Raw genomic sequence first — 56,042 nt, 5'->3', positions numbered from 1 at the left:
AGGTCTGGCCCGAGGTCTTCTGGCTCGCGGCCAGCTGCTGCGGCTGGATCTGCGCTTCCTTGGTCAGGCCATGGACGCCTTCGCGGCCGTCCGGGCCGTAGTGCTGCCACGGCGCGTGGTACCACTTGCGCACCGGGTTCTTCTGCACCACCCAGTCGGTTTCCACGTTGCCTTCCAGGCAGTATTTCTTCACCGCGTCCACGTACGGCCGCCAGGTCTCGAAGTTGTTGCTGAACTGCTTCGGCAGCAGGCTGAAGAACGCCGGCGGCGTCGAATTCGGCATCTGCTTCGGATAATCCTGGCTCAGCTGGAACAACGGACCGCTGTACAGCTTGGACGGCGGCTGGTAGCCGAAATCCGGAAACGTCCCCGCATTCGCCGCTCCAGCGACGAAGCTGAGCGCGGCCAGCGCCGCCAATACCCCTGATCGATTCATGCGCATTGCATCTGCTCCCTGTTGGATAGATGAACCCCCTGGGCGCGGACCTTGCGTCCGCGCCTGCGTCTGTCCGGAATGCGGCTGGCCCCGGACCGGCCTCATGCCGATCGCTTGCCGGCGACCTGCGTCGCCAGGAACCTGGGCTGGGAGATGTCTTGGTGTTGCCCCCTGATGCGCCCCCCTGGCGCGGCGGCGGTAAGGTCGCGCCAGGGCCGTGCAGACGATGTGACGGTACGCAGTCTCTCCAGAGAGCGGGCATTGCGTTGAAAGCCTGCCCGGACGTCCCAGCATCTGCGAGCGGACGGCGCTAGCCTTGGGGCGCTCGTGCAGTGCGTAACCACCACATCCATGAAAGGGGAAAGGCCATGACCCAGTCCGATCTACATCACGCCAATCCACATCGCTTCGCGCGCCGGCTGTTCCGGCGCGCGCTGCTCGTCCTGTTCGCGCTGGCCCTGGCGCCGCTGGCGGCCCAAGCTGCGCCGCAATCGCCTGGCTCGCAGTCGTCGGGGTTGGGCCAGGCCTGGCCCAATGCACCCGACGTCAGCGCCAGTCCGCACTGGCACGTGTACGTGTTCGAGCGCGACGGCGTGCGCTTCGTCCAGGTCAACGACCTCAACGGCCGCGTGATGGGCGCCTTCGCCACCGCCGGCGGCCAGTTCCTGGTGCTGCCGATGGGCAGCGGCGCCAGCCTGAGCGTGGCCCCGGCCGGCAGCGCCGTGCCGGCCGGCGGCGAGCTGGTCTACAACGACGGCACCGTGCAGCTCACCGCCGCTCCGGCGGCGGACGGCTCGCACAACCTGCGCGCCTTCGACCTGCCCTGCACCGACCCGGTGGAGTGCAGCACGCATATCGCACCGCAATAAGCGAACCGCGGAGGCGGCCGTTTTCACGGCCGCCTCACGCCCGGGTCGGCATATCTCCCGCGCCCGGCCGGGAAGCCGGACCAACCTCGTAGCTCGCGCCTCTCCACCCCTGTAGGCGCTGTTTCCCGCGTCCGCCGACACACCCGGCGGACGCGGCTTTTTTTTGGGGGCCGCGCTTTTTCGGGAACTAGGCTTTTTCCGCCGCCGCGCGGCTGGCCTCGGTGGCCAGCGACACGCTGAAGCGCAGGCGCCCGCCCTCGACGAACATGCGCAGCTGGCGATAGCGCACCAGGTAACGCAGGCCGACCGCGACCGCCGCCAACCCCGACAACGCGCCCAACCCCAGCGACCAGCGCGGCCCCAGCGTGTCGGCCACCCAGCCCACCAGCGGGGCGCCGATCGGCGTGCCGCCCAGGGCGATGGCGAATTGAATGGCGATTACCCGCCCGCGCATGGCTGGCGCGGTCGACAGCTGCACCAGGCTGTTGGTCGAGGTGGTGTAGGTCTGCGCGGCCATGCCCACCAGCATCAGCATCACGCCGAACCACAGATAGGTCGGCATCACCGAAGCCAGCACGCAGCCCACGCCGAAGCACAGCGCCGCGCCGATCAGATAACCCAGCCGCGGCCGCGCCTGCTGCGCGGCGAACAAGGCGCCGGCGACGGAGCCCGCAGCCATCAGCGAAGTGAGCAAACCGTACTGGTCCGCTTCGCCGTGGAACACCTTCACCACCATCGCCGCGATAAAGATCGGAAAGTTCAGGCCGAAGGTGCCGATCAGGAACAGCATCAGCAGCACCGCGCGCAGATCGTGCCGCCCCCACACATAGCGGAAGCCTTCCAGCAGGCCGCCGCGGCTGCGCTGCGCATGCAGCCGCGGATGCAGTTCCGCCGTGCGCAGCAGGCCCAGCGAAGCCAGCACCGCCACGTACGACAAGGCATTGAGCAGGAACACCCAGCCCGCGCTCATCGAGGCCAGCAGCGCGCCGGCCACCGCGGGGCCGATCATGCGCGCCGCATTGAACGAGGTGGAATTGAGCGCCACCGCATTGGAGAGATCGTCCTCGCCGGCCAGTTCCGACACGAAGGTCTGCCGCGCCGGCGCATCGAACGCCGCCACCGCGCCGAGCAGGCCGGCGAACACGTACACGTGCCACAGCCGCACCCATCCGGCCAGCGTGAGCAGGCCCAGGCCCAGCGCCAGCGCGCCCATCAGCGCCTGCGTGACCAGCAGCAGCTTGCGGCGGTCCAGATGGTCGGCCGCATAGCCGGTCAAGGGCAGCAGCAGCAACTGCGGGCCGAACTGCAAGGCCATCACGATGCCTACCGCGGTGGCGTTCTTGTGGGTCAGCTCGGTCAGCACCAGCCAGTCCTGCGCGGTGCGCTGCATCCAGGTGCCAACGTTGGAAACCAGGCCGCCGGCCGACCACACGCGGTAGTTGTAGCTGCGCAGCGAGCGGAACGCGCCTAGCACCGGCGCGCTCCCGTTCGTGCGGATGCGGGTGCGGATGCGGCTGCGCTCATGCGCGCGCGTCGAGGCGCTCGACGATCTCGCGCGTGCTGCCGGTTTCGCCCAGGCGCGGGAAGATGCGCGCGACGCTGTTGTCGTGCGCTTCGGCGCGGGTGTCGGTCATGGCGTCGATCGCCAGCGTTACGTTGAAGCCGCTTTCGAAGGCCTGGCGCGCGGTGGATTCCACGCCGATGCTGGTGGACACGCCGCCGATCACCACCTGGGTGACGCCGTGCCCGCGCAAGTAGCTGCCCAGGTCGGTGCCGGCGAACGCCCCCCAGGTCTGCTTGCTCACGCGGTGATCGCTGGCCTGCACACCCAGCTCCGGCACCAGCTCGGCCCAGTCCGCCGGACGCTCGCCGCCCGCGCGCTGCTCGACGCGGCCCGGCGCGCCGCCGGTGACATTCACCAGCACCACCGGCAAGCGGTGCCGGCGGAATGCATCGGCCAGCTCGCGCGCGTGCCTGAGCACGGCGTCGACGGGATGCGCGGTGGGATAGGCGACGATGCCCTTCTGCAGGTCGATCAGGATCAGTGCGGTGTTCGCGTCGATCGCGGTGATGCTCATGGGGAAACTCCGTGACGTGCGGGGAACACGCGCCGCGCGGGCGCGCGGGGGAGGAAACGGTCAGGCTACGCGCGGCTCCGTCGACGCATCGAGCAGGCGGCGCAGCAGCGGCATCACGGCGGCAAGCTGCGTCTGCTCGCCCTGGTCGAGCTGCTCGCGCAGCAGGCGGTCGAGCCAGTCCTCGCGCGCCGCGCGGCTGGCGCGTACCAGCTCGTGGCAGGCGGGCGTGAGGGTCCACAGCGTCTGCCTGCCGTCGGCCGGATCCGGCGCGCCGGACACCAGGTCCAGCGCTTCCAGCGAGGCGACGGTGGCGCCCATCGACTGCGGCCGCACGCCCTCGGCATGCGCCAGCGCGGTGACCGTGGCCGCGCCATGGCGTTCGAGCTGGATCAGCACCGAGGTCTGCGCGGAGGTCAGCTGATCCGTGCGGCCCTGCTTGCGCAGGCGCCGGGCGAGCTGGCCGAACACCATGCGCATTTCCACGGCGAGAGCGTGGGTGGCGTCGGGCCTGGGGGCTGGGGTGGGCATGGGGCGGCATCGTAATGGCTGCGAAGGAAAACTGCAAAGTCTTCCTTCGCATATACCTGTGAAGCCGTCATTCCGGCGCAGGCCGGAATCCAGTAGCGGTAGCGCCCGGTTGTCGCGCGAAACCAAGAGCATCGCGTGGGGCGCCCTCACTTGACCTGACGTGATCGCTACTGGATTCCGGCCCGCGCCGGAATGACGAGTAAAGGATGTCGATTCGCCAACGGCCCGTTCGTCGCCTTCATGTCCCCTCGAACCGACCGGAGTTCCCATGGCCCTGCAGCTCTACGCCCACCCGTTTTCCTCCTACAGCCAGAAGGTATTGGTCGCGCTGTACGAGAACGGCACGCCGTTCGAATGGCGCGAGCTGTCGCCCGAGCATCCGGAAGCGATTGGGCAGTGGCTGGAGATGTGGCCGGTCAAGCGCTTCCCCGTGCTCGTCGACGGCGGCCGCATGGTGGCGGAGGCCAGCACCATCATCGAATACCTGGGCCTGCACCATCCCGGCCCGGTGCGCCTGTTGCCGGAGGACCCGCGCGAAGCGCTGGAAGTGCGCGCGATGGACCGCTTCTTCGACAACTACATTTCCACGCCGCAGCAGAAAGTGGTGTTCGACGCGATCCGCCCGCAAGGCACGCAGGACACGCATGGCGTGGCGCAGGCACGCGAGATGCTCGACGCCGCTTACGGCTGGCTCGACCGCACCATGGCAGGCCGCACCTGGGCCGCGGGCGAGCGCTTCACGCTGGCCGACTGCGGCGCGGGGCCGTTCCTGTTCTATGCCGACTGGACCCATCCGATCGACCCGGCCTTCGCCAACGTCATCGCCTACCGCAAGCGGCTGCTCGCGCGCCCCTCGTTTGCGCGCGCGGTGGACGAAGCGCGCCCCTATCGCCCGCTGTTCCCGCTTGGCGCGCCGGACCGCGACTGACATCCCCACCCGCAGGAGGACGACAAGATGAGTGCAACTCCCCTGGTTCCCGCCACCGAACTGGCCGCGCGTTCCGGCGTCGCCATTCCCGGCGAAAGCGCGGAATACCGCAAGGCGCGCACGGCGCTATTGGCCGAAGAGATCGAGCTGCGCCGGCATATCGAACGCGTGGCCGCGCAGCGCCGCGCGCTGCCGCCCGGCCCCACCATCGACGGCAACTACCGCTTCGAAGGCGAGCGCGGCCCCGCCGACTTCGCCGACCTGTTCGGCGACAAGCAGACCCTGCTGGTCTACAGCTACATGTTCGGCGCAAAACGCGAACGGCCCTGCCCCATGTGCACCTCGCTGCTCGGCGCGTGGGATGGCGAGGCGCGCGATATCCAGCAGCGCGTGGCGCTGGCCGTGATAGCCGGCGCGCCGATCGGGCGCCTGCTCGCCTTCAAGCAGGAGCGCGGCTGGCGCGACCTGCCGCTGTATACCGACCTCAATGGCGACTACACCCGCGACTTCCGCGGCATCGCGCCGGATGGCAGCGACATGCCTTCGCTCAACGTATTCACGCGGCGCGACGGCACGATCCGGCATTTCTGGAGCGAGGAAATGAGCATGGCCACCGCCGACCCGGGCCAGGACCCGCGCGGCGCGCCGGATCCGATGCCGATCTGGACTTTGCTGGATATGACGCCGGAGGGGCGCGGGAAGGATTGGTATCCACGGTTGCAGTACGACTGATGTACTGAAAAGAAAACGCCCGGCGGATGCCGGGCGTTTCTTGTGTCGAAATAGCTGGTGGCTTAGAGCTTGTAGTTCAGGCCAAACATCACCGTGCGGCCCCAGGTGTTGTAGTCCAGCGGGCGTCCCAGCTCCATGCCGTTGGGCAAGCCGGCCACCTGCATGGTCTTCTCCGGCGAGTTGGTGAGGTTGTTCACCTGCAGCAGCAGCGACAGGCCGCCCCAGCGGCTGGTCTGGTCGAACTCGTAACCGACCTGCAAGTCGGTCTGTTTGTCCGCCAGCACGGTGACGTAGCTGAGCTGATCGAACTTCGGCGAACTCTCGCCGGTGAACGACGAGCGATAGCGCTCGGCGATGCGCACCGACCAGCCGTATTTCTCGTAGTAGAGCGCCAGGTTGGCAACCTTGCGCGAAAGGCCCGGCAGGGTCTTCGGGCCGCCCGGCACAGCGGATACCGAACTCACGGGGATCGAGCTGTTGGTCAGCGAGAAGTTCGCCTGCATGCCGAAGCCGTCGAGGGCGTTCGAGATCAGGCCGCCTTCGAAGGCCCCGGACAGCTCCAAGCCTTGCATGCGGCCGCCAGTGCCGTTTTCGGGACGCGTGAACAGACCAAAATCGCTCGTCGGCGTCAGAGTGGGAGTGTCGTTCTGGTATCCCGATTGCGGGAAATTGATGGCTACCGTCTTGTTGTAGATGTAATTGAGCAGGTTCTTGTTGAAGACCGCGACAGCAACGTAGCTGGACTTGCCGAAATATTTCTCCCACGACAAGTCAGTACCCACAGCGATATACGGCCGCAACTGCGGGTTGCCGCCACTGCCCGACCACAGGTTCTGTCCAGCCTGCGGCCCCGTATCCACATGCGACACGCTGGCTGACGAGGCTACCTTCTCGTCGTCGATGCGCCCGCGCGCCATTGTCTTGGCCAGACCGAAGCGTAAGTACTGTCCGTCTGCAATCTGGGCAACCAGATTCAGGCTAGGCAGAAACTTGTTGTACTTCGCGCCGCCGGAAAGCCTGCCGACCAGGTCATTGCCATTGGTCTGCAGCGCTGTTGAAGACTGGTCCGTGCGGACGAATTGGACGCCCATGTTGCCGCGCAGCGGCACATCGCCCAGATGCGTATCGATATTGAACTTGGCATAGGCAACCGGCACCTTTTCCGTGATCGAGTAGTTGCGGTTCCAGTCCGCAAGTCCATTACTCGGCACAAGATAGAACTGGCTACCCAACGCATCCAGTACGTTGTAATTCAGCACTCCGGGAATACCGCCGTAACCGAGCGAAGTCGGACCGCGCAGGAAAGCGGAGCCGACGGGTGCGCTGAAGTTCTTGTCGTAGGGACCATGCGCCGCATCATCGCCGTTGCCATTGAGATAGGCGAAATACACATCGGCCTGCTTGGTCTTCTTACGCTCCGAGTAAGCCGCGCCGACATCAACCGTGCTGAATATCCAACCGACTGGATGCGATACTTGAAAACGCGCTGCCTTGATCGTGTCTTTCTGCTTGTCGAACTCTTCGCGTCCGTTGTAGCCGTACCTATACGGATCGGTGAATACGACGCGCGCGGGATCCCGTAAATCCACGCCAGGGCTGAAATCCGGATAGTCGTAGCCCGTAGGCGTGCGGAAGGCGATGCTCGTGGTGGGATCGCCCTCCAGTCCGCTGAAGAGATAGGCGTCGCGCAGGCGCTTCTTGGCCATCGAATACGACAGGTCGCCGGTGAGTACCCAGCCGTTGCCGAAATCGTATTGATGATTCCAGCCGGTCGAGAACAACTTGTCCTTTTCCTTGACGTATTCGTTCTGCAGGACCGGCACTACATTGCCCATGACGCCGGAAGTGACAATCGGATACGGCACGCCGGGCGTGATGCCAACATTGCTATAGACCGGCGGACCCCAGTTTTCGTAGGGGCTGTTCGACCATTGCGCACCGTTCTTGTAAGTGCGCTCGTTGAATGTCGAGTAATAGAGATCGAGTGTAGTGTGGTAGTGCTCGCCCGGAGCCCACTCCAGCACCGTCATCAAGCCGTTGCGCAACTGATTCTCCGATTGCGCACGCAACTGCATGCCTTCCTGCGACAGCACACTATTGGGCAATCCCGGCGTGTGCGTGTTGTTGAATCCAGGCTCGATGCCATCCGGCCCGTTGTCCACACTCCACCACCACGCCTGATACTGCTTCTCCTGAATCGGCGAATCCAGCTGCGCAAAGCCAACCGCCACGCCCAGCGTGTGATCGAAGAACTGGTCGATATACGACACGCTCGCGCGATGCCCCATATCGCCCACGCCGGAGCCGGGATTGAGGTTGCCGTTGGTGTTGTGCTCGCCGCGCAGATTGATGGCGATGGCACGCTTGGGCAGGTCCAGCGGCTTGATCGTATGCAGATCCACCGTACCGGACAGCCCCTGCCCGACCAGGCTGGCATCCGGCGTCTTGTAGACCGCGGCGCCGCTGATCAGCTCAGAGGGATATTGGTCATATTCGACGCCGCGATTCTCGCCGATGGTGGCCTGCTCGCGCCCGTTGAGCGTGGTACCGGCGAAATCCGGCGAAAGGCCGCGGATCGAAATCATGTTCGCGCGGCCGTCCACACGCTGCGTCGCCAGGCCCGACAAACGCGCCAGGCTTTCCGCGATGCTCGCATCCGGCAGCTTGCCGATGTCCTCGGCCGAGATCGCCTCGATGATGCTGTCCGAATTCTGCTTCGCGCGGATCGAACTCTCGATGCTGCCGCGAATGCCGGTGACCACCACTTCCTGCAGGTTGCTGACCTGCCCCGGGGCCGGCTTCTTGTTGGCATCCTGGGCCTGGCTGGCGGGTGCCTGCTGTGGCTGCGTGGTGTCCGCCGGCTTGGCGGTTGTCTGCGCGTCCTGTGCACTGGCAATACCCGATGCCAGCAAAGCGGCGATACATGCCGCAGCGAGCGGCTTGCGTGCAATGACCAGCCGCGAACGCGGCGCGAGGCCCTGACTCATGACTCCATTCCTCCCTCTTTTATTGGGTGCCCCCCATGGCACCGGCAGGCATACGCGCCAATGGAGCAAGTCATCGCGAGATGCCCGCTCTTCGGATGGCGCGTGCCCGGATTCGCCGCGGAGAATGAGCGAGCGTCAGCGCCGCGTCATTCCGCGGCGCAACAACTTACTGAGGGAAGGTTCAGCAGCGTGAAAACGACGGGTAGAACGCGTAAGGAAAAATCAGACTGGTCCTACGCAAACGGCACGGCCTCCGCGGGCACGACCTCCATCCGCGTGCCATACGTCTGCAGTCTCGCCAGCACCCAGTTGTGATGCGCCGTGATCCGTTCCGCCGGCAGCACCTCGTTGTTCACCGTCGAGTGCGCATCGCCCGCCAAAGTCACGTGATATCCCAGCGCCAGCGCATGCCGCACCGTGGTGTCGATGCAGAAATCGCTCTGCAGCCCGCAGATGGCCAGATGATCGATGCCGCGCTGCTGCAGCAGCTGGCCCAATTCGGTTTCGTAGAACGAATCCGGCGTCAGCTTGCGCACGCGCGGGTCGCCAGGCCGCGCTTGCAGGCCGTCGACCAGTTGCCAACCGGAGGTGTCGTGCACCAGGTCGCCTTCGCCCTCTTCGTGCTGGATCAGCACCACCGGCACGCCGGCCGCCCGGGCGCGATCGATCAGCCCGTTCACCCGCTGCAGCACGCGGTCGATATCGTGCGCGGCCCATTCGCCGCTGCACAGGCCTTGCTGCATATCGATCACGAGTAGGGCGGAAGTCATGGCGAAGGGGGCGTGAGACGGGACGAGGATCATAGCCTTCGGCGAAGTGGTCCGGCGAAGGCTGGCCAAGTGGCTATTTCCGCTCCGCCGCAGGCCACGCATGGTGGCGCCACCCCAACTCAAGCCGAGGTGATGCATGCGCGAGATCGACACGCACCGCCGCCAGCTCCTGCAATGGACCCTGGCCAGCCTGCCCGCCCTGCCCGCCGTGCTCGTCGCCCTTGGCGGCCTGGGCATGGCCCCGCCCGTGGCGGCAGCCGCTTCCGGCGCGCATGACTTCGATTTCTTCCTCGGCAACTGGCGCGTGCACCACCGCCGCCTGCGCAAGCGCCTGGCCGGCAGCCGGGATTGGGACGAGTTCGAAGGCAGCTCCCGCTGCCAGGCCCTGCTCGGCGGGCTGGTCAATGTCAACGAGAGCGAATCGCACCGCGGCGGCCAGACTTACAACGGCTTAGGCATCCGCGCCTACGACGCCGCCAGCGGGCTATGGGCCGACTGGTATCTGGACGGCGGCAAGCCGACCTCGATCGAAGCCGCCGGCTCCGGGCGCTTCGCGGGCGGCGTCGGCACCTTCCTCGCCGACGAAACCTTCGAGGGCAAGCCGGTCAAGGTGCGCGGCATCTTTAGGCCGATCACCGCCGATACCTGCCAATGGGAGCAGGCCTTCTCGCCGGATGAAGGCCGCAGCTGGGAAACCAACTGGATCATGCGCTACACGCGCGTCTGAGCTTCGATCCTCATTCGCCTGACACCGCCGGCCCGCCAGGGTGCCGGCCGGCGGCTTGCTAAAGATTTTGATAGCCCGGTTTTGCCCCCTCGGGCCTACTGCTCGTGCCTCATCCACACGAGTAGAAACCCATGAATCGCACAGCTGCAACGCGGCTGCAGGCGCTGGCCTGCCTCGCCCTGAGCCTGGGCCTTGGCCATGCCGCCCAAGCCTCTGACCATCTCGACACCCCCTCGGTGATCGGCGACCCGCGCGCCGATATCGGCGACCTCTATGCCTGGACCGCGCCCGATGGCAAGCACCTGAACCTGGTGATGGACATCGTCGGGCATACGTTCTCGGACAAGCTCGACTACGTCTTCCATATCGACAGCGGCAAGCGCTTCGGCCACAGCACGGCGAGCACCGCCTTGCGCTGCCGTTTCAGCTCGGGCACCGATGTCACCTGCACCGCGGGCGATGCCGACAAGGCGCAGGGCAACCCTGGCGACAGCAAGGGACTGGTCAGCGAACACGGCAGCTTCCGCGTCTTCGCCGGCCCGCGCGACGATCCCTTCTTCAACAACGTCAAGGGCACGCGCGCCGCCTATGACAAGGCGCACGCCGCGCTCGAAGCCGGCGCCAAGGTGGACGCCGCGGGCTGCCCGGCCTTCGATGCGCCCACCGTGCGCGCGGTGGCCGACGAGTGGCGCCACACCCAGGGCGGCCCGGCCAAGAACCTGCTCGCCGGCTGGACCACCTCGGCCATCGTCATCTCGATCGACCTGGGCACGGTGAACAAGGGAGGGCCGCTGCTTGCGGTATGGGCCGCCACCCAGGGGCCAACGCGGCAGATCGATCGCGCCGGCCGCCCGCTCACCGGCAATGCCCTGCTCGGCACGCTCGCCCCGGAGGAGATCAGCGACGCGTTCAAGGAGACCTACAACATGGCGACGCCCGCGGACGGCGCGAAGTTCGTCGACGAGATCGCCAGCAATCTGGGGCTGTACGACGGCTTCGACGGCAAGTGCGGCAACCAGTGGCTGGCCGACGGCAAGGCCGCGCCGGCACGCCGCTACCACGCGCTTGCCGCGCTGCTCGCCGACGATCGCCTGTGGGTGAACAGCGCTTCGGCCACCTGCACGCAGTTCTTCGCGGTGGAACGCGCGGCGCTGGGCGGCAATCGCGAATTGGCGAAGGACTGCGGCGGGCGCGCGCCGAACTACAGCGCCTCCAACGTATGGCGTTCGATGCTGGTCGACGGCACGCCGGACAGCGTCAGCGATGGCTTGACGCGCGATGAGCGCGCGCATTCGGACAGCGTCTTTCCGTTCCTCGCGGCGCCCGATGCGCAGGCCGCTGCCACCGGGGCGTATCAGTGATGGCTACGCCATCCATCCGTGGGCGTAGCGCTTTTCTCGGCGGCTGCGTCCTCTCGCTCCCCGCGTATGCGCATACGGGCACGGGCCTGGCCGGCGGCTTTCTCGCCGGCTTCGCCCATCCGCTGTCCGGCGCGGATCATCTGCTGGCGATGGTCTCGGTCGGCTTGTGGGGCGCGTTTCTCGGCCGCCCGCTGGTGCATCTGCTGCCGGTGGTGTTCCCCGCCATGATGGTGGGCGGGGCGATGCTTGGCATGTTCGGTGCGCCGTTACCGTCGGTGGAGAGCGGCATCGCGCTGTCGGTGCTGGTGCTGGGCCTGTGCATTGCGCTGGCATGGCGTGCACCGGCGTGGGCGGCGGTCGCGGTGGTGGCGTTGTTCGCGTTGTTCCATGGCTATGCGCATGGCCGCGAGTTGCCGGCGGCCGCCGACCCGGTGGGCTACAGCAGCGGTTTCGTGCTGGCGACGGGCTTGCTGCACGTGGCGGGGATTGCGCTGGGCCTGCTGTGTGCGCAACCGGTTGGCAAACTGGTAGCGCGAGGCATGGGTGCGTCGATTGGCGTCGCCGGCCTGTGCTTTCTGCTGAAGGCCGTGTCATGAGGGGCGGCGTGCCGGCGGCCATGTTGCTGTGCGCCGCCTTCGGCGTGGCTTTGGCGTTTGCGCCGCGGCGCGTGTGGTTGGCATGCCTTGGGTTGGTGGCGATGGCGGCGACCATGGGTTTTGCGTTGAAGCCGCCGGCAGCAGCCGTTGATGCGGTGTTTCTATGCGGTTGGCTCAGCACGGTAGCTTGTGCCGCGATGGTGCATCTGCGTGACGGGGTTCCTGCGCGGCTCGCCCTGCTGCTGGCGGCCGATGCCGGAATGTGGAGCGGCGCCATGATCGCTTTCGAAGGCCGCTGGTTCCACCTGCCTGTCGCCTGGCTATGCACGCTGGCGCTGGTTCCCGCCGCGCTGGCGGTGCACTGGCGCGTGCCGATCGCCGCCAAAGTGGTGTCGAGCTGGCTGATCGCCATCGCCGTGCTTGCCGCCGCCCTGCCCTATCTGCCCGTGACGCCGGGCTATCTGCCGGATCATCTCGAATGAGCATGCGCAGCTGGATCGCTACTGCATTGTTCGCGCTCGCCGCATGGCCGGTTTGCGCGCACGACTTCTGGCTGCAACCGTCGCCGTATTGGCTCGCGCCCCAAAGTGCGGTGCAGTTGACGTTGCAAGTGGGCCACGGCCCCTATCGGCAGCGCTCGCCGATTCCTGTGCGGCGCATTGCACGCTTCGAAGACCTGGCGCCGGATGGAGCCATCGGCGATCTGCGCCCCCGCTTGCATCTTGGCGCCGCCGAAGCGGATGCCGATGCGCCGCTGGCCGTGCCCGGCACGCATCTGCTGGTGCTGGAAACCGACAACGGCGCGATGACTTCCTTGCCGGCCATCCGTTTCAACGACTACCTGCGGGCGGAGGGCCTGACACCGGCCCTGGTCGAACGCGAACGAACGCATCGTATGGACCGCGACGGCGCCGAACGCTATCGGCGCCATGCCAAGGCCTTGGTGCAGGTTGGCGCGCCGGGCGCGGGTGGCTCCGACGCCGTCACCCGCCCGCTCGGCCTGGCCTTGGAAATCGTCCCCGAGCGCAACCCCTACGCGCTGCCCCACCACGACGAACTCCCCGTCAAAGTCCTCTATCTCGGCCACCCGCTGCCCGGCGCCCTGGTCAAGCTGACCCGTCTGGAACACGACGAAAGCCCTGTGGAAACCCATCGCACCGACGCCGCCGGCCGCGCCGTCTTCACCGTACCGGCGCACGGCAGCTGGCTGCTCAACGTCATCTGGACCCGCCCGCTGCCCGCCAGCGACGACGTGGACTTCGAAACCTCGTTTTCGAGCCTGGCGTTCGGCTTCCCCTGAACCACTTCGGCACCCCAATCAGGCTATCCTGCGCCTCATGTCCGCCTTCCACGTCGACCGCTGGCTGAGCACCGACACCGTCGCCTTGCGCAACGTGCGCTGCGACGGCGCCTGCCGGCATCGCAGCGCGGAGGAATGCGCCGCTTCGACCAACCTGGTGTTTCCGTATCGCGGCATCTATGTGCGCCATGTCGGCAGCGACCAGTCCGTGGCCGACGCCAACCACATGCTGTTCTTCAATGCGGGCGAGGCTTATCAGGTCAGCCATCCGGTGAATGGCGGCGACGCCTGTCTCTCGGTGGAAATCCCCGATGCCATGCTGGAAGAACTGGCACCGCGTGCGCTGCTGCGCCAGGGCGGCGACAAGGTCGGCTTCAACCGCCAATCGCAACCGATCGACCCGCGCGCGCAAGCGCTGGTTGCCCTGCTGCGCCACAACCTCGAAGGCGACAGCATCGAGCCGCTCGAAGCCGAAGCGCTGCTGCTCACCTTGATCGGCCGCAGCCTGGGTCCGCGCAGTACGCGCGAGCCGGCCGCCACGCATGCGCGGCGCCGGCTCGCGGATCGCGTAAAGGTGCTGCTCGCCAGCGATCTGTCGCGGCGCTGGACCCTGGCCGATATCGGCAGCGAAATCGGCTGCTCGCCGGTCTATCTCACCCAGGTATTCCGCCAGGTGGAAGGCGTGCCGCTGTATCGCTACCACCTGCATCTGCGCCTGGCGCGCGCGCTCGACCTGGTGCCGCGCAGCGAAGATCTCTCCGCGCTCGCCGCGGATCTGGGCTTCTCCAGCCACAGCCATTTCGCCAATGCCTTCCGCCAGGCCTACGGCCGCTCGCCGAGCGCGTTCAAGCAATCGACCTGAGTGTTTCGCCGACGAAAAGGGCCGCCTTTGCGGCGGCCCGGCTTGCGGTTTCGCTGCGGCTCAACGGCCGGAAGCGGCCGAAGCATGCGCTTCCCGCAACTTCTCCGCGCATTCCTCGCAGCACACTTCGACGGTCTTGCCGCCGATCTTCACCTGGATCGCGTTGGCATCCAGTTCGCAGTCGCAGGCGGCACAGGTTTTCTCAGACATGGCCTTGGGCTCGTTGATGGCACCCGACGTCCGGGTGAGCTCATTGGGCCATCCGGGAGGGCTTGCCGCTGTCAGATTATTTAGCGATCGCACTCAGTCGACGCACCAGCGCGGTTGCGCCTGGCCATGCAGCACTTCGCTCCAGCAGCCGAACAACTGGTTGTCCCGCTGGCAGGTTGCGGTCCGTGGAGTGCTCTTGTCCGCCACGAATTCCGTGATCAGGCATCGCCCCTGGCAATCCGCCTCGTCGTTGCAAGGCTTGCCGCCATCGGCGAACGGCACCACGCACGCCGGCATGCCCAGCATGCCGACGCCTTGCACAGAGCCACCCTTGCCGCGGCATGCCGCCTCGTCGATATGCGCGCGAGCTACCGCACGATCGTGTTCGAGCTGACGTTCGGACCCTCCGTCGCGAACGCCGCCGCAACCGGCAAGCGCCAGCGCCACGCCGAACATGAGCCAGTTGCGAAACCATACGTCCCCCATGCAGATCCGCGCTCCGCGGAGCGGACGATCAAACGCCCCTGGCCTTGCCGCCTTTCCGTTTCGCCGCCTTCATCCGATCCATCAGCTGCTGCTGATACGCCCCCATCACCGCCGGCACCAAGCCGGGAAAGCGCTGGTTGATCTCCCCGCAGCGCGTGGTGTTGCGCATCTCCACGCCCTGCCGTTCGCTGCGGATCAGGCCAGCTTCGCGCAAGGCACGGAAATGCTGGGAGAGCGTAGACTTCGGAATCTCGCGGTCGTCCAGCTGCAGGAAGGCCGAGCAGCTCGTGCCCTTCTCCGAAGCGGCGAGCCCGGCATAAATGGCCACCCGTACCGGGTCGGCCAAGGCGTGGAGGATGCCTTCCACGGTGACGTCTTCGATCGAGGGGTGAACTAGCGGTCTCATGGCGGCGATCTTAGCAGCCCTTGACTTGCAGTTCGTTAGTTCATATGTTGCGAACTATTGAATTACTGAACCGGGCAGTTCGCCCTTCCATCACCTGACAGGAAATCCGTCATGAGCAAGCTCAAAGGCAAAGTCGCGCTGGTCACCGGCGCATCCAAGGGCATTGGCGCCGGCATCGCCAAGGCGCTGGCCGCCGAAGGCGCCGCCGTCGTCGTCAACTACGCGTCCAGCAAGGCCGGCGCCGACGCCGTGGTCGAGGCCATCACCAAGGCCGGCGGCAAGGCCGTGGCGGTGAAGGGCGACGTTTCCCTGGCCGCCGACGCCGAGGCCATCGCCAACGCCGCGGTCAAGGAATTCGGCCGCCTGGACATCCTGGTGAACAACTCCGGCGTGTACGAGTTCGCGCCGCTGGAGCAGATCACCGAAGAGCATTTCCACAAGCAGTTCAACGTGAACGTGCTGGGCCTGCTGCTGACCACCCAGGCCGCGGCCAAGCATATGAACGACGGCGGCAGCATCATCAACATCGGCTCGCTGGTCACCCGCATCGTGCCGCCGGGCGGCTCGGTCTACACCGCCACCAAGGGCGCGGTCGACGCCATCACCGGCGTGCTGTCGCGCGAGCTGGGCCCGCGCAAGATCCGCGTCAATGCGCTGAACCCGGGCATGGTGGAAACCGAAGGCACCGTGACCGCCGGCTTCATCGGTTCGGACTTCCATCAGGAGGCCATCGCGCACACCCCGCTCGGCCGCATCGGCCAGCCGGACGACATCGCCTCGATCGCGGTGTTCCTGGCTTCCGACGACTCGTACTGGCTGACCGGCGAGAAGCTGTACGCCGCGGGCGGCGCGCGCTGATCCCAGCGATTCGCGCAAGCAGGCTGGGGAAAGCCACAGGCGGACCCCGGCCTGCTCTGCTGTGTGCGTACTGCACTACCACGCCAACTCAAGCCGCAGTGGCTTGAGCCAAAGGCAGCCACGCATAACCCGGGCCATCGCGCCGCACTTTGCCGATGCCGGGAAACGGCGCATGCGCCGCCGCCAGCCAATCGCCACGCCCTGCAGCAGTTGCAAGCAGATGCTCGCGCGCATCGCTCGCCAGCGCCGGCTCGCTGTCGTAGCGGATGGCCAGGCGCGGCTCCGCCAGCTGCAGCGCGGCCACGTGCAGCACGTCGCCGCAGACGATCAGGCGCTCGCCTTCGCTTTCCACCATAAAACCCGTATGCCCGGCCGTATGCCCTTCCAGCCCCATCGTGCGCAGCCCGCGGACCGGTTGCTCGCCAGGCTGGAAACTGCGTAGAACGCCTGCTGACTCGTAAGGCCGCAGCGACGCCATCGCACCATCGAAACTGGCGCGCACACTCGCATCGACCTGCGCACTGCGCGTGCCATCGCACCAGAACACCAGCTCGCGCGCATCGACCCATACCTCCGCGGCGGGAAACACCCTGCGCCCCGCGCGTGCGATCCCGCCTACGTGATCGGGATGCAGATGCGTCAGCAGCACCGCATCGATGTCCTCCGGCGCATAGCCCGCCTTGCGCAAGGACGCCTCCAACCTCCCCAGCCCCGGGCCTTGCAGCTCCCCCGCGCCCGCATCGACCAGAACGCGGGCTTCGCCCGTGTCGATCAGGAACGCATTGACGGAACTGCGCACCACCGGTGGGAGCTGCGCGCGCTCCAGCAGCTCGCTCACCTGGCCAGGCCGTTCTTCGATCAGCAACTGCACGGCCGCCAGATCGAAATCGCCATCCGAGAGGGCAAACACCCTGAACTTGCCCAAGCGCATCGCCGCATGCACGGAAGACGGCGGCGTTCGCGCCTCCATGGCGCGAACGGAAAGCGGAACGGATGGACACATGGCTGTTCCTCACGGTGACGAGGCAGCCAGGATGCGCCGCACGATGCGCCCCGGACACTGACGCCCGCGTACCGCCGCCGTTCAATTCCGTAAGGGCGGATCGAGCACTCCGTCGCCGAGCATCCGCGCGGCAAGGTCGGCCAGCGCACGCAGGCGGTCCATGCGGCGCAGATCGCGGTGATAGCCCATCCACACCTCGCGGCCGGGCGGCAGACCGCCCAGATCCAGTTCGCGCAGGCCGGCCATCTGTTCGCCCACCGGCCGCGGCAAAACCGCAATGCCCATGCCACGTGCGCACAACCGCGCCTGCAACCCGCGGTGGTTGGTGGCAAACACGGTACGTGCCCGCGGCAGGCGCTGGCGCAGCCATGCCACATCCGGGTAGTGCAGGCCCGGCGCGTCCATCGCCAGCAAGGCCGCGCCTTCGCCGTCGGCCGCCGGCGCTTCCGCTTCGCACGCGGCGTACACCGCGTAAGGCACGCACATCAGGCGGCGCTGCACGATGTCCGCCTCGTCGAACGGCACCACGCGAAACACGATGTCCGCCTCGCGGCGCGACAGATCGAACAAGCGCGTGCCGGCCATCAGCTCGGGCACGATGCCGGGATGCTGCCGCTGCAAGGCATGCAGCACCGGCGGCAGCACAGACGACGCAAACCAGTCCGGCGCGGAAACGCGCAATACGCCTTCGGGCCGTTCGCTCCCCCCGGCCAGCCGCCGCTGCATCGCCAGCGCGCTCGCTTCCATATCCTCGGCCAGCCGCAGCACCGCCTCGCCAGCCTCGGTCAGCACCGCACCTTCGTTGTGCCGCTGGAACAGCGCCTGCCCAGTGGCGGCCTCCAGTGCGCGCAGGCGCCGCCCCACGGTGGGATGGCTGATGCCCAGCGACCTGGCCGCGGCCCCCAGCGACTGCTCCCGCGCCACCGCGAGAAAGACCTTGACGTCGCCCCATTCCATTCGGCGCATTCCCCAGGCGAAAGAGCCGCAATGTGCGGCATGGCCGGCCGCGCCGCAATGCGTCGCTCCATCCAAGTGGTCATGTCATCTGCGATAGATGTGGCTATTCAAGCGAGCCACTCGGGCGCGTAGCCTCCGCTCCACTTCCCTCCGTTCGAGGCCGTGCCATGCAAGCAACCGCGAAGATCCTGCTCTGCTCCGCCATCGCCCTGGGCTTCGCCCCGGCAGGCGCCCTGGCGGATCAGCCGCCCACCGCGGCCGCCGCGCAGGCGCGCGCCGACGGCAGCCACGATTTCGATTTCAACATCGGCACCTGGCACACCCATATCCGCACCTTGAAGGAACCGCTGTCGGGGCGCAGCGAGTGGAACGAGATGCGCGGCACCGTCACGGTGAACCCGATCTGGAACGGCAAGGCCCAGGTCGAGGAGATCGAGGCCGACAGCGCCGGCGGACGCTTCGAGGGCATGACGGTGTTCCTCTACGACCCCGCCGCCCGGCAGTGGCGCCAGTACTTCACCAACAGCGACAGCGGCGTGATGGAAGCGCCTTCAGTCGGCCACTTCGAACGCAACCGCGGCGAGTTCTACAGCCAGGAGCTCTACAAGGGCCGCGCCGTGCTGGTGCGCGGGATCTGGACGGTCACCTCGCCCGACACGCACAGCTACGAGCAGGACTACTCGGACGACGGCGGCAAGACCTGGGAGGCGAACTTCATCGCCGACCTCACGCGCTACAAACCGGGCGAAGCGGTCACCCCGATGAAGCCGGTGGGCAACGCAGCCGGGCAGCACGACTTCGACTGGCAACTCGGCAACTGGGATATTCATATGTCACGCCTGGAGCATCCCCTCGCGGGCAGCACCCGCTGGACGCCGCTCGACGGCACGGTGCGCGTGCGCAAGCTGTGGAACGGCCGCGCCAACCTTGCCGAGATCGACACCCAGGGTCCGTCCGGCCATCTGCAGTTCCTGTCGCTGCGCCTGTTCAATCCCGTGGCGCACCAGTGGAGCCTCAACTTCGTCAGCAGCGACAACGGCAAGTTCAGCTCGCCGATGATCGGCGCCTTCGTCGATGGGCGTGGCGATTTCTACGACCAGGAGCCGTACAACGGCAAGGCCATCCTGGCGCGCTTTTCCTTCCTCAATCTCGCCAAGGGTTCGAATGGCGACGAGCAGGCGTTCTCCGCGGATGGCGGAAAGACCTGGGAGGTGAACTGGGTCAATGCGTCGAAGCGCGCGGCGGATGCCGGAAAGGTGGCGGCTGCCAGCCACTCGCCCTGAACTCTCCAAGGCGACTCAATGCGGGCGCGCTTCCTGACTTCCCGTCAGCCGCGCCCGCAGCCGTTTCAGTTCGCTGGTCCGCAACTGCTCGCGCAGATCGCTCGGCGATGCGCCCAGTGCCAGCCGGAATGCATCCGTCATATGGCTATGGCTGCTGAAACCCACGTCGCAGGCCAGCGCCGCCAGATCTTCCTCGCCCTCTCCCAACCGTCCCAGCACGGTCCCCAGGCGCTGCTGCAGGCGGAACTGCCGCAGCGATTGCCCGGTGCCCTGGCGGAAGATGCGGCAAAGATGAAAAGGCGAGCAGCCGGCGATCCGCGCCAACTCGTCCACGCCAAGATTCTCGCCGGGGTTGGCGACGATCGCTTCCTGCACGCGCTGCAGTTGCCGCGCCGTGCCCTTGCTCGATGCCGGCACGGGCTCGCTGCCGCGCATCAGCCCATCCAGCAGCGTCAGCAAGGCCTCTTCGGCCTCCAAGGCATCCGGCCCCCGCCGCATGCCCTGCAGCATCTCCACGTGCGCGTGCTGCAGCTGCAGGCCGTGCTGGACGTCCAGGCAAACGGGCGTGCCGGCGCCTTCCAGCCCCAGCGGATCCAGCCACGCATCGTCCAGCCACACGTCGGTGCAGCAGGCGCAGCCGCGATGATCCGGATGCGATACGCGGTACTCCACGTCGCGGCCCAGGAATACGGCTTGTCCCGGCCGCGCCAGGCAGGTCCGGTTGCCGACCTGGATCGAGAACGCCCCGCGCCGGGTCAGCAGGAAGCGCGCGGGTTCGCCTTCGCCATGGCCGCAGTTGATGCGCGGATAGCTGCAATCCTGCGTCATCACCGTGAAGTGAGGTGCGCTCAGCACCGTCTGCACTATGGACATACGCCTAAGCCCCCGCCGGCATCCGGGGCCGATCATACGCCCGCGACGGCGATGCATGCGGAGCCCGCGCACGAAAGCACGTTTTCGGAAGCGCGCCGCCGCGTGAGGCGGCACGCTGTGCGGTTGCGTTGCGCAACCCGCGCGGTGGCCAGGTGCAAACGCGCAAGTTTCTGGAAGCGCGCATCAGCGCATGCGCCCAAGCTGGACTGGCGGAAACCCACCGTCCCCACCCCACGCTTCCGCGCATGCATACCCACAAGGAGAGCGTTATGCGCAAGACGTTCTGCGGTCTGCTGTTCGCCTGTACCACCCTGGTCACCGCGCAGGCGGCCGAGCCGCCGGGCAACGACCTGTCCGGCTTCGGACCCAACCCCCAGCTCTACCCCAAGGACTCGCGCCCGTTCGGCAAGAGCATCTATGGCTGGGCCGACCGTTCCATCCAATGGCTGTATGCGCAGCCGGATGCCAGCAATCCGCTGTTCGACAGCACCGGTGCGTTCTGCGCCTCGGGCCAGGACGGCCCGGTATGGAACCTCGCGCCCGCCGCCATGCCGATGATGATGGCCGGCGACGTCGCGCGCAGCTGCACGGTGCCGCACAGCAAGGCGCTGCTGCTGATGGTCGGCTTCGTCAGCGATACCTTTCCGTGTCCGGATCCGAACTTCGGGCCGAAGCCGGGACAGTCGCTGTACGACTTCCTCGTCGCGGATGCGAAGACCTATCCGATGATGGGCAATATGCAGGTGACGCTGGACGGCCGGCCCATCCGCGCCGTCAACGACTATCTCTACACCTCGGAAAACCTGTTCTCGCTCAAGGGCGATCCCAGCCTGCAGAGCACGCTCGACCCTTGCATCACCACCGGTTGGCAACCCGTGGTGAACTACGGCTACTACCTGATGTTCCGCCCGCTGCGTCCTGGCCAGCACACGCTGGTGAGCCGCATGACGGATATGACAGGCATGACCAGGTCGCTGACCTACTTCCTCACCGTGCAGTAGCAGCAGTACGGCCGTGGCGCGGCGGCACATGCCGCGCCACTTCAGCCCTCATCGGCATCCGCCGCATGGCGCTTGCCGCGGAATAACGCGCGTCCCGCGAACATGCCGCCGGTGAGCTCCATCTGCAGGCGTTCGCGGTCACGCTCGCGCAGGCGCCGCGCGATCTCCTCGATCTCCTCGCGGCCGACGCCCAGCTTTTCCAGCGCCGCCTCGCCGAGCAGCACGGCGGACTCGAAGGTCTCGCGCACTTCCAGGTCCGCACCGGCCTTGATCAGATCGATGCTGTGGCGGCGGTCGATCGCGCGCACCAGCACGGGCACCAGCGGAAACTCGGCCTTGACCAGCTCGGTGATGCGCGTGCCCTCGTCGGCCTTGTCCACGCATACCAGCACCACCCCGGCACGGCCCGCGCCGGCGGCTTCGAGAATGTCCAGGCGCGTACCGTCGCCGTAGTACACGTTGAAATCCAGGCTGCGCGCGGTGTCGATCATCTCCACGTCGGTGTCGATGATGGAGATCTCATAGCCGCGCTCGAACAGGAACTGGCTGGCGATCTGCCCCACCCGCCCGAAGCCGATCACCAGCGCCGCGCCATTCAGGCCGTCGGGCCGCTCGTAGCCGTCGGTGGATGGACGCATGCGCGCGCGGACCGCATTCATCGCCGCGATGGCGATCGGCGTCAGCACCATGGAAAGAATGATGATCGCGGTCAGCTGCGCGTTCTGCTCGGCATTGATGATGCCGGCCGCCGCGGCCGCCGCGTACAGCACGAAGGCGAACTCGCCGCCCTGCGCCATGAATACCGCGCGGTCCAGCGCCTCGCGGTGCGAGGAACGGAACAGCCGCGCCACCGCATAGATCACCAGTGCCTTGGCGGCCATGTACAGGAACACGTAGCACAGAATGCTGCGCCAGCTGGCCGCCACCACGCGCAGGTCCAGCGACATGCCCACCGCGATAAAGAACAGGCCCAGCAGGATGCCGCGGAACGGTTCGACGTCCGCTTCGAGCTGATGCCGGTACGAGGACTCCGACAGCATCACGCCCGCCACGAACGCACCCATCGCCATCGACAGGCCGCCCAGCTGCATCGCATAGGCCGAGCCGAGCACCACCAGCAGGGCGGCGCCGGTCATCACCTCGCGCGCACGCGCATTCGCCAGCAGGCCGAAGAAGGGATTGAGCAGATAGCGCCCGGCCAGCAGCAGGCCCGCGATCGACGCCGCGCCGATGCCGATCGCGCGCCAGTCGATGCCGTGATGCGCCACCGGACTGCCCGGCGCGATCGGCGCCAGGAACGCCACCGCCGCCAGCAGCGGCACGATCATCAGGTCTTCCAGCAACAGCACGCAGACGATGCGCTGGCCGCTCGGCTCGTTCACTTCGCGCCGCTCCTCCAGCAGCTGCATCACGATCGCGGTGGAGGTCAGCACGAAGCCCGCGCCAGCCACGAACGATGGCGCCACCGGATAACCCGTCAGCACGCCCACCGCGGTAAGCGCAACCGCACAGACGGCTACTTGCGCCAACCCCAGGCCGAAGATCTGCCGGCGCAGGCTCCACAACCGCGAGGGATGCATCTCCAGTCCGATCAGGAACAGGAACATCACCACGCCCAGCTCGGCCACCTGCAGGATGGCCGCCGGATCGGTGAAGACTTTCAGCCCGAACGGCCCGATCGCCAGGCCGCCGGCCAGGTAGCCCAGCACCGCGCCCAGGCCCAACCGCTTGAACAAGGGCGCCGCGACGACACCCGCCGCCAGCAACGTAATGACCGGCAGCAACGCCACCCCTTGGTGTTCCACCGCCATGCGCCTGGCTTCCCCTCGCCGGAATCGTGGGCGGAGCGTAGCAAAGCAGGCCGCGCGGAAGGGGGCCAGGTCATGCCGGGCGTGACATGCAACTCGCGATTGCCGTCCTTGCGCGGCGCCGTGCTGGCCGTTCCGCCAGGAACTCAAACAGGCACATCCGACGCCGGGCCGATCAACGCCGCCGCACGGGCATGCGCACTTCCGTGTCCTCGGGCGCCACGTCCCGCCCATCCAATGCGCGCGGCTGCAGCTTCTCCAGCGGACGCCCCGTCTGCTTGTCCACCAGCATCACGCGCGGCTCCTTGCGCTCGAACAGGAAGTCCTCGCCCCACTGCCGCAGCGCCACCAGCACCGGGAACAGGCCACGGCCTTTCCCGGTAAGCACGTATTCCTGGTAAGCGCCGCCATCGGCAGCAGCCACGGCTTCCATGATGCCGTGCGCCACCAGGTGGCGCAGCCGCGCGGCCAGGATGTTCTTGGACAGCCCCAGGCTCTTCTGGAACTCACCGAAGCGGCGCATGCCGTTGAATGCATCGCGCACGATCAGCAGCGACCAGCCGTCGCCGATGGCGTCCATCGGGCGGGCGACGCCGCAGAGCGAATCTTCCTGAGTGACGCGTTTGACCATGCCGGTATCCAGGCCGTCCGCCGGCCGAGTGGTTGCAAGATAGAACCTACGCTGCTACAAAGGCAACAGGTTTCAATTTGAAACCAACGTCACCGCCCGAAGGCGCGCGGTGGCGCGCGACTCCTTACGCAACCGACAACATCCGCGGCGGGTGAGGCCGCGCCGTGCCCGCGCGGATGTCCCTGCCCTCTTCCGAGACCCGCTCATGATCCGTCCAGACGAAACTTTCGATGGCAGCTTTCCGTTCGCTCCGCATTTCACCGACGCCCCCGGCTTCGCCATGCACTACGTGGATGAAGGCCCGCGCGATGGCGACATCGTGCTGTGCCTGCACGGCGAACCTACCTGGGGCTATCTGTTCCGCCATCTGATCGGCGCGCTGCGTGCCACGCATCGCGTGGTGGTGCCCGACCATATGGGCTTCGGCAAGAGCGCCACGCCGCCGGAGCGGCGCTACTGGATCCAGGACCATATCGACAATCTCGAACGCTTCGTGCTCGCCCTGGACCTGCGCGGCATCACCCTGGTGTTGCACGACTTCGGCGGACCGATGGGCATGGGCCTGGCCGCCCGCCACCCGGACCGCATCCGCCGCATCGTCTCCGTCAACGGCCCCACGCCGTTCGGCCACGCCAGCCTGGCGGACCGTGTGACCGCGAACGCACAGGTAGCGCCATGGTTCCGCTGGATCGTCCAGGCCAACGCGGAAGGCCGGCTGGAAGGCGTGCTGGACGAACTCGGCTACAACATCCTCAGCACGCTCAAGCTCAACGGCTTCGAGAACAACGCGCTGATCGACGACACCTGGCTGCGTGCCTACGGCGCGCCCTTCGCCACGCCGGCCGAATGTGCCGGTGCGCTCGGCTGGGCCAAGGGCTTCGCGCTCGGCGCGCACGAGTTCCCTGTGGCGGACGAAGCCACCTGGCAGGCGATCAGCGCCAAGCCTGCCATCGCGATCTGGGGCATGGCGGACCGCACGCTGCATGCGGAACACTTCCTGCCGCTGTTCACCGAACTGTTCCCCGGGGCGCCAGTGCACCGGTTGCCGGGCGCGGGACACTACAGCTTCGAGGATGCGCCGGAAGAGATCGCGCAGCTGGTGACCGCCTTCCTGCAGCGAACCTGAGTACGCCATCGCGGGGCGCTTCGCATGGCTTTCACAACCGCCATTGCGAAGCGCCTTGCATGGGTCGTCAGTCACCTGTTCATACCGCCCGCCCAGCACCTAGGATGCACGCCATCCAATGACGTAGGGAAATGGCATGAAGCGCCTCGGTCCATGGTTCGTGCTTGCCACGCTGGCACTAACCGCCGGTTCCGCCCTTGCGGGCAGCAGCGACAACGCGCTGAAGACCATCGTCGACGACGCCAAGGCCGCGCAAAGCGACACGCTGCTGGTGATGCACGACGGCAAGACCCTGGTCGACTACCGCCGCCCCGGCGCGCCCGCCGGCCCGATCGAAATGATGTCCTCCACCAAGTCGCTGATCGGCCTGGCCGTCGGGCGACTGGTGACGCAAGGCAAGCTCAAGTCGATCGACGAACCGGTGAGTGACTTCTATCCGGAATGGAAACAGGGCAACAAGGCGAAGATCACCGTCCGCATGCTGCTTAACCACACTTCCGGCATGCAGAACGTGCCGATGGCTCCGGTGGAGATCTATCCGGCGCCCGATGTCTACCAGCTCGCGCTCGCCGCGGAACTGAGCGACCCGCCGGGCACGAAGTTCAGCTACAACAACAAGGCCATGAACCTGATCGGCGGCGTGATCGAGAAAGCCTCCGGCAAGCCGATGGACGTCTATATCGCCGACGAGCTGCTCACCCCGATGGGCATCAAGGCAGCGCCGTGGAATCCGGAGAACCGCGACAAGGCCGGCCACCCCATGGCCATGGCCGGCTGGATGTCCACCGCGCAGGACGCCGCGAAGATCGGCCAGCTGGTGCTGGATAACGGCCGCTGGCAAGGCAAGCAGCTGATCGACGCGGACTACATCAAGCAGATGGTCGGCCAGAGCACGCCGCTCACCACCGGCTATGGCCTGCTCTGGTGGCGGCGCGGCGACGGCATTCGCTTCAACTCCGCCGTGGTCGAGCGCGTGCGCGCGGGAGGCGACACCGCCCTCGCCGACAAGCTGGCGCGCGTCGCGGCGAAGGTCTATCCGACCGCGCGCGACGTCGTTGCGGCCATCACCGCGGAGGGTGTGTCCCGCGCGGACATGCACGACATGATGAAGAGCAACCACCTCGTCGACGACGACCTTTTCGCCAGCACCCCGATCGTCGCCTGGGAAGCCAACGGCTATCTCGGCAACTACATCGTGATCGTGCCGAAGGCGCACCTGGTCGCCGTACGGCAGATCGCCGAACACAAGGATGCGGACGAGGATCGCTGGCCGTATGGCTATGCGAAGTTCAGCGCGGACGTGATCGGGCTGGGGCGGACGTATGCCAAGGATCTGGCGGTGGATACACCATAAATTCGGACGGTCGTGCGCTTAAACTGATCGCCCGGACCTCCACACCTTTTCCATGAAACGCATCCTCTTCGTCTGCATCGAAAACGCCAACCGCAGCCAGATGGCCGAAGCGTTCGCGCATATCTACGGCGGTTCCGGCGTCGATGCACAGAGCGCCGGCTCGCGCCCTTCCGGCCAGATCAACCCCAAGGCGCTGCGCTTCATGGCGGAGCTGGGCTACGACCTGAGCGTGCACACTTCCAAGTCGCTGGACGAAGTCGAAGGCGAGTTCGATGCCGTGGTGACCATGGGCTGCGGCGACAGCTGCCCATGGGTTCCCGCACGGCGGCGCGAGGACTGGAACCTGCCCGACCCCAAGCATATGGACGACGACGGCTACCGCGCCGTACGCGACGAGATCGCTGCGCGGGTGAAACGGCTGCTGGAAAGCCTTTGACGCGGACCGGAGGCTAGACCTTCGTCCGGTGGTAGTACCGCCGTGCCTTGTCGCGGCTGCCGCAGTCCGCCATATCGCACCAGCGGCGTTGGCCATTGCGGGTCTGGTCCTGGAACAGCCAGTCGCAGGACGGGCAATAGCGCAGGCGTTCGTGGTCGGCGGCCGTCACCAGTTCCGCGGCATCGAGCAGCAGCGGCGTCAGCGCGTCCTGCGCCGTGGATGGTTCCGGCCAGTGCCAGGCGAGAGTGCGCGGGTCGATCGCCCGCGACTGGTAAGCCTTGGCCACCGCCTTGCTGAGTTCGGCGAGCGCGGCTTCCGGCACCGTCTGCTCATGCGCCAGCGGGCGCAGCACGCGCGTCAGCAACTGGCGCGCCTTGTATAGCGGCGCAACGTCGACCGTCTTTCCGCGCGGAAACGGCAGCTCCATCGCGGCGAACCAGCGCCGCGCATTCTCCGGCAGCGCCAGCCAATCGTGCTCGCGCTCGGTATCCGGCCAGCTGATCGTATTCACGAAGTCCAGGCTGGGCCGTCCGCCCACCAGCTTGTAGGTGCCGCCGTAGCCATCCGGGTTCAGGTCGAGTGCGTCCATGCGGCGCATCTTACCAGCTATTCGATTTTGACAGGTGAGTTTTTCGGGCGTATAAACATCACCACTATGAATACTATAGATGGTAAAAAAGCAACCAGGCCGCCGCTGGCCGAACGGATCCCTCCGCATGCGTTCTTCGTCGGCAGCGCGATCTTCCATTACCTGGGCCCGTCGTTCGCCGTGCTGCTGTTCGCACGCGTGCCGGTGGCGGGCGTGGCCTGGCTGCGCATCGTGTCGGCGGCGCTGGTGTTCGCTCTGTGGCGCAGGCCATGGCGGGCGTTCCTGGCGTCCACGCGGCGCGCCCAGGCCACCATGGTCGCGCTGGGCGGCGTGTTCGCGCTGATGAATTACTCGTTCTACAAGGCCATCGCCGCCCTGCCCCTGGGCACCGTGGCCGCCATCGAATTCATCGGGCCGGTGGCGCTGGCGCTGGCCGGCGTGCGTTCCCGCCGCAATATCGTCGCACTCGGCCTTACCGCAGCAGGCGTGTCGCTGCTGACCCAGGTGCGTTTCGGCGGCGCGCCGGAAGCGTTCTTCTGGGCCTTCGCCAATGCCGCGCTGTTCACCGCGTACATCGTGCTGGCGCATGCCGTGTCCCGCGCCGATCCGGACACCAGCCCGATCGACCGCCTGGGCGCCGCGATGATCGTCGCCGGCGTGGCGATCTCCCCGCTCGGTTTCCGCGACGCCGCGCCCGCGCTGCTGGATCCGCTGGCGCTCGGTGCGGGCCTGGCCGTGGGGCTGAGCTCTTCCGTCATCCCCTACGTGTTCGACCAGCTCGCGATGGCACGCCTGCCGCGCGCAACCTACGCCTTGTTCGTGGCGCTGCTGCCGGCGACCGCGGTGATCATCGGCGTGCTGGTGCTGCGCCAGATGCCGACACCGGTCGAGATCCAGGGCGTGGCGCTGGTAGCCGCCGGAGTTGCGCTGCACCGGCCACCGGAATGAGCGGGACAGCCATGCCATACGTCAACCTCGGCCGCAGCGGCCTGAAAGTATCGCGCCTGTGCCTTGGCGCCATGAGCTACGGCAACCCGCAGGCCAAGCCGTGGATCCTCAGCGAGGAACAGGGCCGCCCCATCCTGCGCCGCGCGCTGGAACTGGGCATCAACTTTTTCGACACCGCCGACATGTATTCCGGCGGCGACAGCGAACGCGTACTGGGCCGCGCGCTGCGCGACTTCGCGCGCCGAGAGGAAGTGGTGGTGGCGACCAAGGCCTACTACCCCACCGGCACCGGCCCGAACCAGCGCGGCCTGTCGCGCAAGCATCTGCTGCATGCCATCGATGCCTCTCTCGCTCGCCTGGGCATGGACTACGTCGATCTCTACCAGATCCACCGCTGGGACGACGGCACGCCGCTGGAGGAAACGCTGGAAGCGCTGCACGACATCGTGCGCAGCGGCAAGGCGCGCTACATCGGCGCATCGAGCATGTATGCGTGGCAGTTCCAGAAAGCGCTGATGACGTCCGAGCGGCACGGCTGGACAAGCTTCGTTTCGATGCAGAACCGCTACAACCTGGCGTACCGCGAGGAAGAGCGGGAGATGCTGCCGCTGTGCCGGGATGCGGGGATTGGGGTACTTCCATGGAGTCCGCTGGCCCGCGGGTTTCTGGCCAGGCCAAGGAACAAGGCGGATACGACGCGCGCGCAGAGCGATGCGTTTGCACGGGAGTTGTATTACAGCGAGGACGATTATCGGGTCGTGGATGCGGTGGAGCAGATTGCGGCCGAACGTGGTGTGACGCAGGCAAGCATCGCGTTGGCCTGGCTGCTTGACCGAGCCGAAGTCACGGCGCCGATCATCGGAGCGACGCGAATGGAGCATCTGGAACAGTCGGTGGAGACGCTGTCGCTGAAGATCACGCCCGAGGAACGGGCGAGGCTGGAGACACCCTATCGCCCGCATCGGGTGCTGGGGCACGAATAGCGCGATTTATCGGGAGCCACGTCCGTCCGGCGCTCGCGGCCAGCAGGAACTTGCGAACGCGATCGGTATCGCGCCTCGCAGCAACCACGCGGCAATCCAGCGCAGCCTTGCCGATCCATAGCTGCCGAAAACCCGCATCACCCTGGGCCTGCGGACAAAATCACCCTGCACTACGTTAGCGTTGCGTCGCCTCCCCCCGCGGCGTACCTTCCTGCTCCAGGCCGGCCCCAGGAACCGCCGATCCCCGCTTGCAGGAGGCGAGCCCCATGCTCAACGCAGCTCTCCCCGATCTTCAGACCGAAACCTCGCGTACGACCGAGGGCACAGACCCGCGCCTGCAGCTTCTGAAGACAAGCCCCTGACCCGCCCCGCGCCCCCACCGGATCATCGCCATGTCATTCACCCCTTTGCGCTTCGAAGCTAACGACGGCTCGGCCGTGGATCGACAGCACGGTATCGAGATCTTCGAATCCCGCATCCAGCCGGCCGAGCAGCCGGGCGAGACGGAATATCAGTTCGGCGTTTACCAGGGCGACAAGCGCTTCGGCTTCGGCTGCAACGGCACGCAGCGGGTCAGCGAGGACGGCGGGCGCACGCAGCGCACCTTCGTGCTGAACCTGGGCGAGGACGCCACCCTCGAATGGGCGTTGCAGCTCAAGGGCTGGCTGGAGTTTCCGGGCGACGACCGCAGCTTCCTGTGGGGGCTGGCCGATGGCCTGGTCAAGACCTTCCAGGACCGTACCGACAACTACGACGAAGACGTCCGCTACGAAGTGGTGATCGATGCGGGTGCCCTGCAGCGCCATGGCATCGCGGCGCCGCAGGATGCCGGGCAGGAAATCCTGGTCGCCGCGGTGGACATCCCGATGCATCCGCTGTCGGGAGTGCGCTCATGACGACGCCTCCTTTCGTATTCGAAGACGTGGTGCGCACCACCATGGGCGGCGCCACCAATGCCCATGGCAACAAGCTTTCGGCCGCCGAAATCGACCGGGTCATCGCCTACCTGAAGTCGCCCGGCTCCGGCCCCGACGCCACCAGCAGCTATGCCGACTACGTGGCCAAGGAGATGGCGGCGCATCCGCCCAAGCTTCCCGCCGGCGTCGATTACGTGGCTTTCTCGGGCAGCGATGCCGCCGGCAAAAGCAACTACAAGAATGCTTCCGAATACGTCGCCGACACCAAGGGCCGCGCGGACATCATCGGCCACACGCCCTGGGGCGAGTACATCGAAAGGTGCAAAGCCACCGCCGAGTTCAAGACGGTCAACCAGGAGTTTACGAAGTACCTCGCCTCCGAAGGCATCGAGGTCTACGGCAAGAACACCGCCGGCGCGCTGCAGGACATGATGTGGAATGCCGGCAGCGCACCGTATATGGAGAACGCCGTGCATAGCGGCCGCCCCATCGTCGCCTTCGTCGAGAACGCTCCGCCGAATCGCGGCTTCTCCAACTTCGAACTGCCCGAGGCGCTGAAGAGCCCGAAGACCATCGTCAACGGCCATCCGATGAGCGACTTCGGTCCCGATCCGCTCACCTTCGCCAGCAAGTCCGCCGCCGAATTCCAGAAGCTGGAGAAATCGCTGGCCGACGTGACGGTGAAGGCCAATGGCCAGCCGGCTTCGCTCGCCGAGTTCCGCGCCAACGTCAACCTCATCAGCGGCTATGACGCCGCGCAGAAAACCGTGTTCGGCCAGCCGCTGAGCGATTTCTCCAAGCTCAACCTCGACCAGATGTCGGCGGCGAGCAACGCGTGGAAGGTTACGCATACGGGCGTCGTCGCTCACCCGCCGGCGGAACCCAAGCTCGGCGAGACGCGCGCCAAGGCCACCGAACTGCACCCGCCCACCGGCCCACCCAAGGGCGTGGTCGGCGAAACGGAAGCCAACGTACGCATCCGCCCCGGCGAGGCCGCCAAGAGCGCCGCCCGCGGCGAAGTCAGCGCCGGCTCGGTGGCGAAGGGCGCGCTGGGCGTGGTCGGCACGGCGGCGGTGCTGTACGACGCCGCGCATACCGCTTCGCGCGCTTCCGGTATGCGCCAGCAAGGCAACGTGGTCGGCGCCAATTCCGAAGTAGGCCATTTCTACGCGCGCACCGGCGGCATGCTGGCCGGTGCCGAAGCGGGAGCGGCCGGTGGCGCGCTGGTGTTCTCCGAGACCGGGCCAGGCGCGCTGATCGCGGGTGGACTCGGCGGCATCGTCGGCGCGATCGGCGGCGAGAAAGTGGCGCAGGCCATCGACTACCACCACATCTATAACCAGTCGGACAAGCAAGGGAATCACTGGCATTTCGATCCCAAGCATCCGGACCAGGGCTGGACGCGGCTGCATCCCACCGGCGAGCTCGATTACGAGGCCATGCGCTACAGCGAAGGCATGCCGGTGCAGAAGTACGAAACGCTGACCGCCAGCCCCGCGCTCAAGAACGAGCTGGACTACAAGGCTTCCAATGTCGCCATCGGCCTGACCCTGGCCCACCCGCCGACGCCGCGCGATCCCTACACCCTCCCGGCCAACGAGCGCGACACGCACAGCCTGCGCGAAGCGCCGTGGACGCGCAGCCCAGACACCCATCAGTGGAGCCGCACCGTCGCGGCCGGCCTGATCGACTACCGCGTGATGGATTACCGCACCGAAGTCGCCAGCCCGCAGCGCGCCGCGGAACTCGAGCGCGCCTCGCAGCAGATCGTGAAGGACAACCTGGCGCATTCGGCCCAGCACATCGCGCAGGACTACAAGACCGCCTACGAGCAGCGCGGCTGGAACCAGTTCGGCGGCGTGCCGCCGGTGGTGAACAACACGCTGAAGACGCAAGGCAGCGTGCTCGAAGCTTCCGACGGCCACACCTACACGCGCGACGCCAAGGGGCAGTGGAATACCCCCGGAATGCTGTGGGGCACGAATGCCGCGGAAGGCAATATCAAGGAGGAACTGAACGCCACGCGCCAGGCGCAACAGGCTCCCTCAGCCAGCGCGCCCCCGGCCCCGGCCACCACCTCGACCACCGCGCCGGCTGCACCGGCTGCACCGGCGGCACCGCTGCGCCTGGACGATCCGCAGCATCCCGATCACCAGCTGTTCGGCCAGACCCGTGCGCAGGTCGCCGCCATCGACCAGCAGCTGGGCCGCAAGCCGGACCAGCACACCGACAACATCACCGCGGCCGTCGTGGTCCAGGCCCGCGCGGATGGACTGAGCCGGATCGACCACGTCGCACTGAGTCCCGACCACAGCAAGCTGTGGGCGACGCAGACCACCCCGGGCGCGAAGGATCATTTCCTCGACCGGCAGACCAGCGTGCCCACTGCCGCGGCCAACATACCGTTGGAACAGAGCTCGGCGCAGTGGCCGAAGGCGATGCAGCAGCATCAGGAAGCGCAGGGGCAGCAGGCGCAACAAACGCAGGCGCCATCGAATCAGCAGCAGGCTGGGCCCGGGCGATAGAGGCAGCTTCCGCGACGAGTCAAGGCGTGCTGGACAAAAATGCCCGGCACGCCACTGAGGCCATTCCCCATCAATTGAACTCCGCGTCGCTACGTCTGCCGGCTCGCAGGTCACGCCATTTGGCCCAGATGATCAGCAACAATACGGCAGGCATGATCAGCGCTCCCGTCCCTATCGACACCAGTTCATTATCGAACCACTCATCAGGATCGCCTACCATGTTCACTTGTGGGCGTTTGGGGAGATAGTGCACAAGCACCTTGTCGCCTCGATTGACCCGGCCGCATTCGTCAGATGTCGATACTCCCTGATAGGCGACACCGGCCAGCTCAAGGCGATAGCTGAAGGAATTGTGCTGATCGCAGCTTGGCTGGATAACCACGCCAGCCACGGCGCTGCTCTCGCGCGCCAGCGCATACTCATCTGGCAGGTGGGACATAAAGGCAAGAAAGCCAGCAATGGCCAAACCCACGCATACATAGAAAAGCAGCGCATACCTCACAATCCACTGCACCACGTAGAACATAGGTCAGGTTCCGTTTGATCTGAGAAATGTGCGCGAAGCATTCCGATGCTTGGACTGAATACTTCTATTCAGCCATCAGCCACGCCGCGCAACGCTCCACATCCTGGGCCGAATGCCAGCCATGGAACGCCACGCGCAAATAGCCTTCGCGGATGCTGGTGCTGATGCCGATGGCCTCTGCATCTTTCAGCAGCCGCTCGTAGCGGTCCGCGGGCGGGACGAAGGACAGGATCGATCCCAGGCGGCCTGCCTGCAGCAGATCATTTAAGCGCGCAGCCTCGCCCTTCCATGCTGCGGACGTCGCAAGCCCGATCAACAAGCCTCGCTGCAACTTTTCGACATGAGCCTGGACGGCAGCTACACCGCCATGATCGAGCAGCATCTGGATGGAACTGGCCAGCACCGCGCACGACAGGATCGAGGGGCTTCCCGCCTCCAGTCGGCGACCATCGGCCGCCCATGGCGAGCTTGCCTTAGCCTGCGTGCCCGCTTGCGAAAATGCATCCGGCGCTGACAGCCAGGTTCCGACCGGCATCAGCTGCTCGCGGAATGAGGCATCCGTCCACAGCAGCCCCTGCCCTTGCAGGCCAAGCAAGCCTTTATGCCCACCGGTGGCAAAGGCGCTGACGCCCTCGAAGGACGGCACGGCCGTGCCGGCACCCTGGATGCCGTCCACCACCAGATGGACGCCGCGTTCGCGACAGCCTCGCCCGAGCTTGGCCAGGTCGAGGCGAAGGCCGTCCTGATAGCGCACCCACGAGACGGAAACGATGCGGGTGTTCGGCGCGATGGCGTCGAGCAAGCACTGCTCCGGTTCGATACCGGCATGGGGCGGCACGGCTGCGTTGACGGCCTGACCGGGCCACAACGGCACTTCCCTGCAACGCACGCCGCGCGGCTCCAATGCCAGCCATGGCAGCCGGTTGCTGGGAAATTCGCCTACGGGAATAAGCACCTCGTCGCCGTCCTTCCACGGGTAGCCGAGCGAGATGGCTTGCAAGCCGGTGGAGGTGCAGGTGGTGAGGCTGATGTCCTGCACGTCCACGCCGAACAGGGCGGCGCCGGCCTGGCGCAGCGATGCCTGGATGTCGAGGAAATCTTCGTTCCAGCGGAGTGACCACGGCCGCAGCTCGGTGTCGAGAAGGCGGGTCAGCTGCTGTGCCGCCGCCCGGGGAATCGGGCCGTCCTTGCAATGGGAGAGCCAGAGCATATCGGGCGGGAGGTCGAAGAGATCGCGCGGAAGCAAGGGAGGGATGGCGAGCGTCACGACGCGGATTTCCTGGGCAAGAAGGTTTCAACGCGGGCGATGCCGCCTCGTTGCAAGTCCCCGATGATACTCGCCGGCAGCCCGGCGAAGGGCGCTATGCTGGAAGCACGACAGGGGAGAAAACGCATGGATCAGCAAGCGGAGCTGACGTTCAAGGCATTGAACGAGCGCATTGATGCCATACCGGAGCACCCGAGCGTAGCCATGGGATTCTCCACGAAGGAGAAGTATGGCTATGCGGCGTCCCTGCTCGCATTCGCACTCTCTCTGCTCTTCGCGAAAGTACTGCCTGACAGTCTCTACACGCTAATCCTTGCCTGCTTCCTGCTCTTCGTGGAACTGATTGCAATTGCCGTGGTTCTGGTACCGAAATGGCCACCGCGCTTTCCAGGCCTGCGCTCGGAACGGATCGAGTATGCCGAGCAGCTCGACGGCGATTTCCAGCACTACGAAGTATTGACTGCCTGGGTCGCGCAGTTTCCGCGCGACCAGATCGCAGACATGGCCGACTACGCGGAGATGCGCCAGGAGCGCTTCCGCGAAAAACAACCGTTATTGGTAGGTGGCGTGGAGAAGCTCGGTGCGCTTCCCGTAATAATCGCCATCGCCGCGCAGTTCAGAGCGATGCACTGGCCTCCTGAAATCAGCTGGCAGGAAACGGTCGCCTATTTAGTGATCGCCTGGCTGTACTGGCTTTGCCTGATCAGCATCGGCACAAGACACCGCGGCCGGTTCCTCGAAATCGCACTCAAACGCGCGCTGGCGATCAAGGACAGGCAGCCCGTGGAAGCCAGCACCGCGAAAGAAATCGCGCCGATAGTGAGCGACAAAGCTTCGACGGCAGCCGCGTGATTCATAAACCCCGCCATGACCTCCGACACAAGGCCTGGCGCCGGCCATAAGAGACGATGGCGACGCCCCCCGTTCCCCGGAGCAGACCATGCGGCCATCCCATCGAGCCAAGCAGCTGTTCGGCCTGACTGCGTTGCTATGCGCTACCGCGCTGGTCGCGGGTGAGCCAACTCAATACTCCGTGCGGAGCGACAACCCTCATCGCTCGCCCCTCGATCGCGCCGTCGACGATGCCGCCGCCGGCTACTTTCAGAATCGCTGCCACGTCGGCCTATCCCTCGCCGCGGTAACACCCGAAGGCCGCTTCTTCTACAACTACGGCGCGACCAAACCGCACGGCAGCCAGCTGCCGACCCGCCGGAGCATCTACGAGATCGCCTCCGTCACCAAGACCTTCACCGGCGCACTCGCCGCGCGTGCCGTCGAAGAAGGAAAAATGCGTGTCGATGCCGACTTCCGCCCCTATCTCCCGGGTGACTACGCCAACCTCGCCTGGCAGGGCAAGCCGATCACGCTGGCAACCCTGATCACCCACCGCGCCGGCATGCCGCGCGATATCCCCGACTCGGACGCGATCTTCGCCAAGAAGGATTTCAACACCCTGCCCTACGAGCTGATGGCGCTGCAGAAGGGACTGAATCACGACACCCTGCTGTCCGCCCTGCACGGCACCCAGCTGCGCAGCGAACCCGGGAGCAAGGAGGCGTATTCCAACGCCGGTTACCTGGTCATCGGCCTGGGGCTGGAGCAGGTCTACGGGAAGCCGTTCGAGACGCTGATGCATCAGCAAGTGCTCAAGCCACTGCGCATGGACTCCACCGGCTTCGCCGTGGAAGGCGCCGACCGCGCACGCCTGCTCCCTGGCTTCAACCGCGAAGGCCGCCCGATGCCTTATCACCTGCGCAACGCCGGCGCGGCGTGGGGCTTGTACTCCACCACCGAGGACATGGCGAAGTACGTGCATTGGCAACTCGATGGAAAGGACCCGGTCGTCCAGCGCATGCGCCAACCCTTGGTCGGCACGCCTCAGGAAGGCGTAGCCATGCCATGGAACCTCGCCTACGCAAGCGGCCAGCCGATGCTTGCGCACGGTGGCGGCAGCGGCGGCATGTCCAGCCAGGTCGTGCTCTTTCCGGCCCAGGACGAAGGCTTCGCCCTGTTCGCCAACGACACCTGCGAAGGTACGGAAAGCGCGCTCAAAGCCATCGCCGTAGCGGTTCATGCCGCGGCCGGCGCCAGCCACGGATCACCCCGATCGGACGAACGCCAACCGGGCGCCTAGCGGCAACCGAACTTGGACATCTGCGGGCAGTTGGGTATCGGTATCGGATGCTCCACCGGCACCGGCACCAATTGCCGCACCAAGGCGCTGCCCTGCTCGAAATCCGCGATACGCCGCGGCTTGCCCGCGGCCAGCGCCGCCAGCACCGGCCTGACGCTTCCGTAAGTCGCCGCCGGATCGACCTTGAGTTCGACCGGCGTATCCGCACCGCGCGGATAACCGGGCGCCGCCGACAGCTTCAGCCACTCGCCCAGGGCACGCCCGTCGAGCGGCGTGTCGTCCAATGCCATCCGCCCGTCAGCTTCGATGGACAGAACATGCGGCCCCGGCGGCGGCAATACGTCGGCCGGCGTCAATGAAGAAAGCGCCAAGGCCTGCCCGTTCCGGTCGACCGCATAGCCGATATCCGGCATACCCCGCCGCCGCGCCTCGCCCAGAGCCTCTTCAACCAGCGCATACGCAACGCCGTCATCCGCCCCTACACGAACCGGAACCCCGGAGTTCAACCCCAACGCAAGCCGCCAGTTATCCTGCCAATGCGTCAGCAGCGACTTCCGCTCATCGATATGGACAACGCCATCCGCCCCGAACCAGAGCAGGACCGGCTGCGGCTGCGCCGTCCTGTCGGCATGCCGCCGGGCGGAGTGGCCGAGGCCAACCGCAAGGATCCCTCCGGCGAGCAGGACCACGATCAAGCCCCAGCCCAAGATGTTCCTGATCACAACGCTGCCCTTCCCCGCTCCTCGCGTCCGTCGATCCTACGCCATCAGCGGGCTGCCAGGGCTGCGTTGAGCTGGTCGATGTAGGTGCGGCTCACCCGCAGCGGCGTGCCATCGCGCAGGCGCAGCAGGCAATCGCGGTTGACCAGCGGCTCCAGCTCCGCAACCCGGTCGAGCTTGACGATCGCCGAGCGGTGGATGCGCACGAACTGCGCCGGATCGAGCCGTCCGGCCAGCTGATGCAAGGGTTCGCGCAGCAGATGCACGCGCGGCCCCACATGGAGGCCGGCGTAGTCGTCACTCGCTTCGATCCAGTCGATCTCATCCGCGTCGATCACCGCGATGCGCTGACCGGTGCGCACGCTGAATCGCCTGGCATAAGCCACCGGCGCGGCCTCGCCCACCGCGCGATGGCGAAACGCCGCGCGGGCACGGTCCAGCGATTCGCGGAAGCGTTCGTCATCGACCGGCTTGAGCAGGTAGTCCAGCGCCTGGATCTCGAAGGCGCCGACCGCGAAGTGGTCGTAGGCGGTGAGCAGGATGGACAGCGGCCGCTCCGCGGGCGGAAGCAGGCGCAATGCGGCGAGGCCGTCGAGGCCGGGCATCTGCACGTCCATGAACACCAGGTCCGGCCGCAGCGCGGCGATGCTTTTTATCGCTTCCTCGCCATCGGCTGCCTCGCCCACCAGCTGCATATCGGCATGCGCGGCAAGACGCGCGCGAACACCGCCGCGCGCCAGCGGCTCGTCGTCCACCACCAGCACGCGCATCATGCGCTGAGCGCCTCGGCGCCGCGGGACGATGGAGCCAGGCGCAGCGGCAGGCGGATGCCGACGCGGCAGGCGCCGTCGTCCGCCAGGTTCATCTGGAAATCGTGCGTGCCGGGATAAAGCGCCAGCAAGCGTTGGCGCACATTCGTCAAACCCACCGCGTTGGAACGGCCATTACGCTCGCCGCCTGCGTCAACCGGCGCAACACCATCGTTGCGCAGCTCGATATCCAGCCATTCGCCCTGCCGTTCCACCTGCAGCGCCAAGGCACCACCATCCACGCGCGGAGCGATACCATGGCGGATCGCATTCTCGACCAGCGGCTGCAGCAGCAGCGGCGGCACCAGCGCCTGCAGCACGCCGGCGCCGATGCGCATATCGACCTTCAGGCGGCGGCCCAGGCGGGCCTTCTCGATATCCAGATAGTGCCCGGTGGTGCTGAGTTCTTCGGCCAGCGTCACTTCCTGGGCGTCGCTGCGCTCCAGCGAATCGCGCAACAGGTCGCCGAGCCGCGCCAGCATGCGCGTGGCGTCCGCGCCGCGGCCATCGGCCACCAGCGAGGAAATGCTGTTGAGCGTATTGAACAGGAAGTGCGGTTGCAGCTGGTATTGCAAGGCGCGCAACTGCGCATCGCGGGCGAAACGCGCGGCCTCGGCTTCGCGCAGGCGCGAGTGCTGCAACTCCGTGTAATGCAGTACCAGCGCATGGATCGCACAGTAGGCAATCAGCGCCAGCCAGCAACCATCCAGCCCCGTGAAGATGCGTTGCAGCGGCAGCGACGGCAACAACCCCACACGCACGGCCGCCCATCCGCCGATGGCGTTGTTGATCACCGACGGCACATAGGTCGCCACCAGCAGCACCACCGCCGTGAGCCAGGCCACGGTGCGCCGTTGCCACAGCTTCCGCTGCAGCACGCTCAGCGGCACGATCCAGAACAGATAGGCCACCGCAAAGAACAGGCGATAGGCGCCGGCATACGCGCGGCCAAGCTCGGGCAAGGCCATCACCGCCATGCACAAGGTAATCGGCAATCCCGCCACCAGCGGAAGCCAGAACGGTGGAACGGCGGGTCGCGTCGGCGAGGCTTGCATGGCTTGGGTGCCCGAAAGGTGCGCCGGTCCGTCGCCGGCTACGGCGCACCCTAGCCCGAAGCTCAGTGCCTGTCATCCAGCACGACGGAGTACAGCATCGCGCTGATCTTCCAGCCGTCCGGCGTGCGCACCAGCTGCCAGGTCTCGGCGCCGTGGTTGGTGGGCTTGCCCGATTCCAGGAACACGTAATCGAAGTACACCGTGCCGATGCTGCCGTCGGTCTCGATGCGCACGTTGTCGAAGGTCTCCTCGATGGGCTTGCCCGCCTTGCCCACGAACTGCGAGAACTTCTGGAAGTCGCCCGGCGTCACCTGCCGGGCGTTGGGTTCCTTCACCTTGACCTTCTCGTAGGAGGCATCGTCCAGGGTCTGGAACCAGGAGCTGCCGGGCATGAACAGCCTGGCCATGCCTTCGCCATCGTGCGCTTTGATCGCGGTCTTGAACTGCTCGACCAGTTGCTGGATCTGGCTGCGGGACTGCGCCACGTTGGCCGCCTCCTTGGCCTGCGCGGCGGGAGCCAGGGATGCGGCAAGTACGAACAGCGCGGGAAGCAGGATTTTCACGGCGACTCCGAAGGTGTGGGGTGCGCCGATTAGGCGGGACCACCGCCGCTTCGATCCAGCGAAATGCGGCGGCACGTGCATGGCCTGCGGCGAACCGGTTCAAACCATCTGCCGCACCGGCATGCTTCGTCGGCACAGAGGGCATCCGCATTTCCGCCGGCGGTTCAATTCGAACGCGGCGGCACCACGAAGGCCCACACCAGCAGGATGGCGAGCAGCGCCAGATCCACCCAGGCGAACCAGTCGCCCCATTGCGCATAGAACGTGCGCGATGCGTGCAGCGGCAGCTCGCCGACCAGTTCCGCATCATGCTGCTCGCTGGACGCTTCGGCCACCACCCGGCCGCGGTCGTCGCTCAGCGTCAGGCGTCCGGCACGCGCCGCGCGGGCGATGGCGAAGCCGCTTTCCACGCCGCGCATGATCGCCATGCGGCCGTGGAACCAGCCGTCGACACCGAAATCCCAGGCCGGCACCAGCAGCAGCTGCGCCTGGCGGTCGGCGTAGGCGCGGCCGATATCGTGGAAGTCCATGTCCTTGCAGATCGCCAGGCCGATGCGCGGAGAGCCGTCGAGCATGGTGTAGGTAGCGCCGGGCGTGTACTGGTTTTCGAAGCCGGGGATCAGGTGATGCTTGGCATAGGTGGCCGGCGACTGCAGCCCGGGACGGAAGACCCATTGCGCGTTGCGCTCGCCGTCCGCGCCGCCTTTGGCGTCGATGCCCGTGGCCAGGAGTACGCCATGGCGGCGCGCCGCTTCGGCAAAGGCCGGCACGGTGGTTTCGCCGGTGGCGAAGGCGGTTTCGGGCGTGACGATCACGGTGGCGCCGCCGGCGGCGAGGCGGTCGATCGCGGCGAGATAGCGCTCCAGCAATGCCTGCCCTTCCGGCACCGACAAGGCGGGGCGCACCGGCTTTTCTATCGAGGCGAGGCCGATCTTGATCGAGCCGGTTGCCGGTGCATGCAGGCGTGCGTAGCCGTAAGCCAGCGTCGCGCCCATCGCCACCACCATCGCGGCCACCGCGGCGAGACGCGCATGCGGCGCGGCCTTGCGCGTCAATGCCACCGCCAGCGCCGCCGGCATCAGCAGCAACAGGAAGCCGATGCCCCACAAGCCGGTGATCGAAGCCAGCTGCAGCACCGGCAGCATATCCATCTGGCTGTAGGCGAGGCTGCCGAAGGTGCCATGCGGCGAGGTCTGCGTGTTGGCGTATTCGATCGCCACCCATAAAGCCGGCATGGCCAGCATGGCGGCAACGCCATGTCCGCGCCGCAGCAGCCGGCGGAAGAACAGCAGGCACAAGGCGAGCACCACGCCAGGCAGTACGGTGAACAGCGCGATCACCGGCACCGGCAGGCCGATCACGCCGTGCAGGTAATGCCACTGATTGAGCGCACCCAGCGCCCCGGCCACGAAGGCCGCGAGCGCGAGCCAGCGCGCTTTGACATGCGGCGCCAGCATGGCCAGCGGCAAAGGCGCCAGCCAGGTGAGCCAGGGCAGCGGCTGCAAGCCGGAACCGAAGCCATAGGCCAGCGCGGACAGCGCGGTGGCAGCGAGGCCGGCGATGAGCCGGCGCGAATCAAGGCTTGATGCCATCGAACACGGTCTCCAGTGATTGCAGATAGAAAGCGCGGAACTGCCGTTCGTCGTAGCTGAAGCGGCCGGCGCGGTAGAGCGAGATCAGGCCGTGGCCGAGGCCCCATAAAGTCATGGCCACGTCCCAGGGATCCGCCTGGCGGAACAGCCCCTGCGCCATGCCTTCGGCCAGCTTGTCGGCGATGACGGTGAGCGTGGGCGACTGGCGGTCGCGGAAATCCTCGGGAAAACGGCGCGCGTCGTCGCGGCGCACGGAGAAAGCGTGGTCGAACAGGTTCGGATGGGTCAGCGCGTAGTCGAGGTATTGCTCCATCGACTGCAGCAGGCCCTTGTAGACATCCGGATGGCTCGCGCGCTCCGACCAGTCCTGCGCCACGCTGGCGAAGCTGTCGTCGGAGATGCGCTTGAGCAGCGCCTCGCGACTGGGGAAATGGCGGTAGATCGCCATCGGCGTAATGCCCACCGCCTCGGCGACGCGGCGCATGGTGACGGCATCCGCGCCATGGCGGTCCATCAGCTTGTGGGCGGCGCGGAGGATCTTCTCGGGGGTGGTGAGTTTCGGCATGTATACAGTGTATACATGCCTTGCGCGGGTTGGCAAAGGTGACTGATGGCAGGGCTTTGCCCCCACACCACCCGCGCCCTTGCCCCCTCTCCCCTCCGGGGAGAGGGCTGGGGTGAGGGGCCGGTCGGAGTGGTGAGCGGAGGGTCGAGAAGGCCAAAAAGCTCTTCATTCGTTCCGTAGAAAGGCCACCGCTAGAGCGGCCCCTCATCCGGCTGCCGCCACCTTCTCCCCGGAGGGGAGAAGGGTTTCAGTTAGCAACGGCCCAAACGATCAAACGTCGTCATCCTCCCCACCCAACACCCTCTTCTGAATCCGATCCAGATACTCATCCAGCTCTGCCACGCTGGAAAACACGTCGCTCACCGGCACCGCCTTGACGATCTCGAACACCTTGCGCACCTGCGGCTGCGGATTCACCAGCAAGGTATGCCCTTCGCGCGCGCGCATGGCCTTGCGGATCTTGGCAATGCTGCGCAGGCCCGCGCTGCTGATGTAATCGAGCGCGGACAGGTCCAGTACCACCGTGCCGCCCTGCCCCATCTGTTCCAGCACCGGCGCGGCGCCGCCGTCGAAATCGCCGAACGTCAACGCATCGAGCCGGCCATGCAGGCGCAAGGTGCTGCGCTCCGGCGACAGGGCAGCAGTATCAAGACTGAAGCTCATGGTCGTGCCTCCGCTCAGGAAGGAAGGATGAAACGCAACTGCAGGTGGTTGCCCTGCTCGTCATGTGCGTAGCTGAAATCGCTGGCCATGGCGCGCACCAGGTGGATGCCCAGGCCGCCGTCGATCTCGCGGTCGGCGACGTCGCCGGTAAGTTGCGGCACGGGCGACAGCAAAGGGTTGAAGGCCTGGCCGTCGTGATGCAGGTCGACCAGCACGGCATCGGCGGCCAGCGCCATGCGCAACTCGATCCGCGCGTCTCCATCAGGTGGGCGCCCGTGCTCGGCCATATTGACCATCAGCTCTTCCAGCACCAGGCGCACGTCGTCGCGCACGCCCTGGGCGACGCCGGCACTCGCGAGCTGCTCGTCGCAGTGCCGCAACGCGTCGAATACCGCTTCGATCGAAGCGGGCATGGTCAGGTCCAGCATGGACGCACTCCCGTCTGCCCCGGCGTGGTGCCAGCGTAGCGCCAGCACGGTGATGTCGTCGGCCTGTCCATGGCCCGCGGCGAACGCCTCCACGTCGGCCAGCAGATAGCCGGCCGGATCGCCCTCGGCCTGCGCGGCATAGCGCGCCAGACAAGCCAGCATGCGCTCCTGGCCGTACATGCTGAGGCTGGCGTCGGTCGCTTCGGTGATGCCATCGGTATACATCAGCAAGGTCTCGCCCGGCCGCAGGCGCACGCGGCGCGAGCTGTAGGTGGCCTCTTCGTCCAGGCCCAATGCCGGCCCCGTTTCGATGTCCAGCAACCGCGGTGCGCCGTCGCCCCACAGCACCGGTGGCTCATGGCCCGCGCTGGCCATCGAGAAATGCCCGGTGGCGGTATCCAGCAGGCCGCACAGCAGGCTGACGAACATGCAGCCGTCGTTGTTGCGGCACAGGTCCTGGTTAAGCAATTGCAATAGCTGCTGCGGCGATTGCGCGCGCGGAGCCAGGGCCTTGGCGAGCGTGATGGCGCGGGCCATGAACAGCGCGGCGGGAATACCCTTGTCCGAGACGTCGCCGACCATGATGTAGAAGCGCTGGTCGTGCAGCATGAAATAGCTGTACAGATCGCCGCCCACCGTGCGCGCCGGCTTCAGCACCGCATGCAGCTCGAAGTTGTGGCAGCGCGCGTCGAGGAAATGCGCGCCGGGCAGCAGCGCCGTCTGGATCTGCTGGGCGATCTCCAGCTCGCTGGCCAGGCGCTGCTGCTCGCGCGCGACCCGGCCCAGCTCGGCCAGATGGTCGGCCAGCTCGTGGCGCATGCGGTCGAACGCATGCGTCAGGCGGCCGACTTCGTCGCGGCGGCGCACGGTGGGCAAGGCGAAATCCAGGGCGCCTTTCGCCACCTGCTCGGCACGCTCGGTCAACATGCCCAGCGGACTGAGCACGCGCCGCGTGACCACCAGGGTCAGCAGCGTGAGGCTCAGCAGCGCCAGCGCGCCCACCGACAAGGCCACCGAGAAGGTGCGCCGCACACCCGCATAGATCTGCTCCTCCGGCACCACCAGGCCGAACTGCCAATGGGTGCCGTCGATCGGCGCGTGATAGATCCACACCGGCGCGCCGGCATGCGCGGCCAGGATGCCGGTATGCCGGATGGGTTCGTCCGTATCGCCGCGCAGCGCCGCGACCAGCTCGTCCTGTGCACGACGACCGGCCAGCACCGGACCGTCGGTGGCGAGATAGACACCTTGCCGGTCGATCACGAAAGCCTCGGTGCCCTTGGGCTTGTTCAAGTTCTGCAGCACGCCCTGCAACCACTCCAGCGTGACATCGGCATTGAGCACGCCCACCGCGCGGCCGCCCGCCAGGATGGCGGCCGAGTAGTTGACCAACTGGCGTTGCCGCGATTGCGAAAAGAACGGCTGCTGCCAGCAACCGACGGAACAGCCGAGCCCCGTGCGGAACCAGGCCTGTGTCCAGTACGGCGCGGGATCCTTCAGCAGGTCGCGCGTGACGAGCCTGCCGTCGCCCTGGCGGCTGACGAAGGGCGAGCGGCCCGGTGATGCCGCATCCATCGATACGGGCACATAGGCCGCGGCGAGTCCCGCGAGATCGGCGTTGTGCCTCAGCGCATCGCCGATCAGGGTTTCCGCGTCATCCGGCCGCGGCCCGATCAGCGCCGCCAGCGTCTGCGCGGTATCGGCCACCTTGTCGAGGCGGTGCTGGATGCGATGGCTGACGTCGCCGGCGAGCACCGCGGATTCGCGATGGGTCTGCTGCAGAATCTGCTCGCGGATGACGCGGAACAGCAGGAACCCGCCGGCCACGACCACGAGCAGGGTGCCGGCCAGCACCCAGGCGGCCAGTCGCGACGCAATGCTGCGCAACACCATGTGACGCTCCCCCCTGGTGCGTCGCATCTTGCGATCCACGGCAGGTTTCAGGAAGAGAGCGCTATCACAATCGTGCGATATGGATTGCTCTATGCCGCGAGCTTTCTTCACGCCACCTGCACATCACGCGCTACGGTCGGACCCCGCCGCCTCGATCAGGCGGCGAATGCGTTGCGCATCCTCCGGCGTCGCCGGGTTGTAGACCACCATGCTCAGGTCGGGGCATCCGTCGACGGCGAAAGCCGAGTACTCCATCGCGATCGCACCGAGCGTCGGATGCCGCAGCTGCTTGGTGCCGCCGCCGTGCTGCTGCACGTCCTGGCTTTGCCACATCGCGGCGAACTCGGCACTGCGTTCGCTCAGTTCGTCCACCAGCGCCTGCACGCTGCGCACCGCACCCGCGCGCGCCGCATCCAGGCGGAACGCGGCCACCACGAAGCGCGCCACGCTTTCCCAGTCGACCTGGTGCGCTCGCACCTCGGGGTTGCAGAACATCAGGCGCAGCACGTTGCGCTCGGCGGGTTCGAGCTTGCCGTAGTCGGTAAGCACCACGGCCGCGGCCCGGTTCCAGGCCAGCACGTCCCAGGTGGCGGTTTTCACCATCGCGGGACTGCACGGCAAGGCATCGAGCACGCGCTGCAGGCGCGGCGCCACGCCTTCGCTGGCCTGGTAGCGGATCTCCGGCGGGCGCCCCAGCGCCAGCAGGAACAGATGCTGGCGTTCGATCTCGCTCAGCAGCAGCGCGCGGGCGATGCGGTCAAGCACTTCGTCCGATGGCGCGCCGCCACGCCCCTGCTCCAGCCAGGTGTACCAGGTGGCGCTGACGTTCGCGCGCTGCGCCACTTCCTCGCGGCGCAACCCAGGCGTGCGGCGGCGCCCGGCGGGATAGCCAAGCGCGGACGGATCGAGCCGTTCGCGGCGATCGCGCAGATAGGCGCCGAGCAGGTTGTCGTTGGCCACCGTCGTATTCATCTGCTTGCCGAGCCTGTTAGTCCGTATACCCGTATAACGCCACGGCTTCATCCGCGCACGCCGCGCGAGGACGATGCCGCGCATCCCAAACCTGGAGGATGCATTGTGCGTGTATTCGTTACTGGCGCGACAGGGTTCGTCGGTTCCGCTGTCGTCGATGATCTGCTCGCCGCCGGCCACAAGGTGCTGGCGCTGGTCCGCTCGGAGGCTTCGGCCGCAGTGCTGGCCGGACGCGACGTCGACATCCTGCATGCCTCGCTGGAACAACCGGAAAGGCTCGCCGAAGCCGCTGCCGCCTGCGATGGCGTGATCCATACCGCCTTCAATCACGACTTCTCGCGCTACGCCGAAAACGCGGTGACCGAACGCCGCGCGGTCGAAGCGATGGGCGAAGCGCTGGCCGGTTCCGGCAAGCCGCTGATCGGCACCACCGGCACCGGCATGCTGGCACCGGGACGCATCGGCACCGAGGACGACGTGGCCGATGCCGCCTCGCATGGCTCGCCGCGCTTGCCGATGGAAATGATGACCGTAGCCTTGGCCGAACGCGGCGTGCGCTCGGGCATCGTGCGCCTGTCGCCTACCGTGCACGGCGACGGCGACCATGGCTTCGTGCCGTGGCTGATCCGCATCGCGCGGGAGCGTGGCGTATCGGCTTATATCGGCGATGGGCGGAATCGCTGGCCGGCGGTGCATCGCCTGGATGCCGCGCGCCTCTACCGGTTGGCGTTGGAGCACGGTGCGGCAGGCAAGTGCTATCACGCGGTGGCGGAGGAAGGCGTGGCGACGAAGCGGATCGCTGAAATCATCGGGCAGCGCCTGGGCCTGCCGGTGGTGACCAGGACGCGCGAGGAAGCGCAGGAGCATTTCGGCTTTCTCGCCTATTTCTTCGGTGCCGACATACCCGCATCGAGCGCGAGGACGCGCGAAGCGCTGGGGTGGATGCCCACCGGGCCGGGCCTGATCGAGGATCTCGACCGCGAGGCCTATTTCCCGCGTATCGCCGCCTGATCGCGGCTAGAGGGGCCAGGTACGGCGGATCGCGCTAGGATCGCGGTTCCCGTACTCGGCCGCCGTCACCGCATGACCGAAAAGCCCGGCACTGCCGAAATCTCCCGCGCCTCCATGGCGGTCGCCGCCCTCTCGACCGTGGTCGAGTGGTACGACTTCACCCTCTATCTCTATTTCGCCACCGTGCTGTCGCGGGTGTTCTTCGGCGGCGGCGAGAGTTCGCTGCTGGCGACGCTCGCCGGCTTCGCCATCTCCTACGCGATGCGGCCGCTCGGTGCGATGGTGTTCGGCCATATCGGCGACCGCATCGGGCGGCGCCGCACCCTGCTGTGGTCGATGATGCTGATGACCTTGGCCATGCTGGCCACGGCGCTGTTGCCATCGCATGCCAGCATCGGCCCGGCGGCGGGTGCGCTGCTGTTGCTGCTGCGCTGTTTCATGGCGTTCTCCGTCGGCGGCGAATACACCGGCGTGGTGGCGTATCTGCTGGAGGGCGCGCGCAAGGACCGGCGTGGGCTGATCACTTCGCTGGCCTCGGCCGCGAGCGAGATCGGTGCGCTGCTGGCGGTTGGCGTCTCTGCACTGACGGTGAGCGCCATGAGCACGGCGCAGTTGGATGCCTGGGGTTGGCGCATCCCGTTCTTCGTCGGCGCGGCGCTGGCCGGCTGCGTGTGGATCGCGCGCTCCACCATGGAGGAGTCGCCGGACTTCGTGCGGCAGGTGCGGCAGCACACCGTGCCGGAGTCGCCGCTGAGCCATACGCTGGCTAACCATCGCCCTGCCCTGTTCCGCACCTTCGCCATCTCGGCGCTCGGTTCGATCACGTACTACGTGGGCATCACCTACGTGCCGGCTTTTCTCAGCTCCTCAGGCATCCTCGCCGAGGAACGCTCGCTGTGGCTGTCGACGCTGGCCGCGGTGGCGGTGATCCTGGTCACGCCGCTGGCAGGCGCGTTGTCCGACCGTGTCGGTCGCCGGCCGGTGCTGGTGTGGCTTGCGGCGGCGGGCGTGCTGTTGCCCTTGCTGATGTTCGAGTGGATGGCGCGGGGGAAGGAAGTGGATATCGCGCTGGCTTCGATCGTGCTGGCCTGCCTTGCCGGCGGTGTCAGTGCCGTGGGCGCGCCGGCAACCGCCGAGCAGTTTCCCGGCGAAGGCAGGCTGAGCGGCTTGGCGCTGGGCGTGACGATGGCGACGGCGATCTTCGGTGGGCTGACGCCGTTTCTGGCCGAATTGCTGATAGGCGTCACCGGGTGGAAGGTGATCCCTGGCGTAATGATCGCCGCGGTGGCTCTGCTGGTGCTGCCGGTGCTGGTGCGCATGCCGGAGACGCTGCCGGCATCGACGGATGCGCTCACGCAAGCCGATCGGGCCTGATGCCGCAAGCCGTCATTCGGGTGCAGGCCAATTTAGTAGTAAAAAAGCTGAATTGTCGCGACAGGCCCCTCTCCAAACGCAACCTGGAGATCATCTCTCCTTCACATAACGCCATCGTTACCGCATCAAGCAAACCAATTAATCAAGACGCCTAATCGCAATTACAGAAAAATAAAATAATGCAAAATTAAACTCACAAAAGAATCGCCTGATTAATGGGGTGCGTAGGCGCGTAGCATTTATAAAACATAGACTCAAGACACCAAGAAAAATGATATCCCGCATTCTTCATTTCTCGAAACAAGTCCTCATGACTACTCCTATCATCAGTTGTTTCTTTCAATAATTTACGCCTTGATTCGTCCGACATCCAACCAAGAAATTGATCATAACGAATCATCACCCTACCAGCCTCATCTCCGCAAACATCCGTCATACGCTGAATTGGAGTCTTTCGAAGCAAAGCAATGAGCCTTGATCTTTTGTATTCATATGTAGATTGCGCAGTCTCCGCCGCAGCCAGGATACCGCTAAAATATAGCAATTTTCTCGAAAACATGAGCTTTATATTTCGATCACCCCAAGACTTCCCAATACTGGCCGTCTTGTATTCGAAATCAACACAAATCGTTCTATAATAACGAATTAGATCATTAAGAAAGAATCGAGCCAGCTGATGCTGAGTAATATGCTCTCGAATATATAAATTAATTGCGTCTCGAAATGTTGATTCGTACATTTCACGACCATAAATCCATTCGGACTCAAGCAAAAAGAGCATTCGCCGCGTCAAGTCGTCATTCGACTCATTGTTGCCGCCGATTTTCTTCAAAAACTGGGAATGCTTGACCGCTTGAGCAAATGCCCCAGTTGGTGAGGGCGCCTTCAGCCCCAGGCTTTCTATTACAAGACCAACCTCTTTAAGAACATCCCGTCCCGACCCTTTTTTCTGGATAACAAAATAATCGACATCCGACTGCTCACTTGCTTCGCGCCGAGCCAGTGAACCAACAACCACGACAGTCAAGTCCGGGGGCAACGAAAGTGTCTCCATTGCGTCACGGAGCATCCTCAGAACACCTTCAGAATAGCTCTCGGCTTTCCGAATATTTTCGCATGACATGGTTATCATCCCCTCCCACCTTCCTGATTTCCTTAGTAACCACTTCCTTCCGCTGAAGATATCGCCTATCTAAATCCGCATAACCATGGAGAACAATCGATTCATCTATATAAAACTCGCGACGAGTATAGCGAATCTCCTCACCATCCCTCAAAATATTAGGAACGATTATATTTTCCCGGCCAAAGGCGTCTAATGCTTGAAAAAGCCCTTGATGATCACGCCTTAACTCAGCCTCTTTACCATAATAATAAGTTGATCTAAAAGCCTCTGAATTTAGCTCCATGTAGCGCTTGCACATGTAATCCGCAACCAAACCCACCCTCGCCTGGATAATGTTCTTGTAAACATGATTTTTCAACATCCAGAACTGGTCAAGAATTTCATGCGCCCCCTTCCCAAGGTCTACGAGCGCATCCAGCACCGAAATCGGATTCAGCACCACTTCCTTTCGATGAAGATAGGATGCCGACCGAATAATGCCCTCAATAGTGTCAACATTTATTGCTCTTGAAAAAATCTCCCTACCTATACCGCGACCAACACCGGCTATAAGAGTCATCACCTCGAAATTATTTATATCATTCCTTTGAAGCGCACGAGCAAGACGAATTCCAAGAGGCACGTCCCCTCTTAATATGCGCTCTCCCACCAGATGATGGTCGATTTCAAATATGCTGCGAAACGCAGGCTCCAAACTATGAGACAGTGGTGCGTGCCCGATATCATGTAGTAAGCCCGCAATGACGATCGTCTCATACTCCTTATCGCCAACATTTTTTGCTAGTGCAAATCGCCTAGCGAGATTCGCGACCGCCAAGCTATGGTCATAACGAGTATGTCGCTGCTCGACCCCCTTCGCGCCCCCATACATCAAATAATCGATTGCACCCAGAAAATGGATGGTCTCTAATCGTCTAAAAGCATCCGTGGCAATCACCTCACGAAAGCTTTCCTCAGAAAAACACTGACTAACATCCGCGCGACTGAAACGGAACAGATGGTAATCGGGCAAGCCGCGCGAGTTCATAAGTTAGAGATTACATATTTCGGCGGTACTCGCCACCCACGTCGTACAACGCGTGGCTGATCTGCCCCAGCGAGTTGTACTTCACCGCTTCCATCAGCTGCTCGAACACGTTGCGGCGTTCGCGCGCGGTGTTCTGCAGGAGCTTGAGGCTTTCCGGGGCCAGGCCGTTGCGGGCCTTGGCGTAAGCCTGCACGTTGTCGATCTGTTGGCCCTTCTCCTCTTCGGTGGAGCGGATCAGCTCGATCTCGGTGGCGATCTCGCCGCCGTGATCCTTTGGCAGGAAGGTGTTCACGCCGATCAGCGGCAGGCTGCCGTCGTGCTTCTTCTGCTCGTAGTACATCGACTCTTCCTGGATCTTGCCGCGCTGGTACATGGTGTCCATCGCGCCGAGCACGCCGCCGCGCTCGCTGATCGCCTCGAACTCGCGGTAGACGGCTTCTTCCACCAGGTCGGTGAGCGCGTCGACCACGAAGCTGCCCTGCCAGGGGTTTTCGTTGAAGTTCAGGCCCAGCTCGCGGTTGATGATCAGCTGGATGGCCACCGCGCGGCGCACGCTTTCCTCGGTCGGCGTGGTGATCGCCTCGTCGTAGGCATTGGTGTGCAGGCTGTTGCAGTTGTCGAACAGGGCGTACAGCGCCTGCAGCGTGGTGCGGATGTCGTTGAACTGGATTTCCTGCGCGTGCAGCGAGCGGCCGGAAGTCTGGATGTGGTACTTCAGCATCTGGCTGCGCGCGCTGGCGCCGTAGCGTTCGCGCATGGCGCGGGCCCAGATGCGGCGGGCCACGCGGCCGATCACGGTGTATTCCGGGTCCATGCCGTTGGAGAAGAAGAACGACAGGTTCGGCGCGAAGTCGTCGATGTGCATGCCGCGCGCGAGGTAGTACTCCACGATGGTGAAGCCGTTCGACAGCGTAAAGGCCAGCTGGCTGATCGGGTTCGCGCCGGCCTCGGCGATGTGGTAGCCGGAGATCGACACCGAATAGAAGTTGCGCACCTTGTGGTCGACGAAGTACTGCTGGATGTCGCCCATCATGCGCAGCGCGAACTCGGTGCTGAAGATGCAGGTGTTCTGCGCCTGGTCTTCTTTAAGGATGTCCGCCTGCACGGTGCCGCGCACGGTCTGCAGGGTTTCTTCCTTGATGCGTGCGTAGGTTTCGGCATCCACCAGCTGGTCGCCAGTGATGCCGAGCAGGCCCAAGCCCAGGCCTTCATTGCCCTTGGGCAGCTCGCCGGAATAACGCGGACCACCATGCGGATGCAGCGCGGCGATCTTCTTCTGCGCCGCGCTCCAGCGCGCCGGATCGGCCTTGAGGTACTTCTCCACGTTCTGGTCGATCGCGGTGTTCATGAACATCGCCAGGATGATCGGCGCCGGACCATTGATGGTCATGGACACCGAGCTGCTGGGCGCGCTGAGATCGAAGCCGGAATACAGCTTCTTCATATCGTCCAGCGTGGCGACGTTGACGCCCGAGTTGCCGATCTTGCCGTAGATGTCCGGGCGCGGCGCCGGGTCCTCGCCGTACAGCGTGACGGAGTCGAACGCGGTGGACAGGCGCGTGGCCGCGCCGCCCTGGCTCAGGTAATGGAAGCGGCGGTTGGTACGCTCCGGCGTGCCTTCGCCGGCGAACATGCGGGTGGGATCCTCGCCGGTGCGGCGGTACGGATACACGCCACCGGTGTAGGGGTAATAGCCCGGCAGGTTCTCGCGCATCAGGAAGCGCAACAGGTCGCCCCAGTCCTTCGTCTTCGGCGGCGACACCTTCGGGATCTTCTGGTGGCTCAGCGATTCGCGATAGTTCTCGACGCGGATCGTCTTGTCGCGCACCTTGTACTCGTTGTACTCGTCGGTGACCGATTTGTAGCGCGCCGGCCAGTCGTGCAGCAGGTGCACGGCTTCGTGGCTCAGCTCCTTCACCGCCTGGTTGTAGCGCTGGCGCAGCGTGAGCAGCGTGCGGTCGGCGCCCTCCTCGTGCAGCGACTCGCTGTCGTAGCGCGACAGCTCGCGCGGCAGGCGCGCATCGCCCAGGTCCTTCAGCGACTCGTAGTAGTGCTGCGCCTTGCTGGCGAATTCCGCCTCGCGCTCGATCTCCGTATTGATGCCGCGGCCCTGCTCGGCGATCTCGGCCAGATAGCGCACGCGGCTGCCGGGAATCAGCACGGTGGCGCGCGGCTCCTTCAGCGAGGTGTCCAGATCGGGCGTCCACTTCGGCGCGGGCAGGCTGAGCTTGTCGCGCAGCAGGCGGCACAGGTTGGCGAACATCCAGGTCACGCCCGGATCGTTGAACTGGCTGGCGATGCTCGGATAGACCGGCACCTCCTCGTCCTTCAGGGCGAAGGCGGTGCGGTTGCGCTTCCACTGCTTGCGCACGTCGCGCAGCGCGTCTTCGGCGCCGCGCTTGTCGAACTTGTTCAGCACCACCAGTTCGGCGAAGTCCAGCATGTCGATCTTTTCGAGCTGGCTGGCCGCGCCGTAGTCGCTGGTCATCACGTACATCGGGAAGTCGACCAGGTCGACGATCTCCGAATCGCTCTGGCCGATGCCGGCGGTTTCCACGATCACCAGGTCGTACGGCTGCGCCTTGAGGAAGTCGATGCAGTCGTGCAGCACCACGCTGGTGGCGGCGTGCTGGCGGCGCGTGGCCATCGAGCGCATGTACACGCGATGGCTGCGCAGCGAATTCATGCGGATGCGGTCGCCCAGCAGCGCGCCGCCACTGCGGCGGCGGGTCGGGTCGACCGCCAGCACCGCGATGCGCATCTCCGGAAAGGCATGCAGGAAGCGCAGCAGCAGTTCGTCCACCACCGAGGACTTGCCCGCGCCACCGGTGCCGGTGACGCCCAGCACCGGCGTCTGCTTGCCCGCCATCTTCCATTGCTTGCGCAGGTGTTCGAGCTCGGCGTCGGGCAGCTGGCCTTCCTCGATCGCCGACAGCATGTGGCCGATCGAGATCTCGTCGTCGATATCCACGCGCGGCGCGACGGCAGTGGCCTGCTCCGCATGGGCGCGCTGGTCGGCAGCCTCGCGGGTGCGGCGCATCACGTCCTCGATCATCTCGGTGAGGCCGAGCTTCATGCCGTCGTTCGGGTGGTAGATGCGCTCCACGCCGTAGGCCTGCAGCTCGCGGATTTCTTCCGGCGTGATGGTGCCGCCGCCGCCGCCGAACACGCGGATATGCGCGGCGCCATGTTCCTTGAGCATGTCCACCATGTACTTGAAGTACTCCACGTGGCCGCCCTGGTACGAGGACAGCGCAATCGCGTCGGCGTCTTCCTGCAGGGCGGCGCGGACCACGTCCTCCACCGAGCGGTTGTGGCCCAGGTGGATCACCTCCGCGCCCTGCGACTGGATGATGCGGCGCATGATATTGATCGCCGCGTCATGGCCATCGAACAAGCTGGCGGCGGTGACGAAGCGCAGGGGACGGCTTTCGTGCACTGCAGCACTGGCAGAAACGTGCTGGGCGGGGGAACTCATGGCAACTCCAACGGAAGGGTGTGCGTAAGACGCGCAATTCTAGTGTGGAATGCCGTTAAGCGCTTGCTGCAGCGCGCTTGCCTGGGCGTGCGGCTCAGGCCTTGCCAAGCATCTGCTGCGCATGTTTGCGGTGGCGCGTGCGCGTGCGCCAGAACAGAAAACCGGTGACCAGGAAGAACGCGGGCAGCACGCCCACTACGCCAATGACGAGTTGCCACGGCACGCCGCCGACCTGGCCGGAATGCACCGGGTAGATCTTGTCGACCAGCTTCGCGCCGCCGCCTTGCGTCTGCGCGTCGTACACCGACAGCACCTGCGCACTGTACGGATCGACCACCACCACGCTGCGGCCCACCGCATTCCACTCCTGCGGGCCGCGTGCGCGGATGGTCAGCGCCGCGTTCTTGTCGTTCGGCAAGGTGATGCGGCGCAGTTCGGCCTGCGGCAGCGCGGCCTGCGCGGCAGCGAGCGCGGCGGACCATTGCAGCGGCGCGTCGCTCGGCGTGACGGCCGGCGCTTTCGGCGGCTTCGACGACTTGTCGCCGAACAGCGCGGCGAGCGCGCCGCGCGTGGTGTCCTTGTAGATCAGGGTGACGCCGGTAAGCGTGCTGAGCAGCAGGAATGGAAACAGCAGCGCGCCGATGCCCTGGTGCCAGCTGCGCCAGCGGCGCGTCGGCGGTTGCGCGTACATGCGCACCGCGTGGCGCCAATGCCCGCGGCGCGGCCACCACAGGGTGAGGCCGATCAGGATCAGGCCCAGCTCGGCCAGGCCAAGCACGCCGAGCGCGGTTTCGCCGTTGTGTCCGCTGAGCAGATGCGTATGCAGATCGCGCAACCAAAGCACGAAATCGTCGTTTTTGGAGCGCACCAGCAGCTGATGTCCATCCGTTGGATCGAGATAAACGCGTTTTTCCCCACCGAGGGAGAGTTGCCACATCGGCATGTCGGCGGTGGGCGTGTCGATCGCGCGCAAGGGCGCCGGCCATTCCGTGGCGTGGATGCGTTCGAGGATGGCGGCGCGCTGCTCCGGCGTCGGCAGCGCATGCGCGAACAACTCCGGATGGCGCCAGCGCAGCAGGTCCGTCTGGAATGCCAACACCGTGCCGGATAAAGCCAATACCGCGAACGCCAGGCCCACGCTCAGGCCCAGCCACAGATGCAGCTTGCGCAGCGGGTCGCGGAGGCGCCAAGGGTGGCGTGCGGTCGGGCGGGAGGTGGCGGGCATCGGTCGCGCTGGCCTGGAATCAGGGGCGCGACCTTAGCATAGGGATGAGAATGGTTCGCATCTTTCAGCGCCCGGGGGCGAATGAGGGGCTAAGCGTTTCCATGGCGCGAAGCAAAGTGCTCTGGCTTTCTCGCCCCTCCGCGCATCGCTCCGCCCGGCCCCTCACCCCGACCCTCTCCCCGAAGGGGAGATGGGGATGCAAGGCCGCGCGAAAATCGAACGAAGAGCAAGCGGCGCAGCCGCGGCGTTCCGCTTCTGTGCTTTTGACGTTGCTCTTGATCTTCGGGTCCCTTGGCGCCGGCGGTGAGGGCTGGACGATCAGGCCCCGCAGGGGGCGAGGACAGGACGTCCTCGCCTTTTTGACTCGGGCAGGATGCCCGATCAAAAAGCCCGGCCAGCCCTCACGGACCCTCAGCAGCTTTGCTGCTGAGGGCGCCAAGCAGGGTGCCCTTTCTTCTTGGTTACTTCTTCTTTGGGCACGCAAAGAAGAAGTAACTCGGGCCGCGGCAGCGGCACGAAACACTCGCCGTAGGCGAGACAACCAACCGCAACACGACAACCGAGCGAAACAGTTACCGGATGATTCGCTTCGCTCACCCCTTCGGGGGCCACCCTACAGGCGTTCTTCGCGCTACGCGCTCGTCCGGCCTACGCCTGGATGACAAAGATGAGGCGGTGAGGCAAGACCATTGCTCACCCCGGAGCGGAGAGGGAACAGAATCAGCGCACGTAATTAAGTGCGATGGCCGGCGTCACCGAACGCTTGGTGTTGTTGCCGCCGGCAATCACCCGCACGCCGAGCAGCACGCCGATATTGGGCGACCAGTTGTATTCGATCGCCGGCGCATAACCCACCGCATCGCTGCGGCCGAAGCGGTTGCTCACCCGCACCGGCTCCATTCCCGGTACTACGTTGAAACCCTTTACCCAGGTGTTGCCGTTGTGGCTGTAGGTCAGGTCCAGCGCCAGCACCCAGCGCGTGGTCAGGCTGTACTCCAGCGCGGCGCCCACGTAGAAATTGTCGCCGCCGCGCGCATGGCCGCGGAA

General features: G+C 65.8%; 53 protein-coding genes and 1 pseudogene (2 of these 54 only partly in view). 23 read left to right on the top strand and 31 right to left on the bottom strand.

Features of this window, described 5'->3' with window-relative positions:
• On the bottom strand, positions 1 to 436 hold the beginning of the coding sequence (locus tag FHW84_RS07975) for a hypothetical protein (RefSeq protein WP_167254186.1). The gene continues 905 nt to the left of window position 1, outside the view; the window shows 436 of its 1,341 coding nt (coding positions 1-436); the start codon lies at positions 434 to 436; its stop codon lies beyond the left edge, outside the window.
• A 368-nt stretch (positions 437 to 804) separates the two neighbouring features.
• Here FHW84_RS07975 and FHW84_RS07970 point away from each other — a divergent pair, with 368 nt between their 5' ends.
• Positions 805 to 1,305 (top strand): hypothetical protein, encoded by a 501-nt coding sequence (locus tag FHW84_RS07970; RefSeq protein ID WP_243867991.1) that lies wholly within the window; start codon positions 805 to 807, stop codon positions 1,303 to 1,305.
• Between the two features lie 187 nt (positions 1,306 to 1,492).
• Here the strand turns inward: FHW84_RS07970 and FHW84_RS07965 are convergent, their stop codons facing one another.
• Genes FHW84_RS07965 through FHW84_RS07955 form a run of 3 tightly spaced genes read right to left on the bottom strand, consistent with a single transcriptional unit; the run spans position 1,493 to position 3,911 of the window.
• Complete coding sequence (locus tag FHW84_RS07965) at positions 1,493 to 2,779, bottom strand: MFS transporter (RefSeq protein WP_167254184.1); 1,287 nt, start codon at positions 2,777 to 2,779, stop codon at positions 1,493 to 1,495.
• Between the two features lie 46 nt (positions 2,780 to 2,825).
• Positions 2,826 to 3,383, bottom strand: a complete 558-nt coding sequence (locus FHW84_RS07960; protein WP_167254182.1) for an isochorismatase family protein — start codon at positions 3,381 to 3,383, stop codon at positions 2,826 to 2,828.
• Positions 3,384 to 3,443: 60 nt separating this feature from the next.
• Positions 3,444 to 3,911: a MarR family transcriptional regulator gene (locus FHW84_RS07955; RefSeq protein ID WP_167254180.1), complete on the bottom strand. Its 468-nt coding sequence runs from the start codon at positions 3,909 to 3,911 to the stop codon at positions 3,444 to 3,446.
• A 268-nt stretch (positions 3,912 to 4,179) separates the two neighbouring features.
• Here FHW84_RS07955 and FHW84_RS07950 point away from each other — a divergent pair, with 268 nt between their 5' ends.
• Together FHW84_RS07950 and FHW84_RS07945 are read left to right on the top strand one after the other, a co-directional pair.
• A complete protein-coding gene (locus FHW84_RS07950; protein WP_167254178.1) occupies positions 4,180 to 4,839 on the top strand; it encodes a glutathione S-transferase family protein in 660 nt (219 codons plus the stop codon).
• Between the two features lie 27 nt (positions 4,840 to 4,866).
• Complete coding sequence (locus FHW84_RS07945) at positions 4,867 to 5,571, top strand: DUF899 family protein (RefSeq protein WP_167254176.1); 705 nt, start codon at positions 4,867 to 4,869, stop codon at positions 5,569 to 5,571.
• A gap of 62 nt (positions 5,572 to 5,633) precedes the next feature.
• On the opposite strand, the gene FHW84_RS07940 is transcribed toward FHW84_RS07945, so the two are convergent.
• Positions 5,634 to 8,558, bottom strand: a complete 2,925-nt coding sequence (locus tag FHW84_RS07940; RefSeq protein ID WP_167254175.1) for a TonB-dependent receptor — start codon at positions 8,556 to 8,558, stop codon at positions 5,634 to 5,636.
• Positions 8,559 to 8,791: 233 nt separating this feature from the next.
• The gene (locus FHW84_RS07935; protein ID WP_167254174.1) at positions 8,792 to 9,328 is read right to left on the bottom strand and encodes a cysteine hydrolase family protein; all 537 of its coding nucleotides are present in this window, start codon (positions 9,326 to 9,328) and stop codon (positions 8,792 to 8,794) included.
• A 136-nt stretch (positions 9,329 to 9,464) separates the two neighbouring features.
• On the opposite strand from FHW84_RS07935, the gene FHW84_RS07930 reads away from it, so the two are divergent.
• The 6 genes from FHW84_RS07930 to FHW84_RS07905 all read left to right on the top strand — a co-directional run bounded on the left by FHW84_RS07930 (position 9,465) and on the right by FHW84_RS07905 (position 14,174).
• Positions 9,465 to 10,055 (top strand): DUF1579 domain-containing protein, encoded by a 591-nt coding sequence (locus FHW84_RS07930; RefSeq protein ID WP_167254173.1) that lies wholly within the window; start codon positions 9,465 to 9,467, stop codon positions 10,053 to 10,055.
• 131 nt (positions 10,056 to 10,186) lie between these two features.
• Positions 10,187 to 11,416: a DUF4331 family protein gene (locus tag FHW84_RS07925; RefSeq protein ID WP_167254172.1), complete on the top strand. Its 1,230-nt coding sequence runs from the start codon at positions 10,187 to 10,189 to the stop codon at positions 11,414 to 11,416.
• A complete protein-coding gene (locus FHW84_RS07920) occupies positions 11,416 to 12,012 on the top strand; it encodes a HupE/UreJ family protein (RefSeq protein WP_167254171.1) in 597 nt (198 codons plus the stop codon). Before FHW84_RS07925 ends, FHW84_RS07920 begins: the two co-directional genes overlap by 1 nt.
• Positions 12,013 to 12,113: 101 nt before the next feature.
• Complete coding sequence (locus FHW84_RS07915) at positions 12,114 to 12,494, top strand: hypothetical protein (RefSeq protein ID WP_167254170.1); 381 nt, start codon at positions 12,114 to 12,116, stop codon at positions 12,492 to 12,494.
• On the top strand, positions 12,491 to 13,312 hold the full coding sequence (locus FHW84_RS07910) for a DUF4198 domain-containing protein (RefSeq protein WP_208399699.1): 822 nt from the start codon (positions 12,491 to 12,493) through the stop codon (positions 13,310 to 13,312). The genes FHW84_RS07915 and FHW84_RS07910 overlap by 4 nt, the downstream gene beginning before the upstream one ends.
• A 37-nt stretch (positions 13,313 to 13,349) precedes the next feature.
• Entirely contained in the window at positions 13,350 to 14,174 is an 825-nt protein-coding gene (locus FHW84_RS07905) for an AraC family transcriptional regulator (RefSeq protein ID WP_167254168.1), read from the top strand.
• 60 nt (positions 14,175 to 14,234) lie between these two features.
• On the opposite strand, the gene FHW84_RS07900 is transcribed toward FHW84_RS07905, so the two are convergent.
• The 3 genes from FHW84_RS07900 to FHW84_RS07890 form a co-directional block, all read right to left on the bottom strand.
• The gene (locus FHW84_RS07900) at positions 14,235 to 14,384 is read right to left on the bottom strand and encodes a hypothetical protein (protein ID WP_167254166.1); all 150 of its coding nucleotides are present in this window, start codon (positions 14,382 to 14,384) and stop codon (positions 14,235 to 14,237) included.
• 93 nt (positions 14,385 to 14,477) lie between these two features.
• Entirely contained in the window at positions 14,478 to 14,840 is a 363-nt protein-coding gene (locus FHW84_RS07895) for a hypothetical protein (protein WP_167254163.1), read from the bottom strand.
• A 58-nt stretch (positions 14,841 to 14,898) separates the two neighbouring features.
• Positions 14,899 to 15,237: a helix-turn-helix domain-containing protein gene (locus FHW84_RS07890; protein WP_343203577.1), complete on the bottom strand. Its 339-nt coding sequence runs from the start codon at positions 15,235 to 15,237 to the stop codon at positions 14,899 to 14,901.
• A 150-nt stretch (positions 15,238 to 15,387) separates the two neighbouring features.
• Here FHW84_RS07890 and FHW84_RS07885 point away from each other — a divergent pair, with 150 nt between their 5' ends.
• A complete protein-coding gene (locus FHW84_RS07885; protein ID WP_167254159.1) occupies positions 15,388 to 16,134 on the top strand; it encodes a glucose 1-dehydrogenase in 747 nt (248 codons plus the stop codon).
• An 88-nt stretch (positions 16,135 to 16,222) separates the two neighbouring features.
• Here FHW84_RS07885 and FHW84_RS07880 read toward each other — a convergent pair whose 3' ends face one another.
• Complete coding sequence (locus tag FHW84_RS07880; RefSeq protein WP_208399698.1) at positions 16,223 to 17,044, bottom strand: MBL fold metallo-hydrolase; 822 nt, start codon at positions 17,042 to 17,044, stop codon at positions 16,223 to 16,225.
• Between the two features lie 174 nt (positions 17,045 to 17,218).
• On the bottom strand, positions 17,219 to 18,094 hold the full coding sequence (locus FHW84_RS07875; RefSeq protein ID WP_167254155.1) for a LysR family transcriptional regulator: 876 nt from the start codon (positions 18,092 to 18,094) through the stop codon (positions 17,219 to 17,221).
• Between the two features lie 167 nt (positions 18,095 to 18,261).
• On the opposite strand from FHW84_RS07875, the gene FHW84_RS07870 reads away from it, so the two are divergent.
• Complete coding sequence (locus FHW84_RS07870; RefSeq protein ID WP_167254153.1) at positions 18,262 to 19,377, top strand: hypothetical protein; 1,116 nt, start codon at positions 18,262 to 18,264, stop codon at positions 19,375 to 19,377.
• A gap of 15 nt (positions 19,378 to 19,392) precedes the next feature.
• Here the strand turns inward: FHW84_RS07870 and FHW84_RS07865 are convergent, their stop codons facing one another.
• A complete protein-coding gene (locus FHW84_RS07865; RefSeq protein WP_167254151.1) occupies positions 19,393 to 20,250 on the bottom strand; it encodes an AraC family transcriptional regulator in 858 nt (285 codons plus the stop codon).
• Positions 20,251 to 20,519: 269 nt separating this feature from the next.
• Here FHW84_RS07865 and FHW84_RS07860 point away from each other — a divergent pair, with 269 nt between their 5' ends.
• Positions 20,520 to 21,251, top strand: coding sequence for a hypothetical protein (locus FHW84_RS07860; RefSeq protein ID WP_167254150.1), 732 nt, complete (start codon positions 20,520 to 20,522; stop codon positions 21,249 to 21,251).
• A 113-nt stretch (positions 21,252 to 21,364) separates the two neighbouring features.
• Here FHW84_RS07860 and FHW84_RS07855 read toward each other — a convergent pair.
• Positions 21,365 to 23,062, bottom strand: a pseudogene (locus tag FHW84_RS07855) (monovalent cation:proton antiporter-2 (CPA2) family protein); the annotation flags it as partial.
• 172 nt (positions 23,063 to 23,234) lie between these two features.
• Complete coding sequence (locus tag FHW84_RS07850) at positions 23,235 to 23,690, bottom strand: helix-turn-helix domain-containing protein (RefSeq protein ID WP_167254148.1); 456 nt, start codon at positions 23,688 to 23,690, stop codon at positions 23,235 to 23,237.
• A 205-nt stretch (positions 23,691 to 23,895) separates the two neighbouring features.
• Here FHW84_RS07850 and FHW84_RS07845 point away from each other — a divergent pair, with 205 nt between their 5' ends.
• The 3 genes from FHW84_RS07845 to FHW84_RS07835 all read left to right on the top strand — a co-directional run bounded on the left by FHW84_RS07845 (position 23,896) and on the right by FHW84_RS07835 (position 26,606).
• The gene (locus FHW84_RS07845) at positions 23,896 to 24,816 is read left to right on the top strand and encodes an alpha/beta fold hydrolase (RefSeq protein WP_167254147.1); all 921 of its coding nucleotides are present in this window, start codon (positions 23,896 to 23,898) and stop codon (positions 24,814 to 24,816) included.
• Positions 24,817 to 24,952: 136 nt separating this feature from the next.
• On the top strand, positions 24,953 to 26,170 hold the full coding sequence (locus FHW84_RS07840) for a serine hydrolase (RefSeq protein WP_167254146.1): 1,218 nt from the start codon (positions 24,953 to 24,955) through the stop codon (positions 26,168 to 26,170).
• 52 nt (positions 26,171 to 26,222) lie between these two features.
• Positions 26,223 to 26,606, top strand: coding sequence for an arsenate reductase ArsC (locus FHW84_RS07835; RefSeq protein ID WP_167254145.1), 384 nt, complete (start codon positions 26,223 to 26,225; stop codon positions 26,604 to 26,606).
• Positions 26,607 to 26,619: 13 nt separating this feature from the next.
• Here the strand turns inward: FHW84_RS07835 and FHW84_RS07830 are convergent, their stop codons facing one another.
• Positions 26,620 to 27,195 carry an ABATE domain-containing protein gene (locus tag FHW84_RS07830; protein WP_167254144.1) on the bottom strand — a complete coding sequence of 192 codons (576 nt, stop codon included), beginning with the start codon at positions 27,193 to 27,195 and terminating at the stop codon, positions 26,620 to 26,622.
• Between the two features lie 66 nt (positions 27,196 to 27,261).
• On the opposite strand from FHW84_RS07830, the gene FHW84_RS07825 reads away from it, so the two are divergent.
• The 4 genes from FHW84_RS07825 to FHW84_RS07810 all read left to right on the top strand — a co-directional run bounded on the left by FHW84_RS07825 (position 27,262) and on the right by FHW84_RS07810 (position 32,568).
• Positions 27,262 to 28,143: an EamA family transporter gene (locus FHW84_RS07825; protein ID WP_167254143.1), complete on the top strand. Its 882-nt coding sequence runs from the start codon at positions 27,262 to 27,264 to the stop codon at positions 28,141 to 28,143.
• Positions 28,144 to 28,154: 11 nt separating this feature from the next.
• Positions 28,155 to 29,126 (top strand): aldo/keto reductase, encoded by a 972-nt coding sequence (locus FHW84_RS07820; protein WP_167254142.1) that lies wholly within the window; start codon positions 28,155 to 28,157, stop codon positions 29,124 to 29,126.
• Between the two features lie 392 nt (positions 29,127 to 29,518).
• Positions 29,519 to 30,022 carry a hypothetical protein gene (locus FHW84_RS07815; protein WP_167254141.1) on the top strand — a complete coding sequence of 168 codons (504 nt, stop codon included), beginning with the start codon at positions 29,519 to 29,521 and terminating at the stop codon, positions 30,020 to 30,022.
• Positions 30,019 to 32,568 (top strand): XVIPCD domain-containing protein, encoded by a 2,550-nt coding sequence (locus FHW84_RS07810; RefSeq protein ID WP_167254140.1) that lies wholly within the window; start codon positions 30,019 to 30,021, stop codon positions 32,566 to 32,568. Before FHW84_RS07815 ends, FHW84_RS07810 begins: the two co-directional genes overlap by 4 nt.
• Before the next feature lie 70 nt (positions 32,569 to 32,638).
• On the opposite strand, the gene FHW84_RS07805 is transcribed toward FHW84_RS07810, so the two are convergent.
• Together FHW84_RS07805 and FHW84_RS07800 are read right to left on the bottom strand one after the other, a co-directional pair.
• Positions 32,639 to 33,094: a hypothetical protein gene (locus FHW84_RS07805; RefSeq protein ID WP_167254139.1), complete on the bottom strand. Its 456-nt coding sequence runs from the start codon at positions 33,092 to 33,094 to the stop codon at positions 32,639 to 32,641.
• A 64-nt stretch (positions 33,095 to 33,158) separates the two neighbouring features.
• Positions 33,159 to 34,361 carry an aminotransferase class V-fold PLP-dependent enzyme gene (locus FHW84_RS07800; RefSeq protein WP_167254138.1) on the bottom strand — a complete coding sequence of 401 codons (1,203 nt, stop codon included), beginning with the start codon at positions 34,359 to 34,361 and terminating at the stop codon, positions 33,159 to 33,161.
• A 126-nt stretch (positions 34,362 to 34,487) separates the two neighbouring features.
• Between FHW84_RS07800 and FHW84_RS07795 the strand changes: the two genes are divergently transcribed.
• The gene (locus FHW84_RS07795) at positions 34,488 to 35,213 is read left to right on the top strand and encodes a hypothetical protein (RefSeq protein ID WP_167254137.1); all 726 of its coding nucleotides are present in this window, start codon (positions 34,488 to 34,490) and stop codon (positions 35,211 to 35,213) included.
• Positions 35,214 to 35,301: 88 nt separating this feature from the next.
• The gene (locus FHW84_RS07790; RefSeq protein WP_167254136.1) at positions 35,302 to 36,495 is read left to right on the top strand and encodes a serine hydrolase domain-containing protein; all 1,194 of its coding nucleotides are present in this window, start codon (positions 35,302 to 35,304) and stop codon (positions 36,493 to 36,495) included.
• Here FHW84_RS07790 and FHW84_RS07785 read toward each other — a convergent pair.
• From FHW84_RS07785 to FHW84_RS07745, 9 genes are all read right to left on the bottom strand, one after another.
• Positions 36,492 to 37,217, bottom strand: coding sequence for a hypothetical protein (locus FHW84_RS07785; RefSeq protein ID WP_167254135.1), 726 nt, complete (start codon positions 37,215 to 37,217; stop codon positions 36,492 to 36,494). The two genes, FHW84_RS07790 and FHW84_RS07785, sit on opposite strands and share 4 nt — an antisense overlap.
• Before the next feature lie 44 nt (positions 37,218 to 37,261).
• Complete coding sequence (locus FHW84_RS07780; protein ID WP_167254133.1) at positions 37,262 to 37,987, bottom strand: LytTR family DNA-binding domain-containing protein; 726 nt, start codon at positions 37,985 to 37,987, stop codon at positions 37,262 to 37,264.
• Positions 37,984 to 39,078 carry a histidine kinase gene (locus FHW84_RS07775; protein WP_167254131.1) on the bottom strand — a complete coding sequence of 365 codons (1,095 nt, stop codon included), beginning with the start codon at positions 39,076 to 39,078 and terminating at the stop codon, positions 37,984 to 37,986. The genes FHW84_RS07780 and FHW84_RS07775 overlap by 4 nt, the downstream gene beginning before the upstream one ends.
• Before the next feature lie 62 nt (positions 39,079 to 39,140).
• Positions 39,141 to 39,641, bottom strand: coding sequence for a nuclear transport factor 2 family protein (locus FHW84_RS07770; protein WP_167254129.1), 501 nt, complete (start codon positions 39,639 to 39,641; stop codon positions 39,141 to 39,143).
• 164 nt (positions 39,642 to 39,805) lie between these two features.
• Complete coding sequence (locus tag FHW84_RS07765) at positions 39,806 to 41,233, bottom strand: nitrilase-related carbon-nitrogen hydrolase (protein WP_167254127.1); 1,428 nt, start codon at positions 41,231 to 41,233, stop codon at positions 39,806 to 39,808.
• The gene (locus FHW84_RS07760) at positions 41,217 to 41,798 is read right to left on the bottom strand and encodes a TetR/AcrR family transcriptional regulator (RefSeq protein WP_167254125.1); all 582 of its coding nucleotides are present in this window, start codon (positions 41,796 to 41,798) and stop codon (positions 41,217 to 41,219) included. Before FHW84_RS07760 ends, FHW84_RS07765 begins: the two co-directional genes overlap by 17 nt.
• Positions 41,799 to 42,068: 270 nt before the next feature.
• Entirely contained in the window at positions 42,069 to 42,461 is a 393-nt protein-coding gene (locus tag FHW84_RS07755; RefSeq protein WP_167254123.1) for an STAS domain-containing protein, read from the bottom strand.
• A 14-nt stretch (positions 42,462 to 42,475) separates the two neighbouring features.
• Complete coding sequence (locus tag FHW84_RS07750; RefSeq protein ID WP_167254121.1) at positions 42,476 to 44,782, bottom strand: SpoIIE family protein phosphatase; 2,307 nt, start codon at positions 44,780 to 44,782, stop codon at positions 42,476 to 42,478.
• Between the two features lie 123 nt (positions 44,783 to 44,905).
• Entirely contained in the window at positions 44,906 to 45,754 is an 849-nt protein-coding gene (locus FHW84_RS07745; RefSeq protein ID WP_167254119.1) for a helix-turn-helix transcriptional regulator, read from the bottom strand.
• A gap of 105 nt (positions 45,755 to 45,859) precedes the next feature.
• Between FHW84_RS07745 and FHW84_RS07740 the strand changes: the two genes are divergently transcribed.
• Positions 45,860 to 46,765 (top strand): SDR family oxidoreductase, encoded by a 906-nt coding sequence (locus FHW84_RS07740; protein ID WP_167254117.1) that lies wholly within the window; start codon positions 45,860 to 45,862, stop codon positions 46,763 to 46,765.
• Positions 46,766 to 46,837: 72 nt separating this feature from the next.
• Positions 46,838 to 48,139 carry an MFS transporter gene (locus tag FHW84_RS07735; protein WP_167254115.1) on the top strand — a complete coding sequence of 434 codons (1,302 nt, stop codon included), beginning with the start codon at positions 46,838 to 46,840 and terminating at the stop codon, positions 48,137 to 48,139.
• A gap of 193 nt (positions 48,140 to 48,332) precedes the next feature.
• Here FHW84_RS07735 and FHW84_RS07730 read toward each other — a convergent pair whose 3' ends face one another.
• The 5 genes from FHW84_RS07730 to FHW84_RS07710 all read right to left on the bottom strand — a co-directional run.
• The gene (locus FHW84_RS07730; RefSeq protein WP_167254113.1) at positions 48,333 to 49,208 is read right to left on the bottom strand and encodes a nucleotidyltransferase domain-containing protein; all 876 of its coding nucleotides are present in this window, start codon (positions 49,206 to 49,208) and stop codon (positions 48,333 to 48,335) included.
• Positions 49,209 to 49,221: 13 nt separating this feature from the next.
• Positions 49,222 to 50,292 (bottom strand): HD domain-containing protein, encoded by a 1,071-nt coding sequence (locus FHW84_RS07725; protein WP_167254111.1) that lies wholly within the window; start codon positions 50,290 to 50,292, stop codon positions 49,222 to 49,224.
• 10 nt (positions 50,293 to 50,302) lie between these two features.
• The gene (locus tag FHW84_RS07720) at positions 50,303 to 53,770 is read right to left on the bottom strand and encodes a methylmalonyl-CoA mutase family protein (protein WP_167254109.1); all 3,468 of its coding nucleotides are present in this window, start codon (positions 53,768 to 53,770) and stop codon (positions 50,303 to 50,305) included.
• A 94-nt stretch (positions 53,771 to 53,864) separates the two neighbouring features.
• The gene (locus tag FHW84_RS07715; protein ID WP_167254107.1) at positions 53,865 to 54,995 is read right to left on the bottom strand and encodes a PepSY-associated TM helix domain-containing protein; all 1,131 of its coding nucleotides are present in this window, start codon (positions 54,993 to 54,995) and stop codon (positions 53,865 to 53,867) included.
• Between the two features lie 720 nt (positions 54,996 to 55,715).
• A protein-coding gene (locus tag FHW84_RS07710; RefSeq protein WP_343203584.1) for a transporter crosses the window boundary here: on the bottom strand, positions 55,716 to 56,042 show its 3' portion. It continues 642 nt past the right edge of the window; only the last 327 of its 969 coding nucleotides appear in the window; its start codon lies off the right edge, out of view; its stop codon occupies positions 55,716 to 55,718.

The organism is Dyella sp. SG562, from assembly GCF_011759495.1.
Taxonomy (GTDB): domain Bacteria; phylum Pseudomonadota; class Gammaproteobacteria; order Xanthomonadales; family Rhodanobacteraceae; genus Dyella_D; species Dyella_D marensis.
This window is presented reverse-complemented; position numbering and strand designations above follow the sequence as displayed.

Bases quoted from the DNA above. Each gene is read 5' to 3' on its own strand.
- FHW84_RS07730 (WP_167254113.1), bottom strand. From the start codon at position 49,208: ATGCTCCGTGACGCAATGGAGACACTTTCGTTGCCCCCGGACTTGACT.
- FHW84_RS07955 (WP_167254180.1), bottom strand. From the start codon at position 3,911: ATGCCCACCCCAGCCCCCAGGCCCGACGCCACCCACGCTCTCGCCGTG.
- FHW84_RS07760 (WP_167254125.1), bottom strand. From the start codon at position 41,798: ATGCCGAAACTCACCACCCCCGAGAAGATCCTCCGCGCCGCCCACAAG.
- FHW84_RS07940 (WP_167254175.1), bottom strand. From the start codon at position 8,558: ATGAGTCAGGGCCTCGCGCCGCGTTCGCGGCTGGTCATTGCACGCAAG.
- FHW84_RS07780 (WP_167254133.1), bottom strand. From the start codon at position 37,987: ATGATGCGCGTGCTGGTGGTGGACGACGAGCCGCTGGCGCGCGGCGGT.
- FHW84_RS07745 (WP_167254119.1), bottom strand. From the start codon at position 45,754: ATGAATACGACGGTGGCCAACGACAACCTGCTCGGCGCCTATCTGCGC.
- FHW84_RS07875 (WP_167254155.1), bottom strand. From the start codon at position 18,094: ATGGAATGGGGCGACGTCAAGGTCTTTCTCGCGGTGGCGCGGGAGCAG.
- FHW84_RS07865 (WP_167254151.1), bottom strand. From the start codon at position 20,250: ATGTCCATAGTGCAGACGGTGCTGAGCGCACCTCACTTCACGGTGATG.
- FHW84_RS07750 (WP_167254121.1), bottom strand. From the start codon at position 44,782: ATGGTGTTGCGCAGCATTGCGTCGCGACTGGCCGCCTGGGTGCTGGCC.
- FHW84_RS07935 (WP_167254174.1), bottom strand. From the start codon at position 9,328: ATGACTTCCGCCCTACTCGTGATCGATATGCAGCAAGGCCTGTGCAGC.
- FHW84_RS07895 (WP_167254163.1), bottom strand. From the start codon at position 14,840: ATGTTCGGCGTGGCGCTGGCGCTTGCCGGTTGCGGCGGCGTTCGCGAC.
- FHW84_RS07725 (WP_167254111.1), bottom strand. From the start codon at position 50,292: ATGAACTCGCGCGGCTTGCCCGATTACCATCTGTTCCGTTTCAGTCGC.
- FHW84_RS07885 (WP_167254159.1), top strand. From the start codon at position 15,388: ATGAGCAAGCTCAAAGGCAAAGTCGCGCTGGTCACCGGCGCATCCAAG.
- FHW84_RS07765 (WP_167254127.1), bottom strand. From the start codon at position 41,233: ATGGCATCAAGCCTTGATTCGCGCCGGCTCATCGCCGGCCTCGCTGCC.
- FHW84_RS07840 (WP_167254146.1), top strand. From the start codon at position 24,953: ATGAAGCGCCTCGGTCCATGGTTCGTGCTTGCCACGCTGGCACTAACC.
- FHW84_RS07920 (WP_167254171.1), top strand. From the start codon at position 11,416: ATGGCTACGCCATCCATCCGTGGGCGTAGCGCTTTTCTCGGCGGCTGC.
- FHW84_RS07905 (WP_167254168.1), top strand. From the start codon at position 13,350: ATGTCCGCCTTCCACGTCGACCGCTGGCTGAGCACCGACACCGTCGCC.
- FHW84_RS07945 (WP_167254176.1), top strand. From the start codon at position 4,867: ATGAGTGCAACTCCCCTGGTTCCCGCCACCGAACTGGCCGCGCGTTCC.
- FHW84_RS07810 (WP_167254140.1), top strand. From the start codon at position 30,019: ATGACGACGCCTCCTTTCGTATTCGAAGACGTGGTGCGCACCACCATG.
- FHW84_RS07970 (WP_243867991.1), top strand. From the start codon at position 805: ATGACCCAGTCCGATCTACATCACGCCAATCCACATCGCTTCGCGCGC.
- FHW84_RS07910 (WP_208399699.1), top strand. From the start codon at position 12,491: ATGAGCATGCGCAGCTGGATCGCTACTGCATTGTTCGCGCTCGCCGCA.
- FHW84_RS07860 (WP_167254150.1), top strand. From the start codon at position 20,520: ATGCGCAAGACGTTCTGCGGTCTGCTGTTCGCCTGTACCACCCTGGTC.
- FHW84_RS07950 (WP_167254178.1), top strand. From the start codon at position 4,180: ATGGCCCTGCAGCTCTACGCCCACCCGTTTTCCTCCTACAGCCAGAAG.
- FHW84_RS07715 (WP_167254107.1), bottom strand. From the start codon at position 54,995: ATGCCCGCCACCTCCCGCCCGACCGCACGCCACCCTTGGCGCCTCCGC.
- FHW84_RS07720 (WP_167254109.1), bottom strand. From the start codon at position 53,770: ATGAGTTCCCCCGCCCAGCACGTTTCTGCCAGTGCTGCAGTGCACGAA.
- FHW84_RS07830 (WP_167254144.1), bottom strand. From the start codon at position 27,195: ATGGACGCACTCGACCTGAACCCGGATGGCTACGGCGGCACCTACAAG.
- FHW84_RS07820 (WP_167254142.1), top strand. From the start codon at position 28,155: ATGCCATACGTCAACCTCGGCCGCAGCGGCCTGAAAGTATCGCGCCTG.
- FHW84_RS07795 (WP_167254137.1), top strand. From the start codon at position 34,488: ATGGATCAGCAAGCGGAGCTGACGTTCAAGGCATTGAACGAGCGCATT.
- FHW84_RS07735 (WP_167254115.1), top strand. From the start codon at position 46,838: ATGACCGAAAAGCCCGGCACTGCCGAAATCTCCCGCGCCTCCATGGCG.
- FHW84_RS07870 (WP_167254153.1), top strand. From the start codon at position 18,262: ATGCAAGCAACCGCGAAGATCCTGCTCTGCTCCGCCATCGCCCTGGGC.
- FHW84_RS07925 (WP_167254172.1), top strand. From the start codon at position 10,187: ATGAATCGCACAGCTGCAACGCGGCTGCAGGCGCTGGCCTGCCTCGCC.
- FHW84_RS07915 (WP_167254170.1), top strand. From the start codon at position 12,114: ATGGCGGCGACCATGGGTTTTGCGTTGAAGCCGCCGGCAGCAGCCGTT.
- FHW84_RS07825 (WP_167254143.1), top strand. From the start codon at position 27,262: ATGAATACTATAGATGGTAAAAAAGCAACCAGGCCGCCGCTGGCCGAA.
- FHW84_RS07790 (WP_167254136.1), top strand. From the start codon at position 35,302: ATGCGGCCATCCCATCGAGCCAAGCAGCTGTTCGGCCTGACTGCGTTG.
- FHW84_RS07775 (WP_167254131.1), bottom strand. From the start codon at position 39,078: ATGCAAGCCTCGCCGACGCGACCCGCCGTTCCACCGTTCTGGCTTCCG.
- FHW84_RS07755 (WP_167254123.1), bottom strand. From the start codon at position 42,461: ATGAGCTTCAGTCTTGATACTGCTGCCCTGTCGCCGGAGCGCAGCACC.
- FHW84_RS07805 (WP_167254139.1), bottom strand. From the start codon at position 33,094: ATGTTCTACGTGGTGCAGTGGATTGTGAGGTATGCGCTGCTTTTCTAT.
- FHW84_RS07815 (WP_167254141.1), top strand. From the start codon at position 29,519: ATGTCATTCACCCCTTTGCGCTTCGAAGCTAACGACGGCTCGGCCGTG.
- FHW84_RS07960 (WP_167254182.1), bottom strand. From the start codon at position 3,383: ATGAGCATCACCGCGATCGACGCGAACACCGCACTGATCCTGATCGAC.
- FHW84_RS07850 (WP_167254148.1), bottom strand. From the start codon at position 23,690: ATGGTCAAACGCGTCACTCAGGAAGATTCGCTCTGCGGCGTCGCCCGC.
- FHW84_RS07930 (WP_167254173.1), top strand. From the start codon at position 9,465: ATGCGCGAGATCGACACGCACCGCCGCCAGCTCCTGCAATGGACCCTG.
- FHW84_RS07900 (WP_167254166.1), bottom strand. From the start codon at position 14,384: ATGTCTGAGAAAACCTGTGCCGCCTGCGACTGCGAACTGGATGCCAAC.
- FHW84_RS07835 (WP_167254145.1), top strand. From the start codon at position 26,223: ATGAAACGCATCCTCTTCGTCTGCATCGAAAACGCCAACCGCAGCCAG.
- FHW84_RS07845 (WP_167254147.1), top strand. From the start codon at position 23,896: ATGATCCGTCCAGACGAAACTTTCGATGGCAGCTTTCCGTTCGCTCCG.